This window comes from Hymenobacter sp. FMD4, assembly GCF_058932745.1.
Window position 1 is genome coordinate 230687 of record NZ_JBZYWH010000002.1, and the last position, 56950, is coordinate 287636.

At 58.4% G+C, this 56950-nt stretch carries 56 protein-coding genes (2 of these 56 cut by a window edge); 21 read left to right on the top strand and 35 right to left on the bottom strand.

Annotated features, from left to right (window positions below; all coding sequences use genetic code 11):
* The 10 genes from AC5FXY_RS02930 to AC5FXY_RS02975 form a co-directional block, all read right to left on the bottom strand.
* Positions 1–83, bottom strand: the 5' end (the start) of a protein-coding gene (locus tag AC5FXY_RS02930; RefSeq protein ID WP_493555130.1) for a hypothetical protein. The gene continues 232 nt to the left of window position 1, outside the view; the window shows 83 of its 315 coding nt (coding positions 1–83); the start codon lies at positions 81–83; the stop codon falls past the left edge of the window.
* A 51-nt stretch (positions 84–134) separates the two neighbouring features.
* On the bottom strand, positions 135–1058 hold the full coding sequence (locus AC5FXY_RS02935) for a methyltransferase domain-containing protein (RefSeq protein WP_493555131.1): 924 nt from the start codon (positions 1056–1058) through the stop codon (positions 135–137).
* 122 nt (positions 1059–1180) lie between these two features.
* Positions 1181–3043: a tRNA uridine-5-carboxymethylaminomethyl(34) synthesis enzyme MnmG gene (gene mnmG, locus AC5FXY_RS02940; protein ID WP_493555315.1), complete on the bottom strand. Its 1863-nt coding sequence runs from the start codon at positions 3041–3043 to the stop codon at positions 1181–1183.
* A 295-nt stretch (positions 3044–3338) separates the two neighbouring features.
* Positions 3339–4076 (bottom strand): GNAT family N-acetyltransferase, encoded by a 738-nt coding sequence (locus tag AC5FXY_RS02945; RefSeq protein ID WP_493555132.1) that lies wholly within the window; start codon positions 4074–4076, stop codon positions 3339–3341.
* 127 nt (positions 4077–4203) lie between these two features.
* Positions 4204–4689 (bottom strand): rRNA maturation RNase YbeY, encoded by a 486-nt coding sequence (ybeY, locus tag AC5FXY_RS02950; protein ID WP_493555133.1) that lies wholly within the window; start codon positions 4687–4689, stop codon positions 4204–4206.
* 27 nt (positions 4690–4716) lie between these two features.
* Complete coding sequence (locus tag AC5FXY_RS02955) at positions 4717–5148, bottom strand: ATP-binding protein (protein ID WP_493555134.1); 432 nt, start codon at positions 5146–5148, stop codon at positions 4717–4719.
* Between the two features lie 39 nt (positions 5149–5187).
* Positions 5188–8595: a DUF4175 family protein gene (locus tag AC5FXY_RS02960; protein WP_493555135.1), complete on the bottom strand. Its 3408-nt coding sequence runs from the start codon at positions 8593–8595 to the stop codon at positions 5188–5190.
* 150 nt (positions 8596–8745) lie between these two features.
* Positions 8746–9510, bottom strand: a complete 765-nt coding sequence (locus tag AC5FXY_RS02965) for an exodeoxyribonuclease III (protein WP_493555136.1) — start codon at positions 9508–9510, stop codon at positions 8746–8748.
* 178 nt (positions 9511–9688) lie between these two features.
* Positions 9689–10048, bottom strand: a complete 360-nt coding sequence (locus AC5FXY_RS02970) for a hypothetical protein (RefSeq protein WP_493555137.1) — start codon at positions 10046–10048, stop codon at positions 9689–9691.
* Positions 10049–10051: 3 nt separating this feature from the next.
* A complete protein-coding gene (locus AC5FXY_RS02975) occupies positions 10052–10432 on the bottom strand; it encodes a carboxymuconolactone decarboxylase family protein (protein WP_493555138.1) in 381 nt (126 codons plus the stop codon).
* A gap of 175 nt (positions 10433–10607) precedes the next feature.
* On the opposite strand from AC5FXY_RS02975, the gene AC5FXY_RS02980 reads away from it, so the two are divergent.
* The gene (locus AC5FXY_RS02980; RefSeq protein ID WP_493555139.1) at positions 10608–11309 is read left to right on the top strand and encodes a ComF family protein; all 702 of its coding nucleotides are present in this window, start codon (positions 10608–10610) and stop codon (positions 11307–11309) included.
* 100 nt (positions 11310–11409) lie between these two features.
* Here AC5FXY_RS02980 and AC5FXY_RS02985 read toward each other — a convergent pair whose 3' ends face one another.
* Together AC5FXY_RS02985 and AC5FXY_RS02990 are read right to left on the bottom strand one after the other, a co-directional pair.
* Positions 11410–12690, bottom strand: a complete 1281-nt coding sequence (locus tag AC5FXY_RS02985) for an SUMF1/EgtB/PvdO family nonheme iron enzyme (protein ID WP_493555140.1) — start codon at positions 12688–12690, stop codon at positions 11410–11412.
* Between the two features lie 71 nt (positions 12691–12761).
* Complete coding sequence (locus AC5FXY_RS02990; protein WP_493555141.1) at positions 12762–13829, bottom strand: PorP/SprF family type IX secretion system membrane protein; 1068 nt, start codon at positions 13827–13829, stop codon at positions 12762–12764.
* A gap of 154 nt (positions 13830–13983) precedes the next feature.
* On the opposite strand from AC5FXY_RS02990, the gene AC5FXY_RS02995 reads away from it, so the two are divergent.
* Both AC5FXY_RS02995 and AC5FXY_RS03000 read left to right on the top strand, forming a co-directional pair.
* Complete coding sequence (locus tag AC5FXY_RS02995; protein ID WP_493555142.1) at positions 13984–17070, top strand: AsmA family protein; 3087 nt, start codon at positions 13984–13986, stop codon at positions 17068–17070.
* A 233-nt stretch (positions 17071–17303) separates the two neighbouring features.
* The gene (locus AC5FXY_RS03000) at positions 17304–18113 is read left to right on the top strand and encodes a DUF4382 domain-containing protein (protein ID WP_493555143.1); all 810 of its coding nucleotides are present in this window, start codon (positions 17304–17306) and stop codon (positions 18111–18113) included.
* Positions 18114–18209: 96 nt separating this feature from the next.
* Here AC5FXY_RS03000 and AC5FXY_RS03005 read toward each other — a convergent pair whose 3' ends face one another.
* The 5 genes from AC5FXY_RS03005 to AC5FXY_RS03025 form a co-directional block, all read right to left on the bottom strand.
* Complete coding sequence (locus AC5FXY_RS03005; protein WP_493555144.1) at positions 18210–18920, bottom strand: pirin family protein; 711 nt, start codon at positions 18918–18920, stop codon at positions 18210–18212.
* A 49-nt stretch (positions 18921–18969) separates the two neighbouring features.
* Positions 18970–19557 carry a nitroreductase family protein gene (locus AC5FXY_RS03010; RefSeq protein ID WP_493555145.1) on the bottom strand — a complete coding sequence of 196 codons (588 nt, stop codon included), beginning with the start codon at positions 19555–19557 and terminating at the stop codon, positions 18970–18972.
* Between the two features lie 167 nt (positions 19558–19724).
* The gene (locus AC5FXY_RS03015; protein WP_493555146.1) at positions 19725–20345 is read right to left on the bottom strand and encodes a thioredoxin family protein; all 621 of its coding nucleotides are present in this window, start codon (positions 20343–20345) and stop codon (positions 19725–19727) included.
* An 83-nt stretch (positions 20346–20428) separates the two neighbouring features.
* The gene (locus AC5FXY_RS03020; protein ID WP_493555147.1) at positions 20429–20908 is read right to left on the bottom strand and encodes a DinB family protein; all 480 of its coding nucleotides are present in this window, start codon (positions 20906–20908) and stop codon (positions 20429–20431) included.
* 100 nt (positions 20909–21008) lie between these two features.
* Positions 21009–21476 (bottom strand): DUF6970 domain-containing protein, encoded by a 468-nt coding sequence (locus AC5FXY_RS03025; RefSeq protein WP_493555148.1) that lies wholly within the window; start codon positions 21474–21476, stop codon positions 21009–21011.
* Between the two features lie 97 nt (positions 21477–21573).
* Between AC5FXY_RS03025 and AC5FXY_RS03030 the strand changes: the two genes are divergently transcribed.
* Positions 21574–22122, top strand: a complete 549-nt coding sequence (locus tag AC5FXY_RS03030) for an RNA 2'-phosphotransferase (protein ID WP_493555149.1) — start codon at positions 21574–21576, stop codon at positions 22120–22122.
* Between the two features lie 27 nt (positions 22123–22149).
* On the opposite strand, the gene AC5FXY_RS03035 is transcribed toward AC5FXY_RS03030, so the two are convergent.
* From AC5FXY_RS03035 to prfA, 9 genes are all read right to left on the bottom strand, one after another.
* Positions 22150–22545, bottom strand: coding sequence for a diacylglycerol kinase family protein (locus AC5FXY_RS03035; RefSeq protein ID WP_493555150.1), 396 nt, complete (start codon positions 22543–22545; stop codon positions 22150–22152).
* Positions 22538–23134, bottom strand: a complete 597-nt coding sequence (locus AC5FXY_RS03040; protein WP_493555151.1) for a GNAT family N-acetyltransferase — start codon at positions 23132–23134, stop codon at positions 22538–22540. The genes AC5FXY_RS03035 and AC5FXY_RS03040 overlap by 8 nt, the downstream gene beginning before the upstream one ends.
* Before the next feature lie 131 nt (positions 23135–23265).
* Positions 23266–23745 carry a group I truncated hemoglobin gene (locus AC5FXY_RS03045; RefSeq protein WP_493555152.1) on the bottom strand — a complete coding sequence of 160 codons (480 nt, stop codon included), beginning with the start codon at positions 23743–23745 and terminating at the stop codon, positions 23266–23268.
* Between the two features lie 62 nt (positions 23746–23807).
* Positions 23808–24248, bottom strand: coding sequence for a hypothetical protein (locus AC5FXY_RS03050; protein WP_493555153.1), 441 nt, complete (start codon positions 24246–24248; stop codon positions 23808–23810).
* A gap of 18 nt (positions 24249–24266) precedes the next feature.
* Positions 24267–24707 carry a CHRD domain-containing protein gene (locus AC5FXY_RS03055; RefSeq protein ID WP_493555154.1) on the bottom strand — a complete coding sequence of 147 codons (441 nt, stop codon included), beginning with the start codon at positions 24705–24707 and terminating at the stop codon, positions 24267–24269.
* A gap of 50 nt (positions 24708–24757) precedes the next feature.
* On the bottom strand, positions 24758–25681 hold the full coding sequence (locus AC5FXY_RS03060) for a DUF5777 family beta-barrel protein (RefSeq protein WP_493555155.1): 924 nt from the start codon (positions 25679–25681) through the stop codon (positions 24758–24760).
* A 49-nt stretch (positions 25682–25730) separates the two neighbouring features.
* Complete coding sequence (locus tag AC5FXY_RS03065; protein WP_493555156.1) at positions 25731–26342, bottom strand: YceI family protein; 612 nt, start codon at positions 26340–26342, stop codon at positions 25731–25733.
* On the bottom strand, positions 26343–26702 hold the full coding sequence (locus tag AC5FXY_RS03070) for a hypothetical protein (protein ID WP_493555157.1): 360 nt from the start codon (positions 26700–26702) through the stop codon (positions 26343–26345). It lies immediately after the preceding gene.
* A 732-nt stretch (positions 26703–27434) separates the two neighbouring features.
* Positions 27435–28508, bottom strand: a complete 1074-nt coding sequence (gene prfA, locus AC5FXY_RS03075) for a peptide chain release factor 1 (protein ID WP_493555158.1) — start codon at positions 28506–28508, stop codon at positions 27435–27437.
* A gap of 94 nt (positions 28509–28602) precedes the next feature.
* Between prfA and AC5FXY_RS03080 the strand changes: the two genes are divergently transcribed.
* The 6 genes from AC5FXY_RS03080 (at position 28603) to AC5FXY_RS03105 (ending at position 35017) form a co-directional block, all read left to right on the top strand.
* Positions 28603–29244 carry a c-type heme family protein gene (locus AC5FXY_RS03080; RefSeq protein WP_493555159.1) on the top strand — a complete coding sequence of 214 codons (642 nt, stop codon included), beginning with the start codon at positions 28603–28605 and terminating at the stop codon, positions 29242–29244.
* A gap of 198 nt (positions 29245–29442) precedes the next feature.
* Positions 29443–30489 carry a toxin-antitoxin system YwqK family antitoxin gene (locus tag AC5FXY_RS03085; RefSeq protein ID WP_493555160.1) on the top strand — a complete coding sequence of 349 codons (1047 nt, stop codon included), beginning with the start codon at positions 29443–29445 and terminating at the stop codon, positions 30487–30489.
* Positions 30490–30670: 181 nt separating this feature from the next.
* On the top strand, positions 30671–31840 hold the full coding sequence (locus AC5FXY_RS03090; RefSeq protein WP_493555161.1) for a toxin-antitoxin system YwqK family antitoxin: 1170 nt from the start codon (positions 30671–30673) through the stop codon (positions 31838–31840).
* A 157-nt stretch (positions 31841–31997) separates the two neighbouring features.
* Positions 31998–32462 carry a hypothetical protein gene (locus AC5FXY_RS03095; RefSeq protein WP_493555162.1) on the top strand — a complete coding sequence of 155 codons (465 nt, stop codon included), beginning with the start codon at positions 31998–32000 and terminating at the stop codon, positions 32460–32462.
* A 134-nt stretch (positions 32463–32596) separates the two neighbouring features.
* Positions 32597–33880, top strand: a complete 1284-nt coding sequence (locus AC5FXY_RS03100; protein WP_493555163.1) for a protoporphyrinogen/coproporphyrinogen oxidase — start codon at positions 32597–32599, stop codon at positions 33878–33880.
* A gap of 249 nt (positions 33881–34129) precedes the next feature.
* Entirely contained in the window at positions 34130–35017 is an 888-nt protein-coding gene (locus AC5FXY_RS03105) for a mechanosensitive ion channel family protein (protein WP_493555164.1), read from the top strand.
* A gap of 81 nt (positions 35018–35098) precedes the next feature.
* On the opposite strand, the gene AC5FXY_RS03110 is transcribed toward AC5FXY_RS03105, so the two are convergent.
* The 7 genes from AC5FXY_RS03110 to AC5FXY_RS03140 form a co-directional block, all read right to left on the bottom strand.
* Entirely contained in the window at positions 35099–36382 is a 1284-nt protein-coding gene (locus AC5FXY_RS03110) for an erythromycin esterase family protein (RefSeq protein ID WP_493555165.1), read from the bottom strand.
* Positions 36383–36480: 98 nt separating this feature from the next.
* The gene (locus AC5FXY_RS03115; protein ID WP_493555166.1) at positions 36481–36825 is read right to left on the bottom strand and encodes a hypothetical protein; all 345 of its coding nucleotides are present in this window, start codon (positions 36823–36825) and stop codon (positions 36481–36483) included.
* 129 nt (positions 36826–36954) lie between these two features.
* Entirely contained in the window at positions 36955–37155 is a 201-nt protein-coding gene (locus AC5FXY_RS03120) for a FeoB-associated Cys-rich membrane protein (protein WP_493555167.1), read from the bottom strand.
* A 378-nt stretch (positions 37156–37533) separates the two neighbouring features.
* Positions 37534–38334: an inositol monophosphatase family protein gene (locus AC5FXY_RS03125; protein ID WP_493555168.1), complete on the bottom strand. Its 801-nt coding sequence runs from the start codon at positions 38332–38334 to the stop codon at positions 37534–37536.
* 108 nt (positions 38335–38442) lie between these two features.
* Positions 38443–40101, bottom strand: a complete 1659-nt coding sequence (gene lnt / locus AC5FXY_RS03130; protein WP_493555169.1) for an apolipoprotein N-acyltransferase — start codon at positions 40099–40101, stop codon at positions 38443–38445.
* Entirely contained in the window at positions 40076–40774 is a 699-nt protein-coding gene (gene rsmI, locus AC5FXY_RS03135; RefSeq protein ID WP_493555170.1) for a 16S rRNA (cytidine(1402)-2'-O)-methyltransferase, read from the bottom strand. The genes lnt and rsmI overlap by 26 nt, the downstream gene beginning before the upstream one ends.
* A 93-nt stretch (positions 40775–40867) precedes the next feature.
* The gene (locus AC5FXY_RS03140) at positions 40868–41125 is read right to left on the bottom strand and encodes a 4a-hydroxytetrahydrobiopterin dehydratase (RefSeq protein WP_493555171.1); all 258 of its coding nucleotides are present in this window, start codon (positions 41123–41125) and stop codon (positions 40868–40870) included.
* Between the two features lie 730 nt (positions 41126–41855).
* Between AC5FXY_RS03140 and AC5FXY_RS03145 the strand changes: the two genes are divergently transcribed.
* From AC5FXY_RS03145 to AC5FXY_RS03160, 4 genes are all read left to right on the top strand, one after another.
* Positions 41856–42437, top strand: coding sequence for a hypothetical protein (locus AC5FXY_RS03145; protein WP_493555172.1), 582 nt, complete (start codon positions 41856–41858; stop codon positions 42435–42437).
* A 51-nt stretch (positions 42438–42488) separates the two neighbouring features.
* Entirely contained in the window at positions 42489–42704 is a 216-nt protein-coding gene (locus tag AC5FXY_RS03150) for a hypothetical protein (protein WP_493555173.1), read from the top strand.
* 135 nt (positions 42705–42839) lie between these two features.
* A complete protein-coding gene (locus tag AC5FXY_RS03155) occupies positions 42840–43541 on the top strand; it encodes a metallophosphoesterase family protein (RefSeq protein ID WP_493555174.1) in 702 nt (233 codons plus the stop codon).
* Positions 43542–44072: 531 nt separating this feature from the next.
* A complete protein-coding gene (locus AC5FXY_RS03160) occupies positions 44073–46619 on the top strand; it encodes a hypothetical protein (protein ID WP_493555175.1) in 2547 nt (848 codons plus the stop codon).
* A 54-nt stretch (positions 46620–46673) separates the two neighbouring features.
* On the opposite strand, the gene AC5FXY_RS03165 is transcribed toward AC5FXY_RS03160, so the two are convergent.
* Entirely contained in the window at positions 46674–47981 is a 1308-nt protein-coding gene (locus tag AC5FXY_RS03165) for a tetratricopeptide repeat protein (RefSeq protein WP_493555176.1), read from the bottom strand.
* 301 nt (positions 47982–48282) lie between these two features.
* On the opposite strand from AC5FXY_RS03165, the gene glyA reads away from it, so the two are divergent.
* The 3 genes from glyA to rpiB all read left to right on the top strand — a co-directional run bounded on the left by glyA (position 48283) and on the right by rpiB (position 51133).
* Positions 48283–49578, top strand: coding sequence for a serine hydroxymethyltransferase (gene glyA, locus AC5FXY_RS03170; RefSeq protein WP_493555177.1), 1296 nt, complete (start codon positions 48283–48285; stop codon positions 49576–49578).
* Between the two features lie 148 nt (positions 49579–49726).
* Positions 49727–50602 carry a twin-arginine translocase subunit TatC gene (tatC, locus tag AC5FXY_RS03175; RefSeq protein ID WP_493555178.1) on the top strand — a complete coding sequence of 292 codons (876 nt, stop codon included), beginning with the start codon at positions 49727–49729 and terminating at the stop codon, positions 50600–50602.
* Positions 50603–50698: 96 nt separating this feature from the next.
* A complete protein-coding gene (rpiB, locus tag AC5FXY_RS03180; RefSeq protein WP_493555179.1) occupies positions 50699–51133 on the top strand; it encodes a ribose 5-phosphate isomerase B in 435 nt (144 codons plus the stop codon).
* A gap of 73 nt (positions 51134–51206) precedes the next feature.
* Here the strand turns inward: rpiB and AC5FXY_RS03185 are convergent, their stop codons facing one another.
* Positions 51207–52622 carry a hypothetical protein gene (locus AC5FXY_RS03185; protein WP_493555180.1) on the bottom strand — a complete coding sequence of 472 codons (1416 nt, stop codon included), beginning with the start codon at positions 52620–52622 and terminating at the stop codon, positions 51207–51209.
* Positions 52623–52880: 258 nt separating this feature from the next.
* Here AC5FXY_RS03185 and AC5FXY_RS03190 point away from each other — a divergent pair, with 258 nt between their 5' ends.
* From AC5FXY_RS03190 to AC5FXY_RS03205, 4 genes are all read left to right on the top strand, one after another.
* Complete coding sequence (locus AC5FXY_RS03190) at positions 52881–53297, top strand: ribosome-binding factor A (protein WP_493555181.1); 417 nt, start codon at positions 52881–52883, stop codon at positions 53295–53297.
* Between the two features lie 108 nt (positions 53298–53405).
* Positions 53406–54215: a class I SAM-dependent methyltransferase gene (locus AC5FXY_RS03195; protein ID WP_493555182.1), complete on the top strand. Its 810-nt coding sequence runs from the start codon at positions 53406–53408 to the stop codon at positions 54213–54215.
* Positions 54216–54378: 163 nt separating this feature from the next.
* Positions 54379–55608 (top strand): FtsX-like permease family protein, encoded by a 1230-nt coding sequence (locus AC5FXY_RS03200; RefSeq protein ID WP_493555183.1) that lies wholly within the window; start codon positions 54379–54381, stop codon positions 55606–55608.
* A gap of 202 nt (positions 55609–55810) precedes the next feature.
* On the top strand, positions 55811–56950 hold the 5' end (the start) of the coding sequence (locus AC5FXY_RS03205) for a DEAD/DEAH box helicase (RefSeq protein ID WP_493555184.1). 1791 nt of this gene lie beyond the right edge of the window; 1140 of the gene's 2931 nt are visible here — the first part of the coding sequence; the start codon lies at positions 55811–55813; the stop codon falls past the right edge of the window.

Below are 56950 nucleotides of genomic sequence, written 5' to 3' on the forward strand. Positions count from 1 at the left end.
AGAGCCAGGGCCAATCCAACCGGCGCCGCTACCAAACGCAACCTCCTCCTTAACCGGTATGCAAGCAAGGAAAAGGCAGGCATAGGGCGTAGTGCATTTGAAACCGGTGCGACGTCTCCCCTACCCCAGCAGGCCTAGGAAGCAGCCGGCGCCGCGGCCGATTTAGCGTCTTTGCCAGCTACGAAAATCAGACTGGAGTATTGTCCGCCGTTTTGCGCAGCCTGGCGGTTTGATTTATAGCCGGATTTCAAGGCCGCCAGCATGCCGCCGTTGCGTTCGGCCCGGTATTTTTCGCTGAGCATGCTCACGTAGTAGGCATCCAGCGGCAAGGGCAGCGTGTGGCGCAGCAGCAAGTGATGCTTACGGAAGAGTTTGCTGATGGTCTTGGCCGTGAAGTGGTACAAGTGCCGCGGCACGTCGTAAGCGGCCCACTGCTCGCGGTAGTACTGCGCGTCGGGGCTCTCGGCGTTGGGCACTGCCACGATGAGCACGCCATCGGGCTTGAGCAAACGGGTAAGTTGCTTGAGCGTGCCGTTTAGGTCGTGAATGTGCTCCAGCACGTGCCAGAGCGTGATGGCGTCGAAAGAGCCCGTCTCGAACGACGCCAGGTCGCCGGCACTAATGGGCTGGCCGGTAAGCTGCTCGGCCAGCTTGCGGGCTGTCTCATTGGGCTCCACGCCGGCCACTTGCCAGCCGGCTTTCTGGCAGGCCGCCAGGAAGTAACCGGTGCCACAGCCGTAATCCAGCACGCGGCCCTTGCGCGCCGCGTGCTTATTGAGCAATGATACCTTGCGGCGCACCGTGAAGGTGCGGGCTACCTGATATAGCTGGTTGATCAGGCCCTGTTTGGAGTCGGAGTGCGAAACGTAGTCCTCGCTCTCGTAGTAACGGCCGATGCTCTCGGCGTCGGGGCGCGGGTTGGTGAGCAGAAAGGTGCAGTTCATGCATTGCATGATGGCAAAGCTTTCGTGGCTGACGGAATGGTCTTCCACCACCATCTTCGGCCGAAAGTCACTTTTCCCGCACACCGGGCACTGATCCACGCGTTCGTACGACACCCTCGCTTCTGAAAAATTATGAATTTTTAAGGCTGAATTCTGAATTGCAGCCTCCTCCCGAGTGCTTTTCAGCAACAGGGATGCAAAGCTGCAATTCAGAATTCACAATTCAGCAATCAGAGCTATTTCCCTAAGTACACCATTAGCACCGAAATATCGGCCGGCGAGATGCCGCTGATGCGAGAAGCCTGACCGATGGTTTCGGGCTGAATGCGCAGCAGCTTTTCCCGCGCCTCGTGCGAGAGGGCGGGCATGGCTTTGTAGTCCAGCTTGCCCACGATTCGCACGTCCTCCAACTCGCCCATGCGCTTGGCCTGCTGGTGCTCCTTGTCGATGTAGGTTTCGTACTTCACGTGGATGCTGGCTTGCTCCAGCGCCTCGGTGCCGTAGGTGTTCAGGTATTGGTTGAGCTCCGGCAGGGCGCGCTGCAGGTCGGCTAGCTCCACTTGGGGACGGCGCAGCAGGTTTCCGGCACGGGTTTTCTCGCTGATCGGGGCCGAGCCCAACTCTGCCAACAAGCCGTTTATTTCACCCGGCTCCACCGGCTTTTTGTTTAGGTATTCCAGCACGTCGGCGGTCTGCTGGCGCTTTTGCTCCACGCGGGCCATGCGCTCATCCGAGGCTAACCCCAGCTTATGAGCCAGCGGCGTCAGGCGCAGATCGGCGTTGTCCTGACGGAGCAGGATGCGGTGCTCCGCCCGCGAAGTAAACATGCGGTAGGGCTCGTCGGTACCTTTGTTGACGAGGTCGTCGATTAGCACCCCGATGTAGGCCTCCGAGCGGCGCAGAATGAACGGCTCCAAGTCGCGCACCCGCAGGTGGGCGTTGATGCCGGCCATCAGGCCCTGGCAAGCAGCTTCCTCGTAGCCCGTAGTGCCGTTGATTTGACCGGCGAAATAGAGGTTGCGCACCGGCTTGGTTTCCAGCGTGAGGTGCAGCTGCGTGGGCGGAAAGAAGTCGTACTCAATGGCATAGCCGGGGCGGAACATCTTCGCGTTTTCGAAGCCCTGAATCTGGCGCAGCGCGTTGTACTGCACGTCTTCGGGCAGCGAGGAGCTGAAGCCATTCACGTACACTTCTACCGTGCTCCAGCCCTCCGGCTCCACGAAAATCTGGTGCCGGTCTTTATCCGCGAAGCGGTTGATCTTATCCTCCACCGACGGGCAGTAGCGCGGCCCCAAGCCCTTGATGCGGCCCTGGAACATGGGCGACTTCTCGAAGCCGGTGCGTAAAATTTCGTGCACCTTGTCGTTGGTGTACGTGATGTAGCAGGGGCGCTGCTTGGCGAGACGCGGCGTGTCGAGATACGAGAACTTGCTCGGCTCCTCGTCGCCGGGCTGTTCTTCCATACGCGAGTAATCCAGCGTACGGCCGTCCACGCGGGGCGGGGTACCGGTTTTCATGCGGCCCGTCTCGAAGCCCAACTCGCGCAGCTGCTCCGTAATGCCGGTGCTCTTGCTTTCGGCCGCGCGGCCACCGCCAAAGTTTTTCTCGCCGATGTGAATGAGCCCGTTCAGGAAAGTGCCGTTGGTGAGCACCACCGTCTTCGAGCGGAACTCGATGCCGAGCTGCGTGCGCACGCCCACGCATACGTTGCCTTCCACCAGCAGACCGGTTACGGCTTCCTGCCAGAAGTCCACGTTGCTGATTCCTTCCAGCGTCAGGCGCCATTCTTCGGCGAAGCGCATCCGGTCGCTCTGGGCCCGCGGGCTCCACATGGCGGGGCCTTTGGAGCGGTTCAGCATCCGGAATTGAATCATGGTTTTGTCGGTGATGATGCCCGACTGGCCGCCCAAGGCGTCCACCTCGCGCACAATCTGCCCCTTAGCTACCCCGCCCATGGCCGGGTTGCACGACATCTGCGCGATGGTGTTCATGTTCATGGTGATGAGCAGCACCTTGGAGCCAAGATTGGCTGCCGCCGCCGCCGCTTCGCAGCCAGCGTGGCCGGCACCTACCACAATTACATCGTATTCCTGGGTCAGCATAGCTGGAAGGTTGTTTCGTCGGTGATGAACAGCATCAGACCGCGTTTTGTGCCACATATTTTCGTTAGCCGTCATGCCGAGTGCAGTCGAGATGCCCCGACTGCGCTCGACATGACGGTCCAAAGTGTGGTCGAAAAGCAAAAACCGTTTCCACGCTCGGCGAAAACGGTTTTGATATTTCAATTGACGTAAGGTCTAACCCGCTCAGAACGTGTGCAAAGATACGCAAGTGCCTGCTTTTTTGCGCGACAGCACCCATTCAGCACCGGTGGAGTTTAATTAAACTAATCAATTAACGCTCGTGCTCAGCCTCGTCATTGTACTCAAAACTACTCGGCCAATCGGCCAGCAATTCAGCTGATTGGGCCGCGACCGTATCCCAAGAAAAAGGGAGCCAGCGGCCCGTCACGCAGTCAAATACCTCCGTAGCGGCTGGACAGGCAAAGAGCTTGTAGTCGAATTTGGGGTAATTGTGCACCACGTAGCCAGGATAGTAATACATCTTCCACTGTTGCTGGGCATGGTTGATTTTGAGCAGCATCAGGTATTTGCCCAAGCTGTGTTTGCGGTAGGCCGGGTCATAGAAATTCATGATGCCGGCCAGGCTACGCGAGCCGCTATCGAAGATGCCGGCCGCAATCAGCTGCTTTCCGTCCCGTACTTCCAGCACCTGGGTGGTAAAGGCATTGTGACGGGCGCCAGCCAGCAGGAAGGCTTCTATCGTCTCGGGTGCATCGAAAGTGATGGACTGGCGGTAGCGGGCGTACAGTTCCTCGTATTCATCGGTGAGCTGGAACGGCCGGAGCAGCACGTTGAACGGCTCATTGATGCGCAGCAAGCGGCGCTGCTCGCTACCCAGCCTGACGCGCGTCAGGTCCAGACGCAGCCAGTGCACGGTGTAAACGGTATCGTCGAGGGGCAGAAACCGGCAAGTAAACAGGTTCTGATGCATGCGGTAATACCCTTGGCTTAAGTAAAAATCCAGCACGTCGCCCTGAATCACGGGCGGAGAAGAAGGAGTAGCGGACATAGTAGCTAAGATGAATCCCTAAACTAAGGTTGAATCAGGGATGGTTCAACCAATTGAATGGTAACCGGCAAAAGAAAACGCCCGCGTTTCGGCGGGCGTTTTTGATAGTTAAGGTCGATGTATATGCTTAGAACGCACGCAGCGAAAGGCAGTCGTCTTCCTTCTTGCGCATGGCCGTTTGGCTCAGCAGATCTTTGTCTTTGTAGCCGAGCAGGTGCAGCACGCCGTGAATCATCACGCGGTGCAGCTCGTCGCGGAACGTGACGTTGTGCGTCTGGGCGTTTTCGCGCACCCGATCTACCGAGATAAACACGTCGCCCTCGATGATGTCGGCATCGTCGGCGTTGTCGAAGGTGATAACGTCGGTGTAGGTGTCGTGGTCGAGGTACTCCACATTTACGCGGTGCAGGTACTCATCGGAGCAGAACACGTAGGTGAGCTGCACGATTTTGTGCTCGTGCACGGCCGCCACGCGCTCAATCCATTCGATTAGCGCAGTAGCGTCACCAAGCTCGAAATCCACGTCTTCGACTACGAATTCGATGCCCGGTGCGTCGTGCAGCGGGTCGTAGGCTTCGTCGTGAGCGGGCGGCAGCTGGGTGTCGTCGTGCATGATCGAGCAGAAAAGAAATGAGGAAATCTAGGCTACGGCCTGACCGTTGGCACCGCTCGGGGGCAGGAAGAACGTGAGTTCTACCTTGCGGCCATCATTGGCAAACTCGACCTCATCGGCTAGGTGCCGAATCAGGAAGATACCACGGCCACCGGGATTTTCGAGGTTTTCGGGAGCCGTCGGGTCGAGCAAATTGGTATAGTCGAACCCGGGGCCTTGATCCTCAATCTCGAATTTCACACGGTCCTGATCTATGGTCAGGCACAGCAGCACGTTCTTGTCCTTATCGAACTTGTTGCCGTGGCGAATGGCGTTGTTCACGGCTTCCGTGACGGCCACCATAATATTACCATAGATATCGTCCTCGATGTGAAAGGTTTCCTTCGAGTTGTCGATAAAACTTTCCACCACGCGGATATTCTCGACGAGGGAAGGAATCTGGATTTTAACCTGCTTCATGGAGTGGAGAAAGGGCAACGGGCGTAAAAATAGGCAGCGCTATTTCATTTTCTGAAAATACTCGCTCACCTCCCGCTGATAATACGGAGTGAGGGCCGGCGGTACGGTACGTAGCAACTCCGTCTGACGGTTACGTTCCTGTCGATATTTCTCGAAAGCCGGCGGAAAACCGGGCGGCACCGTGCGCGCCGTCTCGGCTTCGCGCTTGTTGTCGAGGTCCCGCTCCCTGGCCGATTTCTCGGCTTCCAGGAGGCGGCTCAGGATCTGACGTTGGCGCATAACGGTTTGCTCCGTCAAGCGCTTGTTTACGAGGTCCGTCTCGGTTTGTTCCATCATTTTTTTCAGCTCGCCGAGGCCGCCCATGCCCTCCTCTCCTTTGCCTTTTTGGCCGTTTTTGCCCTCTTTGGCCTGTTGCTGCATTTTCTCCAATTGCTGCAGGGCTTCGCGCAACATTTGCTGCTGAGCGGCCATTTTGGCCAGGTCCTCGGAAAGCTGGCGCCCACTCTTGCCGCTCTGCTGCAATTGCTGAATCTGCTCGTTGAGCTGCTGCTGCAACTTGCCCATCTGTCCTACGCCAGGGTTTTGCTGGCCGCTCTTCTTTTTCTTGCCGGGCTTGCCGCTGCCCGACTGGTTTTGCTGGGATTGGCGTTGCTGCTCCTGCATCTGCTGCAAGGCGTCGTTGAGCATCAGGGCGAGGTTGTTCATGCTCGTCATGGCCAGCTGCTGCGAACTGGTGGCCCGGCCCACGTTTCGCTGACGCAGCTGGTCCATGGCTTGGTCCATCTGCCCGTTCATCTCGCCCACTTCGCGCGTCACGAATGACTGCAGCTGGAATACCTTTTTGGCCAGGGCATAAAGCGAATCCTGAATTACCACGGCGTCGTCGCGGAGCTTGCGCTGGTTCTGGCTGAGCTGCACGAAGCGCGGGTCGGATTGATCTACCTGCCTGAACTGCTTCATCAGGCCTTCCTGGTCGAAGGACAGTTTCAGCAGGTTTTCCAGGATGTCGCGCAGGTCATCGATGTTCTGCTGCTGCTGATCCGACTCTTCCTGCTCCATCTGCTGACGCATTTTCTGCGCCATGTCCTTCATCTTCTGCGCCGCGTCCTTCTGGCTTTGGGCCGCCTTTTGGTTTTGGTTTTTGCCCAATTCCTCCTGGCTTTCCTGCATTTCCTGATCAATCTCCTGCTGCTGTTGCTGCATTTGATCGAGGTTGTTCTGGTTGTCGAGCTGCTGATCGAGCTTCTTGGCTTCCTGCAGCTCTTTCTTCACATCTTCGAAAGCCTTTTGGGCTTCCTGCTGCTGCTGCTTGAGCTGCTCGTTTTCCTGCTTGCGCTGCTCGGGGCTTTTCTCGGCGGCCTTTTGGGTTTGCTCCGCCAGCTTCTGCTCCTGCTCGGCTAGCTTTTCCAGTTGCTCGGTCGCGTTTTCCATCTTCTGCTCCAGCTGCAGTTGCTTGAACAGGTCCATGGCGCGCTCCAGCTCCTTCTGCATGTTTTCTTCCTTGTTCTCAAGCTTATCGAGCAGCTTTTGAATCTCGCCCTCAGGCGCCTTCTGCTGTTGCAGTAGCTTTTGCAGTTCCTCGTACAGCTTCTTGGTTTCGGGGTCCATCATGGAGTCCATGAGCTTCTGCAGCTCCTGGGCCTTTTCCGCCAGCTTTTGGCTTTGCGGTTCCATCTGCTCCTGCTTCTGCTGCAGCTGTGCAAACATCTGCTTCATCTGCTCGAGCTGCTGGTCCATCTGCTGCTTTTCCTGCAGCATTTGCTGCATCTCCTTGCGGTCGGAGTAGCTTAGCTCGCGTTTGGTTTTGAGCTTTTCTTCGGCTTTGGCCAGTTCCCGCTGCAGCTTCTTGCTCTGCTCCTGAGCGCTGGTCATCTTGTTTTGCATGGCCTGCGACTCAGCATTCAGCTGAGTGCGCATTTCGGCCCGGCTCGGCAGGCGGTAAGTCAGCGGGCGGGTGCGGGTGCTTTTGGGGCCTTTCAGGCCGTCGTTGTCCCACACTTCCACGGCGTACTCCAGCTGGTCGCCGGCCTTGAGGCGCAGCGAAGCCAGGTCCCACTGGTGGGTATACGTCTGGGCGGGGCTGGCACTGGCCAGGGCCATGGGGGCGGAGCGCCATTGGCCCGGCTGCTGCGCCGTGCCTACGCGGTAGTGCAAGGCTAGGCGCGTCAGGCCGTAATCGTCGCGCACGGTGCCAGCCAGGGCTAGGTAGCGGCGCGTAGCCGTATCGGCAAAGGCTTCCACGGTGATGCTGGGTGCTTGGTCGGGCACCACGGTGAGCTGGTATTCGATGGGGTCGCGGTTGGGGCTGATGGCGTTGCGCAGTTGCACGCGGTAAGGCTGGCTGCGCACGGCCGGGCGCGTCACGGTGAACTGGTCGTCGGCTACGGCCTGGGCGGTTACGGTTTCGTTGGGCTCCAGAAACTCCAGCTTTACTTGTTCGGTTGCGGCGGTGTTGAACTGCCAGGTCAGGCGCGTGCCTTCGGGTACGGTGAGGTTGCCTTCATTGGGCAGGCTTTCGGCCGGCCGGCGCAAGTAAGCGGGGTATTCGGCGCGCACGGCGAAGTCGAGCAGGTTGGGCCGCTCCAGCACGCGCAACTGGTAATCATCGGAAGTAAAGCCCGCGGCGGCCAGCTGAAACTGCGTGCTGCGCTGCGGCTGCTGAAAAGTAAAGGCAAAGCGGCCTGGCGCCACCTTGGTCAGGCGCCGCTCACGACCATCGAACAGCACGTTGATTTCGTTGGGCACTGCCATACCTTCCACTGTGACTTCCAGCTTGAAGTCTTCGTTTTTAAAGGTCTGCAGCTGTTTGTTTGCCAGCACAAAGCGGAAGGGCATCGGCCGCGCATAAGCTTTGTTGTAGTGCAGAATGCGCTCGGTGCCCTGCACAAACAAGCTGGGCCACACCAGCAGCAGCACGGCAGCCAAGGCAGCCGGCACCGCGGCGTACTTCCACAAGGGCCGGGTTTCTTCCTTGATGCGAATGCGCTCGGCAAACTCCAGGCCCGACAATTGGCCGGCGCGCTGATCGAGGCTGGCCGCAATCAGGGCGTTGTCGCGGGCCTGGCCTTGCAGCTGCAGAGCGTTCAGGAGCTTGTCCTGCACTTCCGGAAATAGCTTGCCCACGTGCTGTGCGGCCTGCTCATCAGAAAGCAGGCGGCGCAGGTTGGTAAGAGCAGCTAAGGGCTGCCAGATCCAGTGAATGAAGGCCCAGATCGTCAGTCCCAAAAAGCCGAACAGCAATCCACCCCGCACCCAGGTGGGCAGGTAAAGAAAGTATTCGAGCAGATTGAAAACGACAAACAGCGTGAGCAGTAACCCACCGGCCACCAGAAGGCCGCGTACCAGCAAACTCAGATAAAACTTCCGTTTGAAGTCTTCCAGATGCTTGCGTACGGCCTGCCAACTGGCAGGGGCGGATGAAGAAGTAACAGATGGCGTTGCCGGCATGGCAGAACTTCGCGTCGACTAGGTGAAGGCAGAGTAAGATACGGCGAAACCGCCGGGCCGGGCCCATCCGACCCGTGCCGCTGAGCTTCTTTAACCACCACCGGCCCGCAATAAGTGCCGAACCAAGGCGCAGTTGTAGCGTAGGATCGGCTACTGCAGTTCCACGTAGGCCGGGCAGTGGTCGGAATGTACCGCATCGGGTAACAGACCGGCCGAGACAAGCCGGGGTTGCAAGCTGTTATCGGCCAGTAGGTAATCTAGCCGCCAGCCCACGTTGCGCGAGCGGCTGCCGGCGCGGTAGCTCCACCAAGAATACTGATGCGGCGCTTCGCCGTGGTGGTGGCGAAACGAGTCGGTGTAGCCGTCGGCCAGGAAAGCGGCAAACCAGGCCCGCTCCGCGGGCGTGTAGCCGGGGCTGTTCTGGTTGGCCTTGGGGTTGTGCAGGTCGATGGGTGTGGGGCAGCAGTTGAAGTCGCCGCAAATAACCAGCGGCGGTACCGAGTGACGCAGGGCCTTCACGTAGGTAGAAAACCACGCCAGCCAGTCGAGCTTGAACTGCTGCCGCTCCGGTCCGCTCGTGCCCGAGGGCATGTACACATTCAGCACCGAGAAATCGTCAAAATCCAGCCGCAGGACGCGGCCTTCGTGGTCATAGATTTCACGGCCGCAACCCATCGTCACGGCCTTGGGCAATTGCTTGGTGAAGGTGGCTACACCGCTGTACCCCGGTTTTTGGGCTGGATACAGGTAGGCATGGTAGCCAAGGGCCTCAAAGCCCGCCACATCCAGCGCCTCGCGGCCCGCTTTGATTTCCTGCAGGCAAAGCACATCTGGCTGGGCTTCCTGCACCCAGTCAAGCAACCCCTTGCTCAGGGCCGAGCGCAGGCCGTTGACGTTGTAAGAAATGATTTTCAATGAGAAGTATTAAATAAAAACTGCCTGCTGAGCTTACCAAAGCATCTCTGCTACTTTGTCTGATACTAGTCTCAACGAAGCAGTAGAAATGCTTCTGTAAGCTCAGCGGAACGTTCTATAACTTGACATTCAGATGCCAGAAGCTTTTGTGCTTTGAGCAGCAGTGCATCAAGCCACTTTACTCATTTTCTTCTTGAGCAAAGTACTCCAGCATGTGCCACTTTAGCATCCGCTCCTGTTCTTTCAAATTGGCAAAAGGGACGGGCCTGATGAGGCGGTAATGGGGCCAGCCCTCTTCGTCCAAGCGCTCCAACTCGTAGTAGCCCGATAGGCTAAAAAGTTTGCAGGTGGCAATGTGCATCAGGTCCTGCTTCTGCTCTTTGGAGAACGGCCCAGCGCCCTGGCCCAACTCCTGTACCCCAATGAGCAGCAGCAGGGCGTTGAGGTCGGGCTTTTTGCCGAATCGTTCCTTCATTTCCGACATCAGCAGCCACCAGCGGTGCTCGAACTGGGCCTCCGTTTCCTGCGGATCCAGCATGGATTAAGCGGTGTGCTCGGCGTGAGGCGCCGTGGGCGTAGCCGATTCTTCCTTCAGGGCTTCCCAGTACTCCACGGCCCGGCGGAAGTGCGGAATCACGATGCTGCCGCCGATGAGATTGGCAATGGCAAACACTTCATATACCTCCGCATCGGTGAGGCCTTCTTCGTAGCACTTGCCAAGGTGATACTTGATGCAGTCGTCGCAGCGCAGCACCATAGAGCAGGCCAAACCCACGATTTCCTTGGTCTTGACGTCGAGGGCGCCGGCTTGGTAAGTATTGGTATCAAGGTTGAAAAAGCGCTTGATAACTTTGTTATCCGCCGCCATGATCTTTTCGTTCATGCGCGAGCGGTAGTCGTTGAATTCGGTGACGAGGCTCATCCGTGAAATGGTGAGATGGTGAAAGGGGAAGTTGAAGCCAAATGCCTGATTGCATCAATGGCTTTCTGCCTGCAAAGGTTTACATTCAGCAGCAATTATGACGCGCTAACGCTATCATAGCCGTCAATTACTTATTGATTGAAACCTTCTATTTCGTCCATTCAGCGTCTTACCGATGCTTCGCACAGCCCTATCCGATTTCGTTTCACTGATCTTTCCCCGCACCTGCCTGGCTTGCCAGCAGTCTTTAGCCCGCGGCGAAACGCACCTGTGCACCAGCTGCCGCACCCAGCTTCCGTACACCGATTACCACCGCCTCTCCCCTACCGATAACCCGCTGGCGCGACGCTTTTGGGGTCGTGTACCCATGCATTACGTACTCAGCTACCTGCGCTTCCTGCGCCGCGGCCGCGTGCAGCACCTGTTGCACCAGCTCAAGTACCAAGGTCAGAAGGAAGTGGGAACTGCTTTGGGGCAGATGTACGGGCAGGAGTTGGCCCAGGCCGGTCTAGGCACCGACATTGAATTGATTGTTCCCGTACCGTTGCACCGCCGCAAGCTGGCCAAGCGTGGCTACAACCAATCCGACACCTTCGCCCAAGGGCTGGCCGAAAGCTTGGATGTGGCTTGGTCGCCGACGGTGCTACGCCGCACCAGCTTCACCACCACCCAAACGCGCAAGAGCCGCGCCGAACGATGGCAAAACGTAGCCGAAGTGTTCGACGTGGCCGACCCCGAAGCAGTGCAAGGCAAGCACATACTGGTAGTCGATGATGTGCTGACCACCGGCGCCACTTTGGAAGCCTGCGCCATCAAACTGCTCGATGCTGGTGCCGCGGCTGTGAGCGTTGCCACCATTGCTTGCGCCGAACATTAAGTGAAGTATAAGATCAGCCATTGATAACGACCAGCCCAAACGCAAAACGGCCCGGACTGCAGTAGTCCGGGCCGTTTTGCGTTTGGGCTAACCCTAAGGCTTACTTGTTCGAGCCGGGGTTGATCATGGCGCAGCGGAAGCCGATAGAGGCCGTAGCCGAGTCTTCAGCCATGAAGCGACGCGTACCGGGCGAGAGCCAGTAAGCTACGTCCTTCCACGAGCCGCCTTTGTAGACGCGTACGTGGTCGTCGATCAGCGACTGGTAGCCTTTCTTGTCGTACTTCTCCGATTCGTCCAGCACACCGTTTCGACGGAAGGGGTTCAGGTCTTCCATGTCTTCGAACGACAGCGGACGGTATACGTCCTGTACCCACTCGTTTACGTTGCCAGCCATGTTGTACAGGCCGTAATCATTGGGCGGGTACGAGTAGATGTACTCGGTAATCATTGCGCCGTCGTTGAGCGAGCCGGCAATACCAGCGTAGTCACCGCGGCCGCGCTTGAAGTTGGCCAGGAACTGACCCATCTTCTTGCCGTAGGGGTTACGCACCTGGCGGCCATCCCACGGATATACGCGCTTGTTCTCCTGGTTCTCGTTGCCGGTTTCCTGGGTGCCGATCATAGCCTGAGCAGCGTATTCCCATTCGGCTTCGGTGGGGAGGCGGTAGTTAGGCAGGGTATTGCCGTTCTCAATGGCAATCCGCACTTTGCCTTCGCCGTCGCCTTCTCCTTCGGTTGTGCCTTCAGCACCGTCAGCAGCAGCGCCTTTTTTCTTTTTGCCGAATAGTCCGCCGCCCTTCTTACGTCCGCCGCCGCTTTCGCCGCCATCGGATTGCATAGCTAGGTTTTCGTTCACCTTGGCCGTACGCCAGGTGCAGAAGTCATTGGCCTGCAGCCAGCTGACACCCACTACCGGGAAATAGCGGAAGCCAGGGTAACGCAGGTAGTAGTCAACGTAAGGGTCGTTAAACGACAGGTCGCGGGCCCATACGGTGGTATCGGGCAGGGCTTTCTGGTAGAACTCCTCCGACGAGTCCTTCCGCACGTAGTGCAGGTACTCCAGCCAGTGGATGTTGGCAACTTCAGCTTCGTCCATGTAGAACGAAGCTACTGTAACGGTGCGCTCGAGGTTGTCGTGGGTCATGGCCACGTCTTCTTCACCGGAGCCCAGCACGGTGCGGCCGCCCTCGATGAAAACGAGACCTGGACCTTCAGGAATGCCTTGGTAGTCAGCTACCTTCATGCCTTCCTCGGTGTTGTACTCAATGCCGGTGGTCGAGCTGTACTTGCCGGGCTTCTGAGCCGACGGCGGACCGCTTTTGCAAGCCGACAGGGCGCAAGCGCCAACGACGGCCAAACGCAGGTACTTGGAAAGATTCATACTTGTTTACGTGGAACTCCTTGAGCGAAAAAGGCTTGAGAAAGGCAAACTGAACGCAATACTACGAGTTTTCAAAAGGAGGGACAAGGGGGAGCAGCGTAATTTTTGCGTCTTAAACGTCGCTTCGCGGCTTCGAGCAAATCAATCTTTTCTAAACACAATGTTAGCTCGTGGGCGCCTCCTACTTCGCGGCTAAACCGGCTGAGACTCACGTCGTAACTGTAACCGAAGCGGAAACCGTTCCACGCCACACCCAGCAGCGTTACCAAGCTCTGTTGGGCTTTGCCCGGACCGGGCAAGGAGCCCCGCCACAGCACTCCGGCCGTGAGTGGCGTGGCAGTACCGTAAAGACCTATTTCAGCCCGCTCCGAACCGCCCTGATAGGTATAAGCGGCCGTGGGCGAAAGACTAACCTCGCGGTACTGCTGCTTAACGCTGTTGCGCACGAAATAGTATTTGTAGCCACCGTGTGCCGCTAGGCGAAATGGGAGTTTAGTGTTCTGAAGCTGACCAAATTGGGGCTGGTTCAGGTGGTGCATGGCCAAGCCGCCCCAAGCATTGCTAGTATACAGCAACCCCCCGACTCCCAGGGTGAGGTAGCGTACCGGGTCGTAAAGTTGCGCAAGGTTTTCGCCGGAGGGGCCGAGGTTCTGGCCGTCGTCGGAAAGCTGGTCGCCGAAGAGCAGGTTGTTGTAGCTGATGCGCTGGGAGCCGTACGCGGCGTGGGCGCCGGCACTCACGTACACATCTTGGGCCAGCTTAGCGCGGTAAGCGTAAGTAAAACCGGCCTCCAAGCGCGTCAGGTCAAGGCCGCCACCGCGGTCGGCGTTGATGAGCAGACCCACGGCACTTCGCTGATCCTGGAAGCGGTAGTCGGCGGCTAGCTGGCTGGTTTGCAGCGTACCGATGAGCGTGGGGTACTGGTTGCGGTACGCCAGTGTGACGCTGGCGTCGCTTATGAGGCCCGTAAAGGCCGGGTTCAGGTGCAGCCGCGTGGCGTACGGCTGCGAAAAATAAACGTCTTGGGCCTGTGTGGTGGGTGCCACGCTTAAACCCAAAAGCGCAGCCGCCATCCAACGGCGCAGCCCGGCGGTACGGGCGCGCTGACGTAAAACAACGGGCAGGAATATGGCACACATAGGCGGGTGTACTAACGGCCGGAAGCCCGCGTTTGGTGCGCGGGGGTGGGGTGGCGGAACTAAAATTGCAAATTCGCCCATCTTAGACTTGTCACCTCAACTAATCGGACGCCCCTTCACGCCGCTTGTGGCTTAGTCGTCAATCATTTATCACATGCGAAAATTTTTTCTAGGTCTGCTGGTTTTGCTGGTGGTGCTGGTGGCAGCCGTCGCGCTGATGCCGATACTGTTCAAGGACAAACTCAAGGCCGCCCTCGATCAACAACTTGCTCAGAAGCTTTCGGCACGGGTAGAATACCAGCCGGAGAATGTCAGTGTGAGTTTGCTGCGCACCTTCCCCGATCTGGACCTGAGCGTGGAGCAGTTGCGGATTATCGGGCAGGATTCGTTTGCGCGTGACACGCTGGCTTACTTACCCCGGCTTGATATCGGCTTGGATCTGATGAGCGTTATCCGCGGGGAGCAAATCAAGATTAATTCGGTCAGCCTAGAGCGGCCCGACATTCACGCTCGAATTCTGAAGAGCGGGCGCGCCAACTGGGACATCGTCATTCCCGACTCGACGCTGGCCGAGCAGGGCAAAGACACCAGCGCCATTCGACTGACCATTAAGGGCTGGAAGATTGATAACGGCCGCGTACGTTACGAGGACCTGACCATCCCCTTCGGTATGGAGATGCGGGGCGTGAACCACTCCGGTTCCGGCGACTTTGCTTCAAACATTTTCGATATGAAGTCGCAGACCTCAGCCGAGGCCCTGACCATGCGCTACGATGGCACCGCCTACCTCGACAAGAAGCAGCTGACCGCCGACGTGACCATGGGCATGGACCTGGACAAGATGCTCTTCACTTTCAAAGACAACCAGGTGCGGCTGAATGATTTCCCGTTCAGCTTCCAGGGCGCCATCGGGTTGCCGAACGCTACGGACATTACCTACGATCTGACTTTTAAGGCCCTGCAAACGGATTTCAAGAACATCCTGAGCCTGGTGCCGGGCGTGTTTACGAAGGACTTCAAGAACCTCGAGACTAGCGGCAAAGTGGCGTTCGACGGCTACTTCAAGGGTGTGCAGAACGAAACGCGGATGCCCGGCTACGGCCTGAACCTGCAGATCAACAACGGCATGTTTCACTACCCCGACCTGCCACAAGCCGCTCGCAATATCAACGTGGACATGACGGTGGACAACCCTTCGGGCTTCACCAATAATGTGAAGGTAAACGTGAAGCGCTTTCACCTCGATCTGGGCAAGAATCCCGTGGACGGCAACGTATCCATTGACGGGCTGGAGCCCATGAAGATAGACGGCCGCGTGAAGGCCAACGTGGATCTGGCCGAAATGACCAAAGTGTACCCCGTACCGGATATGGTGCTGCGCGGGCTGTTGGCCGTGGATGCCACGGCCAAGGGCTCTTACTCCAAGACGCAGATGCCCGTGACGCAGGCCGCACTACGCCTGACCAACGGTTACGTGAAGTCGAAGGAATTCCCGGCGCCCATTGAGAACCTGACGTTGAATGGCACCGTGGTGAACACCACCGGCCAAGTAAACGACACGCGCATCGATATTCCGCAGTTTCGGATGCTGCTCGACGGCGAGCCGCTGGAAGGCCGGGTGGCGGCCCAGAACATCGACAAGCCCGTATTCGACGCCAACGTGAAGGGCGTGGTGGACCTAACCAAGCTCACCAAGATTTTTCCGCTGGAAGGCATGACGGTGACTGGCCGCCTCAACGGCAACATCGCCGCCAAAGGCAGCATGGCCGATATCGAGGCTGAGCGCTACCAGAACATCGTGGCTTCGGGCACAATGCAGGCGCAAAACGTGACTTACAAAAGTGGCGACCTGCCCCAGGGCCTGAAAGTAAACCAAGCCACGGCTACGTTCAACAATGCGCAGATCGTGCTGCAAAACATGTCGGGCTTTCTCGGCACGTCCGACTTCGCGGCTTCGGGCACGATTACCAACTACATGGGCTACCTGTTTACGCCCGGCCAGCCCCTGCGCGGTAATCTGACGGTGAATTCCAGGCGCTTCAACGTGAACGAGTGGATGGTGGACGAAGCCAGCGGCAAGCCTACCACCGGCGCTGCCACCGCTGCCAAGGCACCCGCCACGCCCGCTCAGGCCGACGGCGTGCTGCAGATTCCGAAGTTCTTCGACCTGACCCTGAACGCCAACGCTGACCAAGTGGTATACGACAACCTGAAGCTGGAAAACCTGAAAGGCACCGTAGCGGTGAAGGATGAAGCCGTCAATATGAACGGGTTGACCTTCAACACCCTGGGTGGCTCCTTCGCTACCACCGGCAGCTACAGCAGCAAGGACCTGCAGCACCCTAAGTTCTCTTTGGGGCTGAACATCAAAAACCTGGACTTCCAGAACGCCTTCCGCGCTTTCAACTCGGTGAAGACGCTGGTGCCGCTAGCTTCGCAGGTGGAGGGCATCTTCTCCACCAACTTCAACGTGACCGGTGAAATGGGCCCCGATATGATGCCCGTGTACAGCACCCTCACCGGCAAGGGCCTATTTGAAGTAGTGCGCGCTGCACTGGGCGCATCACCCGTAATGACCAAGGTGAGTAACCTCACTCAGCTCGATGAGCTGAAGCGCTTTGTGGTGGAGAACAAGGATGTGGCTGCTGAATTCTTGAACGGTAATTTCATCGTGAAGCCGTTTGAGTTCAACGTCGGTCAGATCAAGAGCACGGTGGGCGGCTCCTCCAACGTGGCCGGCAACCTGGAATACGTAATGGCCCTGGACGTGCCCACCGGCAAGGTCGGCAATGCCTTAAACGCGAAGCTTACTCAGCTGACTGGGGTGCAGGACATCAAGGGGACCGAGCGCGTGACCATGGGCCTGAAAATCGGCGGCTCAATGACTAACCCGACTGTGAACCTGACCACCGCCGGTGCCAAGGCCCAGGCTAAGAATATCGTGCAGAGCGTGGTGCAGTCGAAGGTAGACGACGCCAAACTTCAACTACAGGCCCGGGCGCAGGTGGCGCAAGACAGCGCCCGCCGCGAACTGGAACGCAAGCAACTGGAACTGCAGGCCAAAGCGCAGCAGGAAGTGGAGAAGAGGCGCTTGGAGGCCGAGGCCAAGCTGAAAGACAAGGCGTCGCAGGGCTTAAACAACCTGCTGAACCGTGGCAAGAAGCCCGCACAGCCTACTTCAACTCCAGCTCCAACTCCGGCTACCCCCGCCAAACCGGATTCAGCGGCTACTGGTAATTAATTTTTGAAATCAACGAAGCTGGTCCGGCCCGTGGGTGAAAACCGACGGGCCGGTTTGTTTTTGGCTTTCGTCGATGCAGGTAGCTTATTCATCGACCCCAAAGTGGTATTGGCAACGGCGAGGGATGGTTGCGTGTGGCAGCAAAATGGTATATTTCTTGCCGTGTACCTTTTGTTAGGTTCTTACGTACTAGCCCCGCTTGCACTTTTTCCCTACTCGTTTTCCTCCACCACATGAAAAGAACTTTTCTCGCTCCGCTGGCGCTGCTCGCCGTGCTGGGGCTCGGCAGCTGCGGCAAGGATGCCAAACAGGCCAAGCTGCAGATTCGCCTGACCGACGCCCCGGGTGATTTCCGGGCCGTCAACCTGGATTTGCGTCAGATCGAAGTCCACCTGAAGGATGAGAATGACCCGAACGGCTGGGAGAACCTGCCCTTCACGGCACAAAGCATCAATATTCTGGAGTACGTGAATGGGCGTTCGGCCTTGCTTGTCGATACCGACTTCAAGCCTGGTGAGATTAAGGAGATTCGCCTCGTGCTCGGCCCAAACAACACCGTGACGACCAAGACCGGTACCTACGAGCTCAAGACGCCCAGTGGCCAGACTTCGGGCGTGAAGCTGAAGCTGCAGAATGTGGATCTGAAGGCCCGCGAGACCTACCAACTGCTGCTGGACTTTGACGTGGCCAAGTCCATCGTGGAGCGTGGCAACGGCTCGAACCGCTTTCTGCTGAAGCCCGTCATTCGGGTGGTGGCGCAGGACCTGAACGGCATGCTGCGCGGCGTGGCTTCGCCGGCTGCTGCCGAGCCACAGGTGCTAGCCATCCGCTCTTCCATCACCGTGCCTGACACCTTCAGCACCCGCGCCGATGCCAGCGGCGCCTTCCAGCTGATGAGCTTGCCCGCTGGTACTTACACCGTGAAGCTGTTCCCGACGACGACCGCGCCCACCAATCAGGCCGCTTATCGTGAGGCTACGCGCACGGGAGTAACTGTGACCAACAACAATACCACCGACCTCGGCACTATTTCGGTGCAGTAGGCAGTCCGGTTAAAAAGCAAAAAACCACGCTGAGGCAACTCAGCGTGGTTTTTTGCTTTTTAACCTCACATCATTCTGCGCAGGCAGGGCACGTCATCAGTGATTGATCGGCACCTCGATGATGAGAAACTGCGCTTCCGTCTGGCACTCGATATCGAACCGCTCAGCGTCCCACAAGCCCAAGGCTTCCCGCTTGGGCAGGGCCTCGTCGCCCACGCGCAATTCGCCTTCGATGACGAATAAGAACACGCATTTGTTGAGCGGGTTCAGCGCGTAAGTTACTTGCTGGCCGGCCTCAAAGTAGCCTAGGCTGAGCTTGGCGTTCTGGTTGATCCAGCAGTGGGCCTGCCCTTCTTCGTTGGATACCACGGTGGTAATCCGGTTGCGACGCTGCTCGCGCGGGAAAGAGCGGCGTTGGTAGCGCGGGTTGATGTTCTGCAGCTTAGGTTCAATCCAGATCTGCAGGAAATTCACCTCGTCGTCGCCCACGTTGTGCTCCTCGTGGCGCAGGCCCGAGCCGGCACTCATGATCTGCACCCAATCCTGCTCCACCACTTCCTTGTAGCCCAGGGAGTCGATGTGGCTCATCTTGCCCGCCAGCATCACCGAAATGATTTCCATGTTCTGGTGCGGGTGAATGCCAAAACCGCTCCCGGCCTTCACAAAATCATCGTTGAACACGCGCAGCAGCCCAAAACCCGCTCGCACCGGATTGGGGTACGAGCTGAAGCTAAACGTGAAATTGCTTTGCAGCCAGCCGATGTCTTTCAGGCCGCGCTCGGCGGCCGGGAAACGTTGAATTTGCATGAAGTCGGGGCGTTTGGGGAGTAGTAAGGTGCAAGTTGGAAGCGCAGCGCTACGCGGGCAGGCTGTTTTCGAACACGAACTCGTCGAGCGGCTTGCGGCTGCGCGGCGTGGTTTCGCGCGAGCGGAACGGCTCCTCCAGCCGCTCGGCTTCGCCCACGTAGCCTAGGGCCAGCACGATGATGGGCTCTACGTCGTCGGGCAGCTGGTACTCGCGGCGTACTTTCTCTTTGTCGTAGCCGCCCATGGGGTGGCCGTGAATGCCGAGCAGCGTAGCCTGCAGCAGCAGCGTGGCGTTGGCCATGCCGGCATCGTGCTGGTACGAGGCGTTGGGCTTGCCGTCCTGGGCGTAGGTCTTGCGAGCCAGCGCCAGCACCAACACGGCGGCATCCTGGGCCCAGGGCTTGTTGCCGGGCAGCAGGCAGTCCCAGAGCTTCTGGAAGGCCTCGGTCTGGTGCTTATGGGCGTAGATGTATTGCCAGGGCTGCTCGTTCATGGCGCTGGGTGCCCAGCCGGCGGCCTCGAACAGGGTATGCAGCACTTCATCGTCGATGGGCTGATTGGTAAACGAACGGGCGCTCCAGCGGTGCTTGATGAAGTCAGCCACGGGAAAGCGCGTTTGAGCGTGCTTAATGGACATGCGGAATGTTGAGAAGTGAGATGTAAGAAGTAGGAACTGGGACAACGGTAGTAGTCCGGCATCTGACGCGGTTCTTTAGGCGCAACGAGCACCGGAGTCGACTTCAGTAGGCCGTAGCCCTAAGGGTAGATAAGGCTTGCGGTCCAGGTCCCAAGTAGGTTTACCCGTTAGGCCAATTGCTTGATCAGCTCCAACAACTCCTGCTGGGTGCTTTGGGTGCGGTCCTTGGCGTACCAGCTGTGCAGCTGAGTGGCAAATTCCTCAAAAGGCAGCTGCTCGGCTTTTAGACGCAAAAAGAGCTCCTGCGCCGGTGCCGGGCGCGGGCCCCAAGTAGCGACTTCCGTTAGCGTATCGGCACGCAGCACGATGAGCTTGGGAATGGAGCGGCCGCCGTTGGTGAGGTAGCGGTCCATTAGGTCGAGGTTTTCGTCGCGCAGCAGGTAATGAGTGGTGAACCTGCCGTGGCTGCTGCGGGCAATGGCCTCTAGCGTGGGCACAATCTGGGCCGCATCGCCGCACCAGCCTTCGGTAAGTACCAGCCACACGTACGACTGCTGCAGGCGGTCGAGCTCCAGCTGCAGCTCCGGCAGCACGATAATCGTTTTATCGATGCGCGACATCCGCTGCTCGTTGAGCTTGGCATAGTGCAGCAGCGACTCCGACTGGTTTTCGCCGGTGGTGCGGCCCTGGGCCAGCAAATCATCGATGAGCTGGCGGTACGTGGCGTAGGTATGGGCGGAGGCTAGCCGTTCGGGCGTTATAACCGGGGCAACGGAGGTGGCAGACATGGTTGTCAAATAAAATTCAGCAAAAAACCCCTCTGAGGTAGAAGGGTTTTGAAAACGCAGCAAACCAAACCGATGGTTTCGATTCAGGCCTGCCCGGCCAGCTCGCGGCAATAGGTGATAAAGTCGGTATTGATGGGCTCCAAGCCGTTGTTGCGCAGATCAGTAGCCACCTGGGCACGGTGGTAATTGGCGTGCACGCACACGTGCGTCAGGATGTCCGATACTTGGCTGTCGTAGGCGTTGCCCTGCGAATTGGAGTAGCTGATCATGCGCGTCATTTCCGCGTCGTCGGCGTCCTGCATGTACTGATGCAAGGAGGGCGAGGTCTGCTGGTGCAACTGGTGCAGGCCCTGCAAATCATGCTCCTGCCACACTTTTACCGGGCTCTGAGTATTAGTGAGGCGGGCCAGCCAGATGGCCTGCGCGTTCAGGACGTGGCTAAACAAGCGCAGGGCGCGCTCTGGAAGTTGCTGACCGCCGGCCACAATGCCGTCGAGGTGGTTGAGCAGCTTGGCATTGGCCCATACATTGTAGGCGCCTAGCTTTTCGATGGTGTTAATCATGGGTAAAAGAGAAGTGAGTGTCGAAACGGGAGAACTGTGAAGCGCGTCATCGTCGAGCGGAATCATCCCTCTCTCCCGTCTTGATACTCATGTCTAAAAATTACTGTCGCGGGTCTTGCCAGACCAGTTGTTCGTTGGTGCGGGTTTTTTCAAAGTCGGCGCAGCGTCCGTCGCCGCGGCCGGTGATACCTCCGTCGGGGCGGCACAGTACTTTGCCGGTGTTGTCATAGAGCGTGGTGAACTGGTCGCAGCACGGGGCCGATTCGTAGAACACGGTCTGGCCCTTGTACTCGTAGCTCAGGATGCGAATAGGCGGATTCTCAAGCTTGGCCGCCAGGTGCGCGCTGATTTTCTGCTCCAGCCAGGCCGGACGTTTGCGGCTGTCGAAGGGCATTTGCCCACCGGTCGGCACCGGCGTGGTGGTGGGTACCGTGGTGGGGGCTGGCGTGGAAGGGTTACCGGTAGCCCGCGGCGCGGAGGTATCGGTGGGGGTGTTCACGTCGACGGTCCGGGCACACGACCCGGCTAGCAACAGCATTCCGGCGGCAAAAGCGGCAAAGCAGCGCATAAGCATCTTAGGAAAGGGCGGCAAATGTACACAACTTGCCCGCCCGATACCGGACGGGTTTGCATTATCACTTTTCGCATACGCAATTAGTACCTCCATGGCTGGCTCTGACCCCCATCGTACCCTGAGCAAATTCCTGTCTCTGGTGCTTCGCCATCAGCCCCAAACCATCGGGCTGACGCTGGATGAAAACGGCTGGGCCGACGTGGCTGCGCTGCTTACTGGCCTGAATGCTCAAGGACACCGCACCGACCGCGCACTGCTGGAGGCCGTAGTGGCTGGCAGCGACAAGCAGCGCTTTGCCTTTAGCCCCGATGGGCAGCGCATTCGGGCCAACCAAGGACATTCGGTGGCGGTGGAGCTCGGCTACGCGCCCCAAACGCCGCCCGAAGTGCTTTACCACGGCACGGCGGAGCGCAACCTCAGCCTTATTCAGGAGCAAGGGCTACTTAAGCAGCAGCGCCACCATGTGCACCTGTCGGCGGATACCGATACGGCCCGGCAAGTAGGCCAGCGTTACGGCCGCCCCGTGGTGCTCACGATAGCAGCCGGCGAAATGGCCCGGCAGGGGCATGTGTTTTATCAGTCCGAAAACGGCGTGTGGCTGACCGATGCAGTGCCACCGCAGTTTATCCAGCTTCCGTAACCGTCGCCATAGGAATAACGCTCGGCGTTACTTCGCTATAAGGGCCCATAGCGGCGGCCCAAATACCAGCAGGCCCACCACGATGGCGGCCAGTGAAGCCAGCAGCACGGCGCCCGCGGCCACGTCCTTGGCGCGCCCGGCCAGCTCGTGAAAATCCGGCGACACCAAGTCGACGAGGCTTTCCACGGCTGTATTCATCAGTTCGGCCGTCCACACTGCACCGATGGCCAGCGCCAGCAGAGCCCAATCGTGGCGCTCTACCTGCAGCCATAGGCCCAGCGCCACCGTTACCACCGTAGCGAAAGCATGGAAGCGCAGGTGTGGCTCCGATTGCAGCGCTTCGCGGATGCCCTGAAAGGCGTAGCCGAACGAGGCTACCTCGTGTCGCCAGCGCGAGCGGTGCCGCTGCGGAGCCTTACCCACGGCCGTCGTACTCGCGAAACACGGACTGACGCAGCTTGTCCCACTCGGAGCGTAGAATGCTGAAGTACATGGTGTCGCGGCGCTGACCGCCTTGCGTGAAGCAATGGCTGCGCAAAATGCCTTCCTGCACGGCCCCCATGCGGCGCATCGCCTCCTGCGACTGACGGTTGCGTGCATCGGTCTTCAGCTCCACCCGCTCGCAGCCCAGCTCTCCGAAGGCGTATTTGAGCAGCAAGTGCTTGGCGGCACGGTTCACGCCGCTGCGTTGAAATTCTTTACCAAGCCAGGTCCAGCCGATTTCGATGCGGCCATCGGGCAGGGCAAAAGAGCCGTAGCTGGTGCTGCCGGCCAGCTTGCCAGTTTCCAGATCGATAATGGCAAAAGGGTAACGGCGGCCTGTCTGCCGCTCCTTAAGTGACTGCGCCAGGTAGCCGGCCAGGGCCATGTTGTCGCGCGGAGCCGGAGTAAGCGTATAGCGCCAGATGTCGGCATCGAAAGCAATCTGTTTCAGGGCCTCAAAATCCGAAGCTTCCAGTGGCCGTAGCCGTACGCGGCTGTTTTCGAGCGTAATGCAACGCGTGCAATCCATAATCCGGTGATAATGCAGACTGTAAAGATGCGCAAAAAGGGCCGGCCCGCGCCTCCTTACCGGTCCTAAAAAAGCCCCGACCTGGCAAGCAGATCGGGGCCACAACTAATCAGGGACAAGAATAGAGCGGACTATTTGCCCACGATGTCGGCCTTCATGGCGTCGAAAATGGCGCTCAGCTCTTCCTTTTCCCGGCCGGTAATGTTGTTGGCGCGCATGGCGTCATCGGCTGCGGCGCGCCATACGGCAAATTCGTTGTCGGTAATGAGCATGCCGCGGTGGGCAGCCACCATGTTCATGCCGCGGTACCGCAGCGGGCCACCGGAAGCCTCGCCTACTTGGTCAATGAAATTGGCACGCAGGCGGGCCACGCGGGCCGGGTCATTGGCGGCTAGCAGGGGCTGGTGGGTGCGCAGCATCACAGAGTTGGGCTCGGCGGTTTCGGCCACTACGTTGGCCATGAGCTTGTCAACGAAGTTACTGACGCCATCGAGCCCGCCCATGCGCTCGTACAACGGTGGTTCTGGGTCGTCTTTTTTGCCGCACGAGGTGAAAACTAACGTTCCGGCAAGCAGCAGTGCCAAGGAAAGCTGGGGGCGAATCAGCGCCATGAAATGAAAGAATAAGAAGGGGAAAAAAGCAGTGCCCTCGGCCGAAGGCACCGCCGGATGAATCAGACGTGGATGAACAGGCGGCGCAGGTTCAGGGCAAAGCGAAGGCGCTCCAGCGCCAGTACATAGCTGGCCGGTACCGGGCACTGACGGGCATCGGCGGGCTCCGCTACCTGCCGAACGGGCTCTACCGGCAGCGTGCCTCCCACCGAAAGGATGCGGCCCAACTCGTCCTCCGATACCTCGTCTTCGTGGTACATCAGCGTTACCAGTTGAGTGCGGGTATTGAAGGAACACGCCGTGACGCCGGGTACCGCGTTCATCTGCTGTTCCAGCACCTGGGCCTGCTGACGCGTTTTTACGCCTTCCAGGCGCATCAGCGCTACTTGCACAGGGGCGGCATAGTCGTGCAGGTGAGGGGCTTCCCAGCTACTCCACGTAAACAACGCCACCACGAGCAGCCAACCGGCCCACGTCCGTCTGCGCTTAACCGATGCGAACATAGAAACCAACTTCCGGGCTTAGCGCTGGCGAATGTTGCCGCGGATTTCGCCGGCAGTGTAAGCCTGGGTATGCAGGTTCACGTACGAATTGCCCGCGAGCAGCTGCGTGCCATCGGCCTCCGACAGGGTAGCCGTGCCCGTGATGGGCGAAGAAGCCACGCTGCTGAAGGGTACCATCACGCCGCCGTTGGAGCCGGGAGGCGCTTGGTGGATGTGGCCAGCGGCCGGCGTGAGGCCCTGGTAAGTAACGGTGTAGGTAAGCACGCGGGTGGTTTTGTTGTACGTACCCGTCATGGTGCCGGTGGCCGTCGAGTTGTTGGCCGGTACTTCCTGCTGCCCGTTCAGCGTGGCAGTCAGCTCCACGGTTTCATTGGCGGCGGGCTTGCTGTCTTCTTTGGAGCAGGCCGAAAGCGACACCACGCCCAGTAGCAGGGCTAGTGCGGTAGATTTGAAGGTCATAAAGGTGGAAAAGTGAAGAATAAGGTGTGTGAGTAGAAAGCAAGAGCCGGTTAGCGCCGGGCAGTGGAACGGGAGCTAATGGTGAAGTTGCGGTTGACGTTGAAGCCGAAGTAGATGTGGCCTTTAAAGAAATTGCCGCGCGTTTCGGTCATGAAAAGCTTCTCGATCATGCCCTGCGAATTGGTCACGTGCAGCTGGAAAATGTGGCCGCCGGTTTCGATGTCGAAGCCCAATGCCAGCGCGTTGCGCACGCCCAAGGGCTTGGTGCTCGGCAGCAAGTAGTAGTATTCGGCATTTAGCGAGAAGCGCTTGGTAAGCTTGTAGCGCCCACCGCCGCCAATGGCGTACACGTCGTTGGGCTCCTCACGGCTCATCGTCAGGTTGCGGTGCACCAGCGTGGGCATAAGCTGCAGCGACAGATCGGGGCTAAACTTGCGGGCCAGCAGCGCCTGGTAAGTATGCGTCAGGCGACGCGTGAAGGTGCGGTCCACGTTGTCGTTGTAGCGCAGCGTGGTAAGGGCCGAGCTGCCAAACAGCGTTAGGCTGACCGGCATGGCCCGCGGGCCAGTGGATTGGCGCACGGCGCGGTACTTGAAGAAGCCGTCTATGGTCTTGTTCAGGGAGCTACGGCCCACGCCCACTTCCAGGCGGTCGGTGAGGGCGTATTCCAGGCCCAAGCGGATGCTGGCCTGATCGAGACCGAACAGGTTGTAAACGCCGCTATTGAGCGTCCCGAAGCGGTGCGAAATCAGGAACACCATGGTGCCCTGGCCCGGCGTTTCCACGGTGTGGCCGTTGATGAGGCGGGTGCTTTTGAAGGTGGCCTGCACCGGCTCGGCCACAAGCGGCAAGTTGGTAGGCTGATTTTCCAGCTGATCCAGCAGGTCGTCTTGGGCTTGCGCCGTAAATGAGGCAGTAAGCAGCAGCAAGGCAGCCGCCATGCGGGCCACCGAAGAGTAAAAGGAGGAATTCATACGCAGTAGGTGGAAGCGGAAGTCTGAGGCCGGCAAGCGGCTACGGGTATTAGGGCTTGGCCAGCGCGGGCTGGGCTACCGGTTCGCAGGCTACCGATACCTTGATGCCCACTACTTTGGCAATGTTTTCCCGCACCAGGAGCGGAACTTCGATGTTGTAATCAGCCGGCGCCACACTGAAGTAGGCATTGACCAGCATTTGGTCTTTCTGCAGCTCTAGTGCCCCAGAAGCCGTTATGCGCTTGGTCACGCCGTGGATGGTCAGGTCGCCTTCCACCGTCACGCGCTGCGAGCCACCCTGGCGCAATGCGTCCAGGTCCAGGGCATTGATGTGCCCTTTGAAAGTGGACTTCGGGAAGCGCTCCGATTCCATGTAGTTCTCGTTGAAGTGCTCCTGCATGAGGCTGCGCTTGAACTGAAACGAACGAATGGGAATGGAAAAGGCAATCTGCCCCGTGCGCAGGTCTACCAACGTGCTGGCCTGATTGGTGCTGGCTTCGATGTCTTCCAGGATGCTGGTAGAGTAAAAGCTTACAGAGCCTTTTTGGGATAGGTATTTTTCCTGGGCCGGTACGATAGTGGTACTGCCGAGCAGCAACAGCACTGTCAACCATAAGCTCAGACAGCTGGGGCGGAACAGGATGGAACGGAGCCGTAACATCTAGTTATTCGGCGCACCCGCGTTTACCCAGCGCTGTAGCAGCGCAATATCGCAGTCAGAGAGCTTGGCGCCCCCCTGCGGCATCGGGGAGAAGCCCGGCGCGTGCGTGACGTTGCCCATCAGCAACCCTGAGCGGGCCCGTTGCTGCAAAGCAGCCAGGTCCTGTAGGTTTAGGTTGCCGCTTTGCAGCGCCGAGCTATGGCAGGCGTAGCAGTTGCGGCTGAGCACCGGGGTAATGTGCTGCACATAAGATACCTCAGTGGGCTCTATGCACTCAGCTTTGGGAGCAGCTATGTCCTCGGCATTGTCATAAGCACAACTTCCGAGAGTAAGCAGAAACAGAAAACGTAATCGTAACACAGCCAAGCAGGTAGGTGGTAAGACGAGAGCTGCTGACAGCTAAGCCAGCGGCGATGGAGCGATGGAAAGCGGCCTGCGGTACTGGGCATTAGGCTTGGCCGAAGGCAATAGGAAGCCGGTCAACGGCTAAAGTGCCGCTGAGGCCAAGGGTAACGGCACATTGCCGGGACCGAAAAACAGAAAGGGACGGTACCGGGGGCTGTTAAATCCTGCGAGGAGATGCCTGACTGTGACCAGCTTACATAAGCAGGCCAAGTATGAAATAGCATTTCTCCTAACTTCAGACAGCCACACAGCCGGCAAAATTTCAGCTTAAGCCGAAAGAGTAGGGTTTGTTCATAGGGTAAGCAAAATGTGACAATTTTTGGAGGCGCAAGTTCATCGACTGGATACTTGCAGTCGAGCCTAGACGCGTTATGAACCGCTGTTACGGACGGAGGTTGTCCTTGGGTTGGCCAAAAAGCCTGTTTTTACCCTGCTATTAGATAAACTCGACAATTTGCCGGCCGAATGCAGGTAATAGCGCGATGAAATTGGACTGATTACCGCGAACTGCTTAACTGAGCTTCGTAAAGTAATGAATATTGTTGAGTTAGTATTAATTTTACTTGAATTATAATTATTTATAGCTGATGACTATCCTATTAAAAGCTGGTGTTGCGAGTTACCGTAAATGAAAAAGCCCAGAGCAGGGAGGCTCCGGGCTTTAACTATTCCTTACAGCGAAGTGACTTACGCCACCGTGCCTTCTTTCAGGCGCTCGGCGCTTTCGGCGAGGCGCAACTGCTCTACGAAGTCGTCGATGTTGCCATCCATCACGGCGCTCAGGTTGTACACCGTGTAGCCAATGCGGTGGTCGGTTACGCGGCCCTGCGGGTAGTTGTAGGTGCGGATTTTATCGGACCGGTCACCACCCCCAATCATGCTCTTGCGCTGGGCGCCTTCGGCCTCGTTTTTCTTGGCCAGCTCCATTTCGTACACGCGGGAGCGTAGCACGGCCAGGGCCTTGTCGAAGTTCTTCATCTGCGACTTCTGGTCTTGGCACTGCGCTACCAAGCCGGTGGGCAAGTGAGTGAGGCGCACAGCCGAGTAGGTCGTGTTTACTGACTGACCGCCGGGACCTGAGGAGCAGAACAGGTCCTTGCGGATGTCGTTCATGTCCAGTTCGATGTCGAATTCCTCAGCTTCGGGCAGCACCACGATGGACGCGACCGAAGTGTGGATGCGGCCCTGCGTTTCGGTAGCCGGTACGCGTTGCACGCGGTGCACCCCCGATTCAAACTTCAGCTTGGCGTACACGTCTTCGCCGCGCACGGCCACGATGATTTCCTTGTAGCCGCCTGCGGTGCCTTCCATGGCATCGATGAGCTCCATCTTCCAGCCTTGCTTTTCGGCGTAGCGCATGTACATGCGCTGCAGGTCGCCGGCAAAAAGGGCCGCTTCGTCGCCACCGGCGCCGGCCCGGATTTCCATGATGATGTCCTTGGAGTCGTTGGGGTCCTTCGGAATCAACAGGTCCTTGATGACCACTTCCAGGCGCTCCTGCTCGGGCAGCAGCGTTTCCAGCTCGTCCTTGGCCATTTGCCGGAAGTCCTGATCTTTCTCCGTGGCAATGACTTCCCGGGCGCCTTCGATGTTCGAAAGCACGTTCTGGTAAGCCTTGTACTCAACTACAATTTTGTTGAGGTCTTTGTATTCCTTGTTGAGGGCCTTGTAGCGTTTCATGTCGCTCATGACCTCGGGGTCCAGCAGCTGCTGGCTCACGTCATTGAAACGCTGGTTGATAGCCTCTAATTTGTCGAGCATCGGTCGTTGGGGTCCGAAATTGGGCGGTACTTTTGCAAAGGTACAAAACCCGTCGGGCCTAATGTAGGTTCCGGCAGCGTTGTCGTTCTACTATATGCGCCGAAGCCTATCCGTACTGGCTCTGCTGCCCCTGCTGGCCGCCTGCCGCCCCGACCAAGTCGAGCACCTTGAAAACACCAAGGAAATAGCCCGCGAAGTCGAAAACTTCCAGCCCAAGCGCATCAAGCCGGAGCAATTGCTGTGGGCGGCGCGTTGGGCCGGCGACTCGCTCACCCGCACCGCCGACCGCAGCTGGCGCGCCCAACTCAACGAGCGGCTCTCGGCCGGCGGTGTGGCCGCCGCTCATCCCTTCTGTCAGCCCGAAAAGCTGCCCGCCGTGGTCAAGCTGGCCCGCGAGCTGGATGCCCAGCCCCGCCGTGAACTACTACCACCGCGCGCCGTCACCGAAGCTGACTCGGCTTCGGCCCAGCGGCCAAGTCAGGATCAGTTTCAAGTACAAAACCCATTAGTGCTATTACCCAATGACATGTGCCTTCGCTGCCACGGCGAAGTAGGCTCCAATGTCAGCAAGGCCGATGCCGAGCTGCTGGCCACCGAGTACCCGGGCAAACAGCTGACTGGCTACCGGCCCGGCCAGCTCATCGGCCGCTGGGTGATTCCGATGAGCCGCCGCGGCGTGGCCGAGTTCTATACCCAAAAGACGCGCAAGATTCCCAAGCGGCGGAAGCTGTTTTAAGCTCCAATCCACTCTCTTATTAGTGGTGCACGAAAGCCTCACAGCCACTTTGTAATTATTGTATTCGGTATGCTGATGAAGCCATCAATAGGTGTTGTAAGCGCATTAATCGCGCTGCTGGGCGCATGGAGTCATCCATCGGCTAACGCACAGCGCGCGGTATTAGCGCAGTGCAGCGAGCCTATTACAACTGATAGCGTGACGTTATTTTTTAATGCCCAATACGAACTAACCCCGAAGGAGTGCGCCGTTATACAGCGACAGGCACGTCTGTCGCCCGAGGGCAACCTTTACGGTATTGCCCGCGACTTTCGAACAGCTAATGGTAAGCTGCTTGCCCAAGTCAATTACAAGGACGGAGTATTGCACGGGCCTTATGAAATATTTTATTCCAATGGCCAACAAGCTGTACGAGGCCAATTTGAGCAGGGTGTCCGGCTGGGCGATTGGAACTATTGGTACAAATCAGGACAGAACTGGCAACTGCTGCGTTACCCTACGGACGGTACGGCCCGCATCATGGCTTACTGGGATACAGTCGGTCATCAGTTGGTCGCCAACGGCCGCGGCTTATGGCAGGGCAGAGCTGAGCGGGGGTTGCGTAGTTCCGGGAGGGTGCTGATGGGCCTGCCCGATGGGCAGTGGCGCGGGTACCGCACCGTGGGTAACCAAGAGCTAGTAGCTGTAGAGCACTACGAAAGAGGGCGGTTTCGCAAGGGCAACTGGGCCGCAAAATCCCGGCAACAAGCGTCGCTTTACTCTGGCCCGTTGCTACACCCGACGTTTAGCAGCACTGTTGAGCGTGCTTCGCCGCTGCGGCTGGGGTTTACTTGCGACGAGCAGACGCGCCGGCAGCAATTTGCTTTGTTGCAGGAGCATTTGCGTGTGCCTACGGTAGCACTTGGGGTAGAGCGTTACGCCGACCGGCTCACGCAGCGCATGCTTCGCTACCGCCAAGACCGGTGGTATAAGCTGCTGCCCGAAAAAGCGAAGGTTCGTTGCATCCTGGATGCTACGGGCCGCTTTACCAATTTTGAAGGCGAGAGCAAGGCGTTGCAAAAAGTGCTACAAAATCTGCTCACCCGAGGAATGCCCTCTTGGCAGCCTGCGCTATTCCAGGGTGTGCCGGTGCCGGGCTACGTGGATATCGAGCTTAATACTTCCACGCATAAAATAGCAGTGCGCCCAGCCGCTCGTTTGCTGCCCGAACAAATACCCGCCGTTCCAATGCCAAACCTCCTCTGACAAGCTCCACAGGATACAGCGTTTGTTAGCCGGAAAAGGGTATGCAAAGCTTCGGAAGAAACAGCCCATTCCGCAAGTAGAATTACTATTTCGAAAGCCTCATCCGTAAGCGTTATTTATTTGCAGGATACCGGCATATTTGTATTCTGTCAATGCTATTATACAAGCTTCCTGGTCTAAAATGCGTCAATTTTACGCTCTGTTATTTACGTTAGGGGGCTTGCCGATTGCCCTACAGGCCCAACAAGCCACTAATCAAGGTGCGCCGTTAAGCACTTATGTCCGGGTTGTAGAAGGCGACAGTGTGCATTTGTTCTACCGGGAAGATTATCAGATGAGCCAACCCGCCTGCGCAGTAATGCGGCGGCACGTGCGGCTAGATAGCCAAGGCAGCTTCCAGGGCCAGATAAAAGATTTGCGCATTAAAGGAGACTCCCTAGTGTTGACTGGCTTTTATAATCACGGCCAGAAGGAGGGTAATTTTAATTGGTACCACCGCAACGGGCGCTTAGCAGCGCAAGGGCAATATCAGGCCAATCAGCGGACTGGAATGTGGGAATACTGGTATCCAACGGGGCAGCGCTGCCAGACCTTGCAGTTTGGGCCAAACGAAACCGTTAAAGTGCTGCAAGCTTGGTCGGAGGATGGTAAACAGACCGTGCAGGACGGCGTCGGGCAGTGGTACCGGCAAGAAAACGGGTATCGTTTTGGCGGAGCCGTGCTGAACGGCATGCCAGATGGGCGCTGGGAGTCGCAGACCACCGCCGGAAAAGTAATGCTGGCCGAAACGTTTGCCGATGGCCGCTTTAAATCAGGACGGCAGTTCAGTGCTTTTCCAGGCACTGCGCCCACTTACAAGGATGCTTCCCGCTTAGGCATTGCCGAACGACCTGTCTTTTACGGAGCCGAGCAGTTTGTGCTGTCGCAGCCTTGTGCTGCCCAGGTAGCAGCCCGAATGGCCGCACCAAATAATAACCGATACGCGCCTGCTTTCTTTAAGCAGGGCAGCAGTGCCTACGCGGAGCTGCTGTGGGGCCGTATCAAGCAGCTCAACGACGCCGATGCGCTGGGTCAGTACCGCGGAGTGTTCGTGATGAAGGTGCAATTGGACGAATTTGGTAACTGGGCTTTTGAGCCAAGCACGGTGGATGGCAATAACCGGGAAGCTGCCCGGCAACTATTAACCCTGATGCGCAGATTACCCCGTTGGCAGCCTGCGCACGTGGATGGAGCGGCCGTGGCCAGCTGGGTGGAAGTTACATTCAAGGCTGTGATGGACCGCTACAGTCTGATGTTTGTGCCGGGTGCAGTCGTAGCAGCTGAGTCGGCTCCTGTAGCTGGCTCGAAATAGACCTTGACAGGGACATTCGTCAACGTCGTCAGTTCCTCGCATTCAACTTGTAGCAAGGCCAAGTATGGCTCCTAACACCTCTTCCCCGCTGCTTGGCCTCCTGTAATCATTGGGACCGGTACGGCCGGTCTTACCAGTGCCTGCTTCTTTTGCTGTTATGGCCACAATTTGTCCTGATTTACTAGCGCGGGCTAGCCGGGCGGCTTTGCGTGGAGAATACTTTCATTCGGGTGATGCACTCCTGTTAAGCTTAGCCGTCTTAGCACCAGAGCCTGACTCGGAGGGCATTCAGTCGAGCGCGTTTTCCTTTAGCGGCTTTTCCGTGATGAGCAGAAAAGAAAAGGTTGTAAACGTTCTGACTTTAACCGTAGATGCTGCTTACCTGATGAACCCTGAGGGTAGTGTGATAGAGCAGCAATTGCACGCCAAATCCCCTATCAGAATAGAATACCACGGATACCTGCAAAGCCCAATCCGTCGCGTCGGTGCGGCAGACGAAACCAAGATTCAAGTTGGAAGTTGGGCACCGATGTTGGTACGTATCCGACAACAGCAGCAAGAACGAATGTTGATTCAGCTGCTGCAGGCTGGGACGAGCGGCAGGTGCCGGTGCGGGAAATAGTAAGAGGACAACGCACCTTTCTATTGAAAGCCACTATGAGCTAAGAAGAAATTCGGGCCTTTGAACAGCAATACGGGGTAAAACTCTACGGCTAAATATCAACCTTCACCCCCGCTTTGCAGTTTGGGCAAGGTATGACTCCCGACGCCCCCTCTCCTGCTGCTTCGCTTCCAGTAATCATCATCGGTGCCGGTATGGCCGGCCTTACCTGCGCCTGCTACCTGCACCGGGCCGGCCGCGCCGTGCACGTGCTGGAAGCGGCCGACGGCGTGGGCGGCCGTGTGCGCACCGACGTCACGCCCGATGGCTTCCGCCTCGACCACGGCTTCCAAATCCTGCTTACCAGCTACCCTGAGGTGCAGCGGTTGATGGACTACGGAGCGCTGCAGCTACAGAAGTTTACTTCCGGTGCCGTCATCCGCCTGCCTTACGGTCAGCAAATTACGCTGCGCAATCCGCTGAAGCAGCCTCTGCTGGGGCTTACGGCCGTTACAGCACCCGTCGGTACGCTAGCCGATAAACTACGACTGGTAAGCCTGGCCCAGCACGTGAGCCGCACCAGCAGCGATGAATTATTGGGTCGCGAAGCCACCGATACGCTCAGCTTCCTGCGCCGCTACGGCTGGAGCGAACAGATGATTGAATCGTTCTTTCGACCCTTTTTCGGGGGCGTGTACCTGGATCGGGAGCTGACCACGGCCAGCAACTTCTTCGAATTCGTGTTCAAGCACTTTGTGGAAGGTGATGCAGCCCTGCCCGCCCGCGGCATTCAGGAAATACCCCAACAGCTGGCTGCCCGCCTACCCAAAGGCAGCGTGGAGCTGCACGCCCGCGTGGTCGCCATTGAAGGCCGTGCAGTGCGGCTTGCCGATGGCCGCACCCTGGAAGGCAGCGCGGTGGTGCTGGCTACCGATGGCCCCGCCGCCCGGCAGCTGGTGCCAGCGCACACCGGTCAGGAGCCAGTGGCGGCTCGCCGTACCACTTGTACCTATTTCGCCGCTGATGGCCGTTCGCCGGGCCGCGGCGACAAGCTGTTGCGCCTCAATGCTGCGCTAACTGGCTTGGCGCACAACGTGGCTTTTCCCAGCGACGTGGCACCGGAATATGCACCTGTGGGCCAGTCCCTGATATCGGTGAGCACCCAGGGCCACCACGGCCTCAGCGACGATGAGCTAGCTCAGCAGCTGCGTCAGGAGCTGGTGACGTGGTTTGGAACCGGGGCGGCGAAATGGCGTCGTCTGGGTACCTACCACATCGAGCATGCGTTGCCGGTGTATGAGGCCGGACAGCCAGCACGGCAGCCACAGCAGCTGGCCGAAGGCCTGTACCGCTGCGGCGATTGGGCGTCGTATCCGTCACTGAACGCGGCTATGGCTACGGGCCGGGAAGTAGCCGAGGCCATTCTGGCGCAGCGTTAGTCAGCTTCACCTTCGCAAGGCGCCAGTTTATTGGCCAACATAGGCCTCAGGTCTTGGCTTATTTCTGCGTCCTGACTTTTGGCCGCACCTTATGAGCTTTGTTTAGGTGGGGCGCATTTGGTGTGCCATCAACATAGAAATGATACTGATAGAGGGGTAAACCGTGTCATTGGGCCACCTCCTACTGCAGGGTTGCGTACCTTCCACCCATACTCCACTTGCCTTTGAAGCCTGCTTATGCTTGCCGTCGTGACGGAATTTCAAAAAGCCCTAGACCTGCTTTCCGATAAATTACTAGTGTGGTTTCGGCAGCTCGTGGTGATGCTGCCCAACCTGGTAATTGCTACGCTGATTCTGATTGTCACGCTGTTGGCGGCCCGCACGGTTCAGCGCACCACCATGCGCTTTCTGCCGCGGCTGTCGGCCAGCGGCACGCTCAATAACCTGGCCTCGACACTGGTGTACACGGCTACGCTCTTTATAGGGCTGTTTTTCGTGCTGGAAGTACTGAACCTGCAAAAGACGGTCACTTCCTTGCTGGCCGGCGTCGGTATCTTGGGTTTGGCGCTGGGTTTTGCGTTTCAGGATATTGCGGCCAACTTCATCAGTGGCATCATCATCGCCGTGCAGCGCCCCTTCAATGTGGGCGACGTGGTGGAGTCAAACAGCTTCTTTGGCAACGTGGAGCGCATCAGTCTGCGCACCACGGATATTCGCCAGACCACCGGCGAGCTGGTGCGCGTGCCCAACCGCAAGGTGTTTGAAAACCCGCTCATCAACTTCACCGAGAACACCATGCGCCGCATCGATCTGACCTGCGGCATAGCCTACAATTCCGACCTGCGCCTAGTGCAGACGGTGGTGCAGGAAGCCGTGTCCAGCGTGCCGCACGTGGTGGAGGGCCGGCCCATCGAGGTGATGTTCACGGAATTTGCCGACAGCTCCATCAATTTTCAAGTGCGCTTCTGGGTGCCTTACCGCCGGCAGGTTGACTACATCTCGGCCCGCAGCGAGGCCATCGTGCGCATTAAGCAGGCTTTTGATCAGCACGGCATCCGGATTCCGTTTCCGCAGCGCGTATTGCACATGGACGGCCCCGCCGCGCCCGGCTCGTTTTTGGGTGAAGGCAAAGCCTGATATAATACCTGATGTAATAACAGCGGGGCCAGCAAACGTCAGTTTGCTGGCCCCGCTTTCTTTGTTGGAAGCTGGCCCTGGCTACATCGCCCAGGGGTACATGTCTGGCGGCACGTGCTCGTTTTGCGGCGTGGGCAAGGGGTGCAATGCTTTCGTTTGATCGAGGTACAAAAAGGCGTCGTAGCGCTCGGGTACCACAGTAGGCACGTAGTTACCGAACCGTTCGCGTTCGGGCCGGTACACCACCCCGATGGCGCGGTGGTTGATATGATCGAGCAGGCTTTGTTGCCGCCGCAACTCGCTGGAAAACAGCATAGCATCTTGGCCAATTTCGGTGTGCAGCAATGCCTCCCAGGAGTTGTTGCGGGCTTCGGGCACGGGCATTACTTCCATGGGTGCACCCCAGCTTTTGCCGGCAATGACAGAGCCCTGGTACGAGCCGAAGCCGACGATAAAGACGTTGTCACGACCGTATTCCTGGCGGGCGAGCTGGCCCACGTTTACCATGCCATCGGCCACCATATCGGTGTAGCGAGCGTCGCCCACGTGGGTGTTGTGTTCCCACACGATGGCCTTGCTCTGCGGGCCGTGCAGAGTGAGCAGCCGTTGGAGGGTTTCCATCATGTGGTGGTCGCGCACGTTCCACGACGAGCCGCCGCCACGCAGCATGGCTTTGTAGTAGCGTTCGGCATTCACGGCCACCAGCGCGTTTTGCTCGGTAGCAAAATCCATTTCCTTGCCGAGGCCGTCGGGGCTGGTGCTTGGTGTGCGGGTTTGTAAGGCCCGCAGCATGTTTAGTACTTCGTCTTCGCAGTCTTCGCTCACGAAAGCCACCGCTTGAGCGTATTCCTGCGGATCGGCGCTGTACGGCTCGAAGCAACGGTAAGCGCGCTGGGCCGCCTGCGCGGCGGCTTCACCTTTCTGACCGGCGTATTGCATGATCTGCTCCAAAGACTCCCAGAGCGAATACACATCCAGCCCGTAGAACCCAGCTTTTTTGCCACTGGGCCGTTGGGCGTTGTGCTGACGCAGCCAGTCCACCAGCGCGGCAACTTCCCAGTTGCCCCACATCCAGGTGGGCCAGCGGTTAAAGGTTTGAAGCAGTTTGGCGGTGGGCTGACTATCGGGCTGCTTTACCGCCAGGTTCACCTGGAAGCAGTCGGGCCAGTCGCCTTCCACCGCCATGAAGTTGAAGCCCTTCTCTTCGATCAGGCGCTTGGTAAGGGCTGCGCGCCAGGTGTAGTACTCGTGCGTGCCGTGGGAAGCTTCACCGAGCAGCACCACGCGGGCGTCGCCGATCTGAGCCAGCAGTGGGTCGAGGTCGGCAGCCGTGCGCAGCGGGTGATGGGGAATGGTTGCTTTCATAGCCGTATGGGAAGGATGGGAACAAGTAGCGCCGCCCCTGGCACTCCTGTGAAGGAGCTGCCCGGTGGCGGCGCGGCAATAGGTATACGAAAGGGCGTCTACTTGTGAGCTTTGTCGAGGTTTTTTCCGAGGTCTTCTACGCGTTTGAAGAATTCGAAAGTGTCCTGCTCCGACTCGGCATACAGGCCATAAGCTATGGAAATGGTCCCGCGGGTGCCGTCGCTGCATTCCACGGCGTACAGAATAGACATGTCGTCGGGGTTGCTTTCGCCCTCGAAACGGTAAAAGTCCACGATGGATACCTCCTCGGGGCCGTACGTCTGCTGGTCGTCTTTGAAGGTGTGCAGACGGCTGTTGGTTACTTTGAAATCTTCCGTGAAACCCGTCTCCTTGAGTTTCTTCTCAACGTTGACGAGTGCGCGTTCTTCTTCTTTGTCTTGCATGACGCAGGGGTGCTTGGTGTGGAAGGAATCGAGAGAAGGAATGCACGACGGCCGAAAACGCGCCGCCCCGCCCGGGCTATACGAGGCCACGGGCGGGGCGGGTTATATGGTCGAGCCGAAATACTTTGATTAAGCCGGCTGCTTGGCGTTTCTCTGCGCGGCCTCAATCTGGCGCTGCAAGGCCTCTACGTTCAGCGTGTTGCAGCCGCCACCGCAGCCCTTGGGGCAGGCACTATCGGATTTGGCGAAGAAGCTCAGCCACAGCCGCCGCCCGATGTAAATGGCGGCCACTAGGAAAAGCGCAAGGATGATGAGTTCCTGAACGAGCATAACGCTTGCAAAACTAGCTCAATGCGGAAAAAGTTGCCCGGTGGCTACGAAGGATACTCCTGAAGCTTACTACTGTGAATCAGCAAGCTTCCACGCTGGTCGAAACAGACGAGTAGTTGTCCCGCTTCATAGCGAATCTCGTCAACTTGGTCCAGAAAAGCGTCTGGCGACAAAGGATTCGGCATACCAAGGAAGAATGCTTCTACTGCCTCGTAGTTACTGATAGCTCCTATCCGAAGGCTTATTCCCCGCTGGGCTGCTGGGTTCCAAATGGGGTCTAGCAGCAACTGAAGCAACAATTCGCGCCGCGGACCCAACACAAAGCCAACCAGGTTCGCATCGTGGTAGTGATGGCGAAGCATTTGTACGAAGCGCCGCTTACTTCCAATACTCGCCTATCACCTCCTGCATTTCCTGGTGCACGCCGCCGTTGCTGGCTACTATTTCGCGGTTGAATACCGGGTCGCCATCCTCCAAAAACTGCGTGACGCGGCCGCCTGCTTCGCGCACCAGCAGGATGCCCGCCGCCACGTCGTAGGAGTTGATATTGAACTCGAAGTAGGCCTCGAAACGTCCGGCTGCTACCCAGGCCAGGTCTACCGCCGCCGAGCCCACGCGGCGTACGCCGTTGGTGCGGCGCATAAACTCCTTCAGGATGGGCAGGTAGGTGTCAATCTTATTGAAGTTGCTGTACGGGAAGCCCGTGGCGATGAGTGAATGGTTCAGCTCCTGCGCCTCGGATACGCGAATGGGCTTGTCGTTGCAGAAGGCGCCGCCGCCGCTCACAGCTCGGAAGCATTCGTCAAGGTTTACTTCATACACCACGCCCACTACTAGCTCCTGACCCTGCATCAGCGCGATGCTGACGGAATAGCACGGCAAGCCGTGGATGAAGTTGGTGGTGCCGTCGAGCGGATCGATAATCCAGGTGAATTCCTCAGTGCGGCTGGGAGCACCAGCTGTGCCTTCTTCCGTGATGAACCCGGCCTCGGGCAATAGCTCACGCAGCCCCGCCACCACCAGTCGCTCCGACTCCTGATCGACGTACGAAACCATGTCGTGCAGGCCCTTATTCTCAACGCGGCCGCGGTCGAAGCTGGCGGCTTCCTGACGAATAAACTGGCCGGCCCGGCGGGCTACTTCGGCTACTTGGAGGCTGAGTTGGTTGAAATCTGTCATTCTAGAATAAATGTTGTCATCCTGTGTAAAGCAAAGGACCCTCTTACGCCAGAGAGAAGCCTGCTGATGTAAGAAGGTCCTTTGCTTTACACAGGATGCCAGTTGAGGTTACTTCACAAAGCGCCGCGCCACCACAAACACCAGCAGCAGCACTGCCAGCACCTGCACGGCGTGGCCAAGCAGCTCGCCGTGACGGGTGTAGAAGGTCAGTTCGTCGTTGAGGTGCACGGTGTAGCGGCTCACGGCTGGCACCCACCAGCCGGTTTGCTGCACGATGTCGCCGCGCTGGTTGATGAAGGCCGACACGCCGGTATTGGCCGAGCGGGCAATGTCGCGGCGGGTCTCGATGGCGCGCAGGCGACCGTAAGTCAGGTGCTGCTTGTAGCCGGGCGAGTCGCTCCACCAGCCGTCGTTGGTGATGATGCCGATGAGCGTGGCGCCGCGGCGCACATACTCGCTCACATAGTCGGAGTAGACCGACTCGTAGCAGATAACGGGCGCCACGCGCAGGGCGCTGTCGGCCGTGGCGCCGAAGGGCCGAAATACCGCACGGTGCTCCTGCGAGCCATAGGAGCCTACCACGCCGCCCAGGTCGATGGTGCCCAGGGCCGAGTTCAGCCAGCCGGGAACCTTCTCCACACCGGGTACCAGCTTGGACTTGTGGTAAAGCTGGAAAGGGCCCGTGGCGCTGCTCACGTGCACAGCCGCGTTGTACACATCGTAATAACCGATGCCTTCGCGGAAGCGGGCCGTGGCACTGGCAGCTTCTTTAGAGGGGTATGCTGCCAGCGAGGTCAGGCCCGACATCAGGCGCATGTTGGGGTACTGACTCAGCAGTTGCCGCACGCGCACCATGTCGGGGTGCTGCTCCAGCTCACTTTCCCAGTGGTATTCTTCCAACGAAGTTTCGGGCCACAGCACCAGCTTCGTCTGCGGAGTGGCCGCTTGTTGGGTGAGATTGATCATCCGCTCGCGCTGCTCCTGGGGCGTGATGTGGCGGGAGCCGCTGGAGAATTTTTCCTCGAACGGGTCGATGTTGGGCTGAACCACCACCACCTCGGCCGCCGGGCCTTTTTCCTGCCAGCGGCTATTGATGAACAAGGAAATCAGCAGTGGCACGGCCACAGCGGCCATGGGCACTGCCCAACGCACGAGCTTCGGCTGCGGGCGGTGCACTACGAAGCCGTGGTTTTCGGGCAGGGTAGCTCGTTCCTCGCGGCCGAACAGCGCCCAGAAGAAGGCCAGATTGGTCAGCAGCACCCACAACGAGCCGCCGAGTTGCCCGGTGTACTCGTACCACTGCACCCAGCCCGGCACCATGGCGAAAGCATTGCCGAGCGTCAGCCAAGGCCACGACAGGTCCCAGGTGAGGTGCAGCTGTTCGAAAGCCAGCCAGTACACCACAAACGATAAATAGCCCACCAGCGGCCCCGCCAGGCGGCGCGTGTGCCAGAAGGCCAGCAGCGGCAGGCTTTGCAGCAGGGCGTTGAGGATGTTGGCCGCCACGCCGCCGCCCACCGTGCTGTAGGCCACCCAGTAGGTGGTAAACACGTTCCAGAGCAGCAGAAACACGTAGCTCAGCCGCCAGAAGCGGCCCGAGCGGGCGCCCTGCAGCCGCAGCACCTGCTCCAAGCGCAGCAGCGGCACCAGTCCGATGAACAGCAGCAGCGGTGCGGGGGCAGGGTGTACCGGCCAGCCGGCCCACAAGAGTAGTGGCCCGAGCAGCACCAGCAGCCAGGGCTTATTCGCGAAGTCCTTGAACGACAATGACAATTTCTCCTTTTATGGTAGTCCGGGCCCCAAACGTACGGGCCAGTTCGGCCAGCGTGTCGGTTACGGTTTCTTCAAACAATTTGGTAAGCTCGCGGCTGACGGAGGCCATGCGCTCCGGCCCGAAAGTCTCGGCGAACTGCTCCAGCGTCTTCACCAGCCGGTGCGGCGACTCGTAGAAGATCAACGTGCGGCGCTCCTCAGCAAGTTCGCGCAGACGCGTCTGCCGGCCTTTTTTTACCGGCAAAAAACCTTCGAACGTAAACCGCTCGGCCCCGAAGCCCGACTTTAGCAAGGCCGGTACAAAAGCCGTGGGGCCGGGCAGGCATTCTACTTTCAAGCCTTTGGCCAGGCACTCGCGCACCAACAAAAAGCCTGGGTCGGAGATGCCCGGCGTGCCGGCATCCGATACTAAGGCCATCCGTTCGCCTTTTTCCAGCCGCTCCAGCAGGTGCGCCACCACTTTGTGCTCGTTGTGCAGGTGGTAGCTCTGCATGGGTTTCTTAAGGCCCAGGTGCTGCATGAGCCGGCCGCTGGTGCGGGTATCTTCGGCCAGCACCAGGTCCACCTCACCCAGCACGCGGATAGCCCGGAGCGTGATATCCTCCAGGTTGCCGATGGGCGTGGGTACAATGGTAAGCGCGGCGGGCGAGGGCGTGTTGTCGGACATACAGTGCAAAGCTAGACCACGGATTTTTCGGATTGGCCGGGTGTCACGGATTTTGTAGCCGATTCTTACGGTTGGTGCCTATAACCCCTGTGGCTATTTCATTTCCTCCCCGCCGTACTCGGCCGCCAGCTTGTCAATGGCCTCGGCCAGCTTATGGTCGCGCTTGGTTACGGAATTGCCCGCATCGTGGGTGCGCAAGCGAAATTCCACGGTGTTGTATTCATTGGCCCACCACGGATGGTGGTCCTGGTACTCGGCTTCTTCGGCCACGTCGGTCATGAAGCTGAAGGCCGTTTTGAAGTCTTTGAAGCGAAAGGTGCGGCGCAGGGAGTTGTCGGTTTCGGTCCACATAGGGCGTTAATTAAGGGGAGAAAATACGTGTCGAACGTCGACTTCGTATGCAGTGGCATCAAAGCCAGCCAGCTTGCACTTGTGCGCTAAGGTGCTCAACATGAGCATGCCTTCCAGAAGCGCCTGATTCCACTGCTCTACAGTTCCAGATCGGCAAAGGTCAAACTCAAGTACTATATCGTACCACATCGTGCCCGCCAGCCGCTGCATGGGTACGCCACTTCGAGTTTGAATTAGCTTTGCCGAAGCAAAGTACCGTGCCTGCCTTGGCTTGAACAATGAGGAGAAGTCAGGTGAAAGCGTTAGTAGGCAAATTTGCACCGCCTGTATAGCCGGCCCGTACGAACGACCGCTCAGGTAACTCACCAAGGACTGTTCTACCCGTAGTAAATGTTGGTTGAACCCGCGGCCCGCTCCTAAAGAGGAATACCTAACAAAAGTTAAATCCATAAGTCGAGTGAAGCTGTACGGGCAGCTTTATAAGTTGCCCGCAGCGGCGTGGTATGTCACCAAGAAAGAGAGGCACTTAGCTTGATGACCGTTGGCCAGTGGCTGTTACAAGCTGTCCACGCTTCGGGTCGGCGCGGTAAAAGGGTTGATGCTCATCAATCAATGGAGATTAGGACGGGCCGGCCAACTTACGCAGCCGGCCCCAAACGGCAACCCAAACCGGCCCGCGGGAGTAAACCCGCATAAGAATCTTCTCTTCCAAAACACCGAACCCACTCCCATGGCTATTGATCCTAAAAACCGGCCGATTAGGGAAGTACCCAACGATACGACCGACGAGGAACTGAATGCTGGGCATATTATTCCCGGCGCTGACCCACCCAAAAACCAGGACGCGCGCGGCGGCTTTGGCAACCGCGACGGCCAGCAGGGCTTCGGCACCGACAGCGCCAACGGCATTACGGCCGTTTCGGTAAACCGCGACGCCGACAAGCCCGGCTACCCCGGCGACAACATGCGCTCCGACGACCAGGGCCGCCTGGTGATTCCCAACGAAGACATGCCCACGCCGGACATGATGGACCCGCGCCGTCTGCCCGACCCCATCGACGAAATCGAGGGCGACACCATCCGGGCCCGCAACGCCGGTGAAGACCTCACCGACGACGATGACTACGCCAACGTGGACAACCGCAACGATGCCGGCGAAAACGAAGACGGCACCAGCAGCCACAGCGACAACAACCCCCGTCGCGGCGCCGCCATCGATTACAACATGAAGGCCGAGGATGCCCGCCCGGACACCAACGCCGACCTCACGGACCCCGGTGCGCAGGAGTCAGGCCTGGATATAGGTTTCTAGATCCAGACTGGCAACTGAGAATTCATTTTCAACGCTAAACCATCCGAACTCATGCCTTACAAAAGCAATAACACCAACCAGCAGTCCAGTGAAAATCACGGCCAACCCGCCGGCGAAGGCCAGCCCAAGGCTGTAGGCCAACTCCCGGTGACCAACCGCGACGACGCCACCGAAGAGCGCCTGGAGCAGCTCGCCAACGACGCGCCCCAGGCCCACCCCAACCGCAACCACAACAAAGTCGACATCGACAAGCCGCCTTACAGCTAAACGGCTTTTGATATAAGTTTTGAAAAGCACTGCCCCGCCGGGCGGTGCTTTTTTGTTGGTGGGCAGCTTCTACTTGTTGGCTTTGAACTGCGTAGGGATAGATGAGTTTATGGCCCGACTTTACCCTATCTGCCTATGCCCCGCTACGCCACCACCGATTTGCACGGCTGTTTGCACACGTTTCGTCGCTTGGTAGAGGAGCGTTTGCAGCTCTCGCGCACCGATACCCTTTACCTGCTCGGCGACTACGTCAATAAGGGGCCTGACTCACGAGGCGTGCTCGATTACCTGATGCAGTTGCAGCAGGATGGCTACCGAGTGCTGTGCCTGCTCGGCAACCATGATCTGGAGCTATTGGAGGCCGCCCGTCAGCGCCGCACCATGGCCCGCTGGGCGTTGGGCGGGGCCAACGCCATGACGCTACGCAGCTTTGGCGTGACGCGTGCGCAGGACATTCCGGAGCCCTACCTGCAATGGATTGAAGGCCTGCCGCTGACGTTGGATCTTCCTGATTTCGTGCTGGTCCACGCCGGCTTTGACTTTCGGCTGCCGCCTGAGAAGATGCGCACCGACCGCAACTCCATGCTCAATATCAAGAACTTCACTTTCGATGCTTCCCGCTTGCAGGGGCGTCGTCTGCTGCACGGGCATAGTCCTACTGCTGCGGCTGAGCTTCAACAGGTGATAGATCAGCGGCCAGGGGTTCTAAATCTTGATACAGGCTGCGTGTACCTACAAAATCCTGAGTTGAGTCATTTGACAGCTTTCAATCTGGATTCCTGGAGTCTGGTTCAGCAAAAGAACATTGAGCCACCGTACCCTATCAATCGGCGCTAGATAAATTGTATTATTTTATAAAATCTTAGCAACATGGTTCGGTAGGAGTGCTATAATTGAAATCGTTTTAATAAGAATAATTATATAATAATAATGTCAGTACATTGGTCACTGTATTTTCGATAATGTTTTTGCAATATTGATTTGATTAAAATTGCCTGCGTTGTCTGTTTGGTATAACATGTTGATTTATAATGAATAGAGTTTATTAATGATACTAATGACAAAGCAGAAATTGGGATTTGGTGCAAAAACAAAATTAGTGTTCTTGTATTGACGCTTTGCGCCATTATATTTGGTTAGTGACATTCGTTGTCATGTGTTTATAACGGTAGCATAATGGTGCTTTTCAAAGGCAAGCCTATGGCTCAGTAAATACTTCTCCCCTGCTTTTCCTGGTCTTTTGCCTTTGGGCAAACGCAACGCCAAGCCGCTTTTAGCTCTTGGCAGTCCTCTGCTAAGCGCTTTTCAGCGGCCGACGGCTACTGTCATGCTTTTTAATTCCGAATTGCTTGCCCTTTTCTCCGAGCCATGAAACAAGTTTTACCAAATTCGCTAACCCGGGACCGAGGCCCGTGGGTGTCGCGCCAACAAGCCGGTTTGGCCATTTGGCTGTTGCTATTAACAGCACTGTCGCTGCTTATGGTGCAGCGTGCCCAAGCGCAGGCCGTTACGGTGGTACGCGTAGGTCATGGCGGTAGCTTCTCCTCCCTGACCGAAGCCCTGAACAGTGTACCTAACCCCCTAACCGGGACCTATGAGTTGCAGCTTACCAGTGGTAGCGCCTTCAATGAAAATGTGCTGATTCAGCACCAAGGCAGCGCAACCAGCCGCTTAATTATTAGGCCCGAGGCCGGTGCTACCGGTATTGCCATTGAAGGCTCCGTTACATTCAGCGGCGGAGCCAGCTATGTTACGCTCAGCGGCTACAACGGCTCCAGCACGCGCCAGCTAACGGTAAGCCAGAGCAGTTCGCTGCAGCCAACGGTACTGCTCACGGGCGATGTCAACAACATTGTGGTGCGGGATGCGCGCCTGCTCGGTAGTAATGCTTCGCTCAACGGTGGGGTGGTCGAAATTGGGACGGGCAGCAGCACCGGCAATGACGACAACAGCTTCAGCGGCAACTACATCGGTAACCTAGGCAGCGGCCAGTTGCCCGCTAACCTCGTATACGCGACACCCATTACCAACGGGGCCATGAACGACAGGGTGTCGCTTGTCAACAACGAGCTGGCCAACTACGCGCTATGCGGCGTGAAAGTGAGCAGCGGCAACGGCGACCGGTGGCTGATCCGTGACAACAGCTTCTACTATTCCCTAAGCACGGCTCCGACCACGGCCCAAACGGCCATCAGCTTTCTGCCGGGTATTGATTCGGACGATAACTCCGTCAGTGGCAACTACATTGGCGGTACGGCGGCGCAGGCTGGCGGTAGCGCCTGGGTTAATGCCGGCGTGCAGGATTTTCGGGGTATAGTGGTGAACTGCGGCACAGCCACCGGTGCCTTGGCCAACGTGGTGGAAGACAACGTGGTGCGCAACATCAACCTCTCGCAACCCAGCACCCAGGCTTTTCAGGCCATGCTGATGACCGGCGGCCGCAGCGAACTGACGGCCAACAACGTAGCTACGGTTTCTAACAACGGTACCGCCGGCGTAAACTCGCTGGTGTCGCAGGCCCAGACGGTACTGAACAGCTTTACGGTGGCCGCGGGCCAAGTAATGTCCATTCAGAATGGGCAAACCATAGTAGCCGGTGACCTTACCATTCAGGGTACCCTGAACCACACCGGCGGCGACATTATCGTCAACGGTAACTTTACCAACAGCGGCGCCTTTGCCCAAACCCTCGGCAACCTGGAGGTGAAGGGTGATATGAATAATTACGGCGTGTTCAGCTGCACCACCGGCGGCGTACTGCTCACCGGCGAGGGTCCCCAGACGGTCAGTGGTGGCCTATACTACAACCTGGAAGTGCGCGGCTCGGGCATCAAAACGCTCACCGACGACATGGTACTGGCCAACAACCTGGTGATGAACGGCGGCATCCTGCAAACCGGTGCCGACAACAAAATCCGGTTCAATGCCGACGCGGTGCTCACCGAAACCAACACGAGCTATGTGCTGGGTCGCATCGAAGTACGCCGCACGCCCCGGGCGGGCGTTGCCGAGGCTTTTGGCAACGTAGGCATGACGCTGACCCCGGCCAACGGCTCGACCTTGCCCGGCCAAACCATCGTGACGCGTATCACTGGCGCGGCCATCAGCGGCACCACGCCCAGCAGCATTAAACGATACTTTGATATTTCAGCACCTACCAATACGGGTCTGAACGTAGAAATGCGCCTGAGCTACCTGCAGCATGAGCTCAATGGCTTGAATCCCGCCGACCTGCGCTTCTATAAGTCTACCGACAACGGGCAGACTTGGCAGGCCAAAGGCATCAGCGGCAGCGGCGCCGATTACGCCGTGCTGACCGGCGTGGACGGCTTCTCGCGTTGGACTCTGGGCAGTACCGCCCAGCCGCTGCCCGTGGGCCTGACGGCTTTCCGGGCTCAGCGCCAACAACAGGCCGCAGTGCTCACCTGGACTACCGCTTCGGAGTTCAACAACCGCGGCTTCGACGTGGAGGTGTCCACCGACGGCCGCACCTACCGCCAACTGGCCTTCGTGCCGGCGCAGGAGGGCGGCTCCACATCGGTTCGCAATTACCGCTATGCCGATGCCGAAGCCGGCAAGCAAGGCGTACGCTACTACCGCTTGCGTCAGGAAGACTACGATGGCAAGGTCACGTACTTCGGCCCCCGCGCCCTGCAGTTCGGCGAACTGGCCACACTGGCTGCTTACCCCACCGCTTTTGAGCAAAATTTTGAAGCAGAGCTAACTGTTCCGGTGGCTGGTTCGGCTACGCTCACCCTCACCGATGGTATGGGCCGCGTGGTTTGGACGCAGCAGCAGGCCGTGATAGTCGGCCTGAACCGCCTGCAAGTAGAGCCGCGCTGCCTGGCTGGCACCTACCTGCTCACGGCAGTAGTGGGCGAGCAGCGCTTGCAGCAGCGCGTGGTGCGCAAGTAAATCTGGTTGGTTAGAAGGGAAACCCGTCTGGCGCATCTGCCGTGCCAGACGGGTTTATTTTTGACCCGATTCGTCGGCTGACAGGCCGCCCCCTTGCAGGGCCTGCTGCGCCACAGCACGGTGCGGATTGGAAGGCGTAGCAGCGGCGCGCTGCATAGCGCTACGCGCCTGTGGTAGCTCGCCCTGCTGCCAATGAGCTAGGCCCAGGTAAAACAAAGCTCGACCGGCCATAGCGGACTCGCGCATTTGTCCGACGCGTTGCAAGTAGCTTTCGGCGTTGGCAGGCTGCTCTTGACGTAGCAGCAGGATGCCGTTGTAGAACAGAAACGTATCTTGGCCCAGGTCCGCATTGGGCAGGCGGCGGAGCATATGCAGCGCCGCGGCGTAGTTGCCGTTGCGGTACATGGTCATGCTCTGGGTGAGTAGCGGCCGGCCGGCGGTTGCGTTGGCCGGAAGGCCCGGGTCAACCACGTCAAAGTCTTGCCAAGCTCGTTTGGGAGCTTCCTGGCGGGGCCAGAATACTACCGAGGCGCCCAGCAGCACGGCCAGTCCTCCGGCCAACAGCCCGAGCCGCAGGCGCTGCCGCCGTTGCCGCCGCCGAATGCGTTGCTGCGCCTCGGTGCGCTGCGCCACCCGCCGATCCAAGGATTCCAGCCGCAGGCGCAGGGTTTCGCGGCCGGCAGCCCAGCGCAGGTCGGCCGCGTACTGCTCGTAAGCCAGGCAGGCTTGGCGCAACTCGCCATCAACCAGCAACTGGGCATCGAACTCGTCTTGCTCTTCGGGACCCATTAGGCCATCGGAGGCGCGCTCCACAGTGGGTAAGTGCGCTACCAGCTCGGTGGTGCCGGGAGCTTCAGCGCGGTGCAGGGCGTCGAAAAGCTTGCGCAGGGCATCGGATTTCTGGCGCCGGGCGACCCCCGCATTGGCGTAGCCAAGCTTGACAGCCAGCTTCTCGAAGTTGGAGCCGTGAAAATAAAACTGCTGCAGCACCAGTTGGCTGTCGGGCGGGAGCTGGCGCAGGGTGCGCAGCACCAGCCGGCGGCGGTCGGCTTCGGAGGCTGGTAGGGGCGTTTCGTTGGGCAGCACCGTGTTGGTGGTGGTAGCCGTGAGAATTTGCCGGGCCACGCCGTATAGGTGAGTCCGCAGGTTGGAAGGCCAGCGGCCTAGCCGACCATCATTGGCTTGGTCGTAAAACTCCAGCAGCACCTCGCGCAGCACGGCTTGGGATGCATCCGGGGCCGTGCCGAATTGCCGCCGCGCCCACCGGCTAAACACGTCGCGTTGCTGCGTATAGAACTCGGTAAGCGAGTTCAGCTTGCCAGTACGCAAGCGGGCCAGCTGTTCCGACAGAAAGTAACTCACGGGGCGAAGAGTAATGGGCAATGAAAAATGCGCAACCGTAGCAAGGCGGTAGCCAATGGAAAGACCCATTGGGCCGCCAGCGCCGCGGCAGACTAGCAGACCCGGCGTCATAACGGGACCGACGGGCTTACGGTTGGCTCAAAAGGTACGCACAACGTCTGACGCGTGGGCCATCGAGAGGTCGAACCGTAGGCCGGTTGTTGGCGGTTCAGCGGGCTAGCGGCCTCACAGCCACGGCGGGCAGATCATTGTTCCCGGATAATTGTTCTTGGCTCATAAATTCCCTGCCTACCTTTGAAGAATGGAAACCACGACTCGCACCCTCGCCCAAGATACCGTTGTGTTTGACCTCATCCGCCGCGAAAAAGAGCGGCAGTTGCACGGTCTGGAGCTTATTGCCTCGGAGAACTTCGTCTCGGAGCAAGTAATGCAGGCGCAGGGCTCGATCCTGACCAACAAATACGCTGAGGGTTTGCCCGGCAAGCGCTACTACGGCGGCTGCGAAATCGTCGACCAGATCGAGCAGCTGGCCATCGACCGCGTGAAGGAGCTCTTCGGTGTGGAGTGGGCCAACGTGCAGCCGCACTCCGGCGCCCAGGCCAACGCCGCCGTGATGCTGGGCATTCTGAAGCCCGGTGACAAAATCCTTGGTTTCGACCTCTCGCACGGTGGTCACCTCACGCACGGCTCGCCGGTAAACTTCTCCGGTAAGCTGTACCAGCCTTCGTTCTACGGAGTGGAGCCCGAAACCGGCCTCATCGACTGGGAGAAGGTAAAAGAGACAGCGCGCCGCGAGCAGCCCAAGCTCATCATCTGCGGAGCCTCGGCCTATTCCCGCGACTGGAACTACCAAGCCCTGCGCGAAGCCGCCGACGAGGTGGGTGCGCTGCTGCTGGCCGATATTTCGCACCCCTCGGGTCTGATTGCCAAAGGCCTGCTGAATAACCCGTTTGACTACTGCCACATCGTAACCACCACCACGCACAAGACACTGCGCGGCCCGCGCGGCGGCCTGATCATGCTGGGCCAGGACTTTGAGAACCCCATGGGCCTGAAGACGCCCAAGGGTGAAATCCGCATGATGTCGTCGGTGCTGGATGGGGCCGTATTCCCCGGCACGCAGGGCGGCCCGCTGGAGCACGTCATCGGCGCCAAGGCTGTGGCTTTCGGTGAGGCGCTGACGGATGCCTACGGCGAGTACGCACAGCAGGTAATTCGCAACGCCCAGGCGCTGGCCACCGGCTTTACCAGCCGCGGCTACCAGATCATTTCGGGCGGTACTGATAACCACCTGATGCTGATTGATCTGCGTAGCAAGGGGCTCACGGGCAAGCTGGCCGAAAACACCCTGATCAAGGCCGACATCACCATCAACAAAAACATGGTGCCCTTCGACGACAAGTCGCCTTTCGTTACCTCGGGCATGCGCATCGGCTCGGCTGCAGTGACCACCCGCGGCCTGCGCGAAGCCGACATGGACCGCATCGTGGACTACATCGATCAGGCGCTAATGAACCACGACAACGATACGCGCCTCAGCGAGGTGCGCCAGCAGGTAAACGCGATGATGCGCGACCTGCCGTTGTTTTCTGTTTAAATGGCCAATGAGTAGATGATCAAGTGACGGATGTGCAGCCGGCCCCGGCAGATACTTGCGTTGTCGGAAAGCTGAAGCACGCGCTTTGTCGTATGGCTCCATGGGCGCAGCCGACTAGTCATTTGACCATTTAACAAGTTCAGAACCTTTGGAGTCTCCAACTCAAAAATTTCAGCAGAACCGGGCGGCGGCCGAAGGGGGCGAAATGTCCTTTATCGACCACCTGGAAGCGTTGCGCTGGCACATCATCCGGGCGGCTATTGCCATTGTGGTCTTTACCCTTGGGGCGTTCCTGTCGAAGGATTTTCTGTTCCACGAGCTGATTCTGGGTCCGTCGCGGCCGGATTTCTGGACCTACCGCATGTTCTGCAAGCTGGGAATGGCCCTGAACTCGCCCGACTTGTGCCTGAAGGAGCTCACCTTCGATTTGCAGAACCGGCAGATGAGCGGGCAGCTGACCATGCACATCAGCTCGGCGTTTATCGTGGGGCTGGTGCTGGGCTTTCCATACCTGTTCTGGGAGCTGTGGCGCTTTATCAAACCGGGGCTGTACCCCCACGAGCGGGCCAACTCACGCGGGGCGGTGTTTTTCGTGTCGGTTCTGTTTCTGCTGGGGCTGCTGTTTGGTTACTACGTGGCCGCGCCGCTGAGCATCAACTTCCTGGCTTCGTACCAGCTCGACGCCAGCATCGAAAACCAAATCGACCTGCAGAGCTACATCAGCACGCTTACCACCATGTCGCTTTCCTGCGCCTTCGTGTTTGAGCTGCCGATGATTGTGTTCTTCCTGGCCAAGGCCGGGCTGATTACGCCGGAAGTGATGCGCTTGTACCGCAAGCACGCCATTGTGGTTATTCTGATTATCTCGGCCATCATTACCCCGCCGGACGTGTCGTCGCAGCTAATTGTGACCATTCCGATTCTGCTGCTTTACGAGCTCAGCATCAACATTGCCCGCGTGGTACGCCGCAAGAATGTAGACCGCCTCAATGCCCAGTTGGCCGAAAACCAAGGCGTAGTGTAATTCACCTCAAATTGCTCATGATAAATGGCTGGTCGTTCACGCAAATCGTTGAACGACCAGCCATTTAACGTTAAACCATCCAGCCTTTCACCTCCAATGAAACAACTTGCTATTGGTTCCGACCACGCCGGTTTTGCTTACAAGGAAATGCTCAAGCCCTGGCTCGAGCAGCAGGGTTACGAGCTGCGCGACTTTGGCGCGCACTCCACCGACTCGGCCGACTACCCCGATTTTGCCCATCCGTTGGCTTCGGCCATTGAGCAGGGCAAACTGCCGCAGGGCATTCTGATTTGCGGCTCGGCCAACGGTGTCTGTATCACCGCCAACAAGCACAAAGGGGTGCGCGCTGCCATTGCCTGGCTACCCGAACTGGCTTCGCTGGCCCGCCAGCACAACAACGCCAACGTGCTCTGCCTGCCAGCCCGCTTCGTGAGCGAGGAGCAGGCCCGTCAGATTACGGAGCAGTTTCTGCAAACCGAGTTTGAAGGCGGCCGCCACCAAAACCGCGTCGGCAAGATTGACGCGTGCTAATGAAAAAGCGAAGGGGCGAATTGGTCAGTGGCAGTTCGTCACTCACCAGCTCGCCCCTTCGCTTTTTTACCTTTTACCTCGGGTGCAGCCGGTAAATGCCTGGCGTGCTTGTGGGCTGATAGCGCCCAAAAATGCGCGGCAGCTTGTAGCGCAGCTCGGGCAGCAGCTTGGCCTCGTCGATGAGGTAGGGCGGGGGCGTAGGCAGGTTGTTGGCGAGGCGAAAGACAGTGCTGTACTCGCTTAAGTGGCCGAAGTCACGCTGGGCTAAGGTCCAGTCGACGTAAGGCGTGCCGGCGTAATTTTCGACGTATACGCCGCGGCTTGGACCTAAAACCAATACCTGTTGACCGCTAAGGGAAGCGTAGCGCCGGTCGGGTCGGGCCGCGAAGCTGGCCTCTGAAGGCAGGTGTAGCACCTGCTCGATGCGCAGTATGCTGCGGTAGCGTACTACCGTCACGGCCGCCACCAGCACGAGGAACAGCACTTCGGCTACCCATATCCGGCGCGTGCGCTGCCACAGAAACAGCGCGAAATAGGTAATGGGCGGCAACACCACCGCCAGCAGCCCCGGCGCCGATACCCGTAGCACGGCTCCCAGCAACAAGGCTACGGCCAGCCAAACGAGCATTAACTGCTGAAACTTCACCTGAAATACCAGTCCCAGCGAAGAAGTAAAGGTGCGCAGCAACGCCACCAGCAAAACGACCCCGGGCAAAGCCATCAGGCCCAGCTGCAAGGAACGGGGCAAAGCATCGGCCGCTGCAGCCCCCTGAAACATGGACTTTAGGTGCAGCTGCTGAAAACTGGGCAGGGCATTGGTGTAGAGAAAGAACGTAGCCACCACTGCGTAAGGAAACACAAAGCCGCAAAGCAGCAGCAGAAAGCTGCGAAAACTATTGGCCGCGAAGCTAATGATGGCAAACAAGCCCACTAGTAGCAGCCACGCCAGCGGCATATAGCAAAGCGCCGCCAAGCCCAGCAGAAAGCCCGCCCGGAAGATGCGGCTGCTATCATATCCCTCGCGGGAAGTCGGCAGCAGGGCACTGAGAGCAAATACCACGAACGTCTGGCCCATGAGCAGCGGCGACAGCGTATCCAGCTCGCTGGTTACGCTGGCCAGCAGCACATAGGTCAGTGCCGCGAGGTAGCCACGCTCGGGGTGCACGTTGTAGCGGTTGAACACCACGCTTAACCGCAAGCCCTGCAGCAGCACCAAGGCCACGGCCATAAAGCGGTACAGCACCCAGGAACGCGGCAAAGCCAGGTCGAGCAGGCCGTAGAGCGCCGCGGCGAGCGGCGCGGTGTGGTCGTACACGTCGCGGTAAAGCAGGGCCCCGGCGTGCAGCCGTTCGCCCACCAGCCAGCCGCGCAGCTCTGCCATGGACAGTGGAACTTCGTCCAGCCAGAGCAGCGGCAGGCGCAGGCCCAGCGCTAGCAGTATCAAGAGCACCAGCCGAGCCGGCAGGGTACTTCGGAAGAATTCGAGCAATGCGGGTAAAGCGGTTTTGAGTTGAAGAGTTCAGAAGGGGAGGCAAATGCCCGGTTTCCGACGCTCTTTTTCAATCGATGCCAAAGGTAACGTAGGCCCGCCGCCCGGAGGCCATCAACAGCCTATTCTGTCCGTCCATACCTGCCCGGGGGCAATGCTTTCCAGTACTTCCCCGCCAAGCCTGCGAAGCTCCTAAACTCTCAAACTCAATCACTCGCTAACTGCTTAACTCCTTTCCCTCCTACCTTTGCACATTCTATGGAAAGCAAACGACAGCAGAAATTCGCCAGCCTGCTCACTAAGGAGCTGGCCGAAGTATTCCAGCGCGACATGCCGCACTTGTTTGCCGGCACGTTGGCGCCCAGCATCACGGCCATCCGCGTCAGCCCCGATCTGGGCGTTGCCCGCATTTACTTGAGCGTGTTGCTGGCCGCCGATCCGCAAAAGCTGGTCGATGCCATTCGCGACCAGAGCAAGGAAGTACGCATGGCGCTGGCCAAGCGCGTGCGTAACCAGCTGCGCGTGATTCCCGACCTGCAATTCTTCCTCGACGATTCGGCCGCGTACGCCACGCGCATGGACAAGGTCATTTCGGACCTGAACATCCCGCCCGCCCCGCCCGAAGACGAGAACGACAAGCCCAACCGCCCGCGCCTGTTCTCCGACGAAGAGTAAGCAGGGAGTTGGTGAGGTGATGAATTGGTGAGGGGCGTTTATGCGCCCCTATCACCAACAACATCAACTCGCCATTTCACCGTCCCACTATTTCACTACTGTTTCCCCTTGCATTACGACCCGATCAAACGCTCCCTCGGCAATGTGTTTAACCGCACACCGTGGCTGCGCCGGCTGTTTTATAACCTGCTCGATCTGCTGCTGCTGCGTACCTGGCACGTGCACCGCGAACTGCGCCAATGGTCGCACAACCGCCGCGACCAGTCGGTGAACATCCTCGACGCTGGTGCCGGCTACGGCCAGTACACTTACTGGCTGTCGGGCATGAGCCCGAAGTGGCAGACCCTGGCTGTAGACGTGAAGGAAGAGCAGGTAGCCGATTCCAATAATTTCTTCCGCCAGATCGGGCGGCCCAACGTGCAGTTTGCCGTGCAGGACTTGGTGCTGTATCAGCAGCCTAACTCTTTTGACCTGGCGCTGTCGGTGGACGTGATGGAGCACATTCTGGAAGACGTGGAAGTGATGACCAACCTGCACGCCTCCCTCAAAGACGGCGGCATGCTCATCATCAGCACGCCCTCGGACCAGGGCGGCTCCGATGTACACGGCGCCGAAGACGCTAGCTTTATCGAAGAGCACGTGCGCGACGGCTACAACATAGATGAGATTCAGCAGAAGCTTCGCACGGCCGGGTTTGAGCGCATCGAGGCCCGCTACAGCTACGGCATCCCGGGGCAGATTTCGTGGCGCCTGAGCATGAAGTACCCCATTCTCATGCTGGGCTTCTCGAAGCTGTTTTTCGTGCTGCTGCCGTTTTATTACCTGGTCACGTTTCCGCTCTGCCTGCTGCTGAATTGGCTCGACTCCACCGTCCGCCACGATTCGGGCACCGGGCTTATCGTAAAGGCCTGGAAATAGCCCGGCCCGGCTTTCTGCGTCACTTCAGTAGGCCTGATGCCGTCTGTTCTGCCCAAAATTCGTACAAGCGCCCAAACCCAGATTCCATATTGCAAACGCGGTGCGCCGGCCGCTAGCTTACGTTTCAACGCCCAAGCTCCCCCAATCCTTAACGCACACCTGAGTGAACGTTCCTTTCCTGATAGCCTGGCGTTACTTCCGCTCCAAGAAGAAGCGCAACATCATCAGCATCATCTCCAACATCTCCATGATTGGGGTGGCTGTGGGCACGATGGCGTTGATCATTGTGCTGTCGGTGTTCAACGGGCTGGAAGACCTCGTTCGCTCCCTGTACGGCAAGTCCGACCCCGACCTGAAAATCACGGCCGTGGAGGGCAAGTCCTTTACCGTCGATCAGTTTCTGCTTGGGCGCCTGCGGGCCGTGCCGGGCGTGGCCCTGGTCACGGAGGTAATCGAAGACAACGCCTTACTGCGCTACCACGAGCGGCAGATGGTGGTGAAGCTCAAAGGCGTATCGGAGAACTACTACGGCCAGAGCGAAATTGATTCAGCCATCGTCGACGGCGAACATCGCCTGCGCCGTAACGGCGAAGACTTTGCCCTGATCGGGGCCGGGGTGCAGCACGAGCTCAGCATCGCGCTCGAAAACCGTTTCTCCCCCCTGCAGCTGCTGTATCCGCGCAATGTGGCCGGCAAGCGCACCTTGTCCATGAACCCCGAAACGGCCTTCAACCAGGAACCCATCCTGGCCGGAGGGGTCTTCGCTATCGAGCAGCACGTCGACGACAGCTACGTATACGTGCCGCTCGAATTTGCCCAGCGGCTGCTGCGCTACGAAAACCGGCGCACCTCGCTGGAAATCAAAGTGGGCGGCCGCACCATCGAGCAAACCCAAGCTGAAATCAAACAACTGCTGGGCACGCAGTTCAATGTGCTGAACTCCGACGAGCAGCACGTGAGCCTGCTGCGGGCCATCAAGGTGGAGAAGATGTTCGTGTTCATCACTTTCGCCTTTATCCTGCTCATCGCCTCGCTCAACATTTTCTTCTCGCTTTCGATGCTGGTTATCGACAAGCGCAAGGACGTGGCCATTCTGATGGCCATGGGGGCTACTCCCAACACTATCCGCCGGGTATTTTTGATGGAAGGCGCCATTGTGGCTCAGGTTGGGGCCGTAGCCGGTTTGGCCTTGGGTGTCACTATTTGCTGGGTGCAGCAGCAGTTTAAGTTGGTGTCGATGGGCATGGCCACGAGTGTGGTAGATGCTTACCCGGTTAAGATGCAGGCGGCCGATATTATCTGGGTGGGTGTAGCTATCGTGCTCATTACCATCATTGTATCGATTCGTCCAGCGCTAGGAGCGCCCCAAATAGACCTGCGCGAAAACTTGTAAGCGCAGCGCGTGCGAAGCTGAACAGTAAAGCACGCAACCTTAATAGCAAATTTGGAGTTATTCGACCCCGGGTACCGTTTATAAACGGAGCCCGGGGCTTTTCTATATAGCTATAATTATTTGTATATTTTATTTTACTTTTTTTGAAATTATACGCTATTTAGTATTTGTCCTTACTTTCAACGTCGCTTTTGCTGCTACTATGAAGGTTTCTACCTCACAGCCTTTCCAAATAGTGTACTCACTCTTCGAGCATGAGTACCTTGGATATCTGTTTGAATCCTACGTGGTTCAGCGCAACGCCAAAGGGCAGCTCACGCTGCAACACCAGAACGTATCGGCCATGAACGCGGCCGAATTTGCCCACGGCCTCGACGAGAAAGACTTTGAACTGATAGCCCTGACGGATCAAATCCAGCAGGATGCCGTCATCAAGGAATTCTGGGCGAAGAAAACCACGCCAGCCGACTTCTTCCTAAAGATTTACGACGCTGAAAAGGGTGACAAAGGCCTGCAGGAGCGCATCAGCCAGTACATACAGGTGCGCATGGGCCAGCTGCTCGATGGGCTGCAGGGCAAGCTGGTGTTCATCATGGGCAAAGACGGCGAGCCTACGTGGAAGGAAATCCAGGTGGCCCCAGAAGCGGCATCGGTGCTGTTTCACTTCCGCCGCAACCCCGAAAACACCCACTACTTTCCTACCATCCAGTACCGCGGCCAGCGGCTGGACTTTCAGCAGCGCGATGCCGTGATGGTGTGCTGCCAGCCCGCCTGGATGCTGCTCGATGGCGTGCTGCACAACTTCCGCAACGAGGTAGACGGCAAGAAGCTGCAGCCTTTCCTTTCGAAAAAGTTTATTGTGATTCCGCGGCAGGTGGAGGACAGCTATTACCAGCGCTTTGTGGCGCCTTTGGTAGAGTCGTTCGACGTGCATGCCCGCGGCTTCGATATCCGTTCGGAGCGCTACGTGGCCAAGCCACACCTTATTTTCTCCGATGTGCCCAGCAGCAGCGTGGCTTACGACTCAGAAGAAACCACGCGGCGTACCCCCGCCGACGCCAGCGCCCAGCACATCCACTTTGATATTGCGTTTCAGTACGGCAACCACATCGTACGCAACCACGACAAGCGCGTGAGTGTGCAACTGGAAAAGACGTCGGATTCCTACGTATTTCACCGCCTTATCCGCGACCTGGAAAACGAGCAGAACTACATTCAAGAGCTGCAAGACCGTGCTCTGGTGGTGCGCAACGGCCGCGCCGTGCTGGAAAAAGCCACCGCCTTTAAGTGGCTGCACTCGCACGCCGAGGAACTAGCTCGCCTGGGCTTTACGGTGCAGCAG

Excerpts from the sequence above, each read along its gene's own strand:
- AC5FXY_RS02995 (WP_493555142.1), top strand. The coding sequence starts at position 13,984 with ATGCGAAAATTTTTTCTAGGTCTGCTGGTTTTGCTGGTGGTGCTGGTG.
- AC5FXY_RS02960 (WP_493555135.1), bottom strand. The coding sequence starts at position 8,595 with ATGCCGGCAACGCCATCTGTTACTTCTTCATCCGCCCCTGCCAGTTGG.
- AC5FXY_RS03150 (WP_493555173.1), top strand. The coding sequence starts at position 42,489 with ATGCCTTACAAAAGCAATAACACCAACCAGCAGTCCAGTGAAAATCAC.
- AC5FXY_RS03155 (WP_493555174.1), top strand. The coding sequence starts at position 42,840 with ATGCCCCGCTACGCCACCACCGATTTGCACGGCTGTTTGCACACGTTT.
- AC5FXY_RS03100 (WP_493555163.1), top strand. The coding sequence starts at position 32,597 with ATGACTCCCGACGCCCCCTCTCCTGCTGCTTCGCTTCCAGTAATCATC.
- AC5FXY_RS02985 (WP_493555140.1), bottom strand. The coding sequence starts at position 12,690 with ATGAATCTTTCCAAGTACCTGCGTTTGGCCGTCGTTGGCGCTTGCGCC.
- AC5FXY_RS03055 (WP_493555154.1), bottom strand. The coding sequence starts at position 24,707 with ATGACCTTCAAATCTACCGCACTAGCCCTGCTACTGGGCGTGGTGTCG.
- AC5FXY_RS03025 (WP_493555148.1), bottom strand. The coding sequence starts at position 21,476 with ATGCGCTGCTTTGCCGCTTTTGCCGCCGGAATGCTGTTGCTAGCCGGG.
- AC5FXY_RS02975 (WP_493555138.1), bottom strand. The coding sequence starts at position 10,432 with ATGAGCCTCGTCACCGAATTCAACGACTACCGCTCGCGCATGAACGAA.
- AC5FXY_RS03005 (WP_493555144.1), bottom strand. The coding sequence starts at position 18,920 with ATGCAAATTCAACGTTTCCCGGCCGCCGAGCGCGGCCTGAAAGACATC.
- AC5FXY_RS03010 (WP_493555145.1), bottom strand. The coding sequence starts at position 19,557 with ATGTCCATTAAGCACGCTCAAACGCGCTTTCCCGTGGCTGACTTCATC.
- prfA (WP_493555158.1), bottom strand. The coding sequence starts at position 28,508 with ATGCTCGACAAATTAGAGGCTATCAACCAGCGTTTCAATGACGTGAGC.
- AC5FXY_RS03095 (WP_493555162.1), top strand. The coding sequence starts at position 31,998 with ATGGCCACAATTTGTCCTGATTTACTAGCGCGGGCTAGCCGGGCGGCT.
- AC5FXY_RS02955 (WP_493555134.1), bottom strand. The coding sequence starts at position 5,148 with ATGAAGCAGGTTAAAATCCAGATTCCTTCCCTCGTCGAGAATATCCGC.
- AC5FXY_RS02970 (WP_493555137.1), bottom strand. The coding sequence starts at position 10,048 with ATGCTGGATCCGCAGGAAACGGAGGCCCAGTTCGAGCACCGCTGGTGG.
- AC5FXY_RS03060 (WP_493555155.1), bottom strand. The coding sequence starts at position 25,681 with ATGAATTCCTCCTTTTACTCTTCGGTGGCCCGCATGGCGGCTGCCTTG.
- AC5FXY_RS03115 (WP_493555166.1), bottom strand. The coding sequence starts at position 36,825 with ATGCAAGACAAAGAAGAAGAACGCGCACTCGTCAACGTTGAGAAGAAA.
- AC5FXY_RS02990 (WP_493555141.1), bottom strand. The coding sequence starts at position 13,829 with ATGTGTGCCATATTCCTGCCCGTTGTTTTACGTCAGCGCGCCCGTACC.
- AC5FXY_RS03145 (WP_493555172.1), top strand. The coding sequence starts at position 41,856 with ATGGCTATTGATCCTAAAAACCGGCCGATTAGGGAAGTACCCAACGAT.
- AC5FXY_RS03140 (WP_493555171.1), bottom strand. The coding sequence starts at position 41,125 with ATGTGGACCGAAACCGACAACTCCCTGCGCCGCACCTTTCGCTTCAAA.
- AC5FXY_RS03065 (WP_493555156.1), bottom strand. The coding sequence starts at position 26,342 with ATGTTACGGCTCCGTTCCATCCTGTTCCGCCCCAGCTGTCTGAGCTTA.
- AC5FXY_RS03030 (WP_493555149.1), top strand. The coding sequence starts at position 21,574 with ATGGCTGGCTCTGACCCCCATCGTACCCTGAGCAAATTCCTGTCTCTG.
- AC5FXY_RS03160 (WP_493555175.1), top strand. The coding sequence starts at position 44,073 with ATGAAACAAGTTTTACCAAATTCGCTAACCCGGGACCGAGGCCCGTGG.
- AC5FXY_RS03190 (WP_493555181.1), top strand. The coding sequence starts at position 52,881 with ATGGAAAGCAAACGACAGCAGAAATTCGCCAGCCTGCTCACTAAGGAG.
- AC5FXY_RS03015 (WP_493555146.1), bottom strand. The coding sequence starts at position 20,345 with ATGTCTGCCACCTCCGTTGCCCCGGTTATAACGCCCGAACGGCTAGCC.
- rsmI (WP_493555170.1), bottom strand. The coding sequence starts at position 40,774 with ATGTCCGACAACACGCCCTCGCCCGCCGCGCTTACCATTGTACCCACG.
- AC5FXY_RS02980 (WP_493555139.1), top strand. The coding sequence starts at position 10,608 with ATGCTTCGCACAGCCCTATCCGATTTCGTTTCACTGATCTTTCCCCGC.
- AC5FXY_RS03120 (WP_493555167.1), bottom strand. The coding sequence starts at position 37,155 with ATGCTCGTTCAGGAACTCATCATCCTTGCGCTTTTCCTAGTGGCCGCC.
- AC5FXY_RS02945 (WP_493555132.1), bottom strand. The coding sequence starts at position 4,076 with ATGTCCGCTACTCCTTCTTCTCCGCCCGTGATTCAGGGCGACGTGCTG.
- glyA (WP_493555177.1), top strand. The coding sequence starts at position 48,283 with ATGGAAACCACGACTCGCACCCTCGCCCAAGATACCGTTGTGTTTGAC.
- ybeY (WP_493555133.1), bottom strand. The coding sequence starts at position 4,689 with ATGCACGACGACACCCAGCTGCCGCCCGCTCACGACGAAGCCTACGAC.
- AC5FXY_RS03050 (WP_493555153.1), bottom strand. The coding sequence starts at position 24,248 with ATGTTCGCATCGGTTAAGCGCAGACGGACGTGGGCCGGTTGGCTGCTC.
- AC5FXY_RS03125 (WP_493555168.1), bottom strand. The coding sequence starts at position 38,334 with ATGACAGATTTCAACCAACTCAGCCTCCAAGTAGCCGAAGTAGCCCGC.
- AC5FXY_RS03000 (WP_493555143.1), top strand. The coding sequence starts at position 17,304 with ATGAAAAGAACTTTTCTCGCTCCGCTGGCGCTGCTCGCCGTGCTGGGG.
- rpiB (WP_493555179.1), top strand. The coding sequence starts at position 50,699 with ATGAAACAACTTGCTATTGGTTCCGACCACGCCGGTTTTGCTTACAAG.
- AC5FXY_RS03110 (WP_493555165.1), bottom strand. The coding sequence starts at position 36,382 with ATGAAAGCAACCATTCCCCATCACCCGCTGCGCACGGCTGCCGACCTC.
- AC5FXY_RS03020 (WP_493555147.1), bottom strand. The coding sequence starts at position 20,908 with ATGATTAACACCATCGAAAAGCTAGGCGCCTACAATGTATGGGCCAAT.
- AC5FXY_RS03080 (WP_493555159.1), top strand. The coding sequence starts at position 28,603 with ATGCGCCGAAGCCTATCCGTACTGGCTCTGCTGCCCCTGCTGGCCGCC.
- AC5FXY_RS03045 (WP_493555152.1), bottom strand. The coding sequence starts at position 23,745 with ATGGCGCTGATTCGCCCCCAGCTTTCCTTGGCACTGCTGCTTGCCGGA.
- AC5FXY_RS03040 (WP_493555151.1), bottom strand. The coding sequence starts at position 23,134 with ATGGATTGCACGCGTTGCATTACGCTCGAAAACAGCCGCGTACGGCTA.
- AC5FXY_RS03090 (WP_493555161.1), top strand. The coding sequence starts at position 30,671 with ATGCGTCAATTTTACGCTCTGTTATTTACGTTAGGGGGCTTGCCGATT.